The sequence below is a fragment of the Kitasatospora sp. NPDC090091 genome, from assembly GCF_044747365.1.
Lineage (GTDB): Bacteria > Actinomycetota > Actinomycetes > Streptomycetales > Streptomycetaceae > Kitasatospora.
On sequence record NZ_JBIVDY010000005.1, the window covers coordinates 57,672 to 115,342 of the forward strand.

The following is a 57,671-nucleotide window of genomic DNA, read 5'->3' on the forward strand; positions in this document are numbered from 1 at the left end:
TCGCGCCGAAGGCGACCAGCAGGGAGACCCAGGAGCCCTCGATGATGCGGGAGAGCAGGTCACGGCCCTGCAGCGGGTCGACGCCCAGCGGGTGGTCGGCGCTCATGCCGCCCCAGTCGCCCATCGGCAGGCCGCCGAGGTTGGCGTCCAGCAGGTCCTGGTTGAGCGCGTCGGGGTCCAGGCCGAAGACCGACTCGATCGGCTTGGCCAGCACGGCGAGCAGGATCAGCAGGATCACCACGACGCCGCCGGCGACGGCGGCCTTGTCCCGCTTGAAGCGGGTCCAGGCGATCTGGCCGAGCGAGCGGCCCTCGATCTTCTTGGCCGGGCTGGCGGCGGCGTCTGCCTCCGGCTCGTTCCCGGCGGTCTTGGTGAGTGCGGTCATGGTCAGTTCGGTCCCCTCGCCGACGGTGGCCGGCCCACGGGTGCCGGTCGCCGGATCGGCGGTACGGCTGGTGCGGACGTGCGGAGGTACGGACATGCGGAGGTACGGGTGCGGTGGATCCCGGCGGTACGTCGTGCGGTGCTGCGTGCGCGGGTACTGCCGCCACGCGGGATGGGCATCGCGTGGATCAAGCTGTCCGCCTGCGCGTTCGCCTTTGTGAGGCGCCAACCACGCGCGGTGCGTTGTTGCAGAACTCTCTGCCATCCGAACTGGCTTGCGCCAGCCCTGCCAACCGACAGATGCCCAACTGTGATCTGTCGACATGCACCTCCCGAATCACCGGCATATCCCTCTTCACACAGCTGTACCAGGCATGTCAATATGCCTGCCAGGACTTTCCCGGAAATCGTCCGGATATGCGCGAGGGCCGGTCCGACATCACGTCAGACCGGCCCTGGTCGGCGGTTCTTGCGGATCAGCGCCCGGGATAGCCGGGCCACGGCTGCTGCGGCGGCGGCTGCCCCTGCCAGCCCTGCGCCGGCGGCTGCGTCCCGTAGGCGTAGCCCGGCCCCGCCTGCGACGGGTACGGCGGCGGGGGCACCGGCGGGTACGGCCCGGTCGCCGGCCGGCCCTGGCCGCCCGCCTCGCGGTCGTAGAACGGCCGCGCGTTGGCGCGCATCCAGAGCGCCACCGGGTCGTACTCGTCCCCCATCGCCACCGTGGAGACGGCCAGCCCCTCCGGCGCGACCGCGATCGCCCGCTGCATCAGCGCCCGGACGGCTTCCACGGTCGGCGGCGAACTCTCGTACAGGTCCAGACCGATGGCCAGGTACGGCTCCCCCACCGAGGGCTGCACCCAGGCGCGGCGGAGCGAGCGGACCGCCCGCACCTCGACCGCCTGGCGCTCCAGCAGCGCGAAGAACTGCTGCGCCGGCACCTGCGGCTCACTCAGCTTCAGCGGCCCGGCCGGCAGCCGGTCCAGTCCGGCCGCGATCCGCCGCAGGTCCGCCCAGGGCACCCCGACGCCGCCGCCGGGGGCGTGCGGATTCAGCCAGAGGCCCCAGCGGGTCCGGTAGAGCGAGGCGGCGATCTCGCGCCCGGAGATCACCTCGTGCGCCCGCGTCCAGCCGGAGGCCGCGAGCTGCTCGGGCGAGGTGACCGCCGGCGCGTAGCCGTGGCCGCTGATCTCCATGTTCCCGTACTGGGCGTCCGGGCTCCCCGGCGTCCCGTGCCAGAGCAGCATCCAGACCTGGCCGTCGGCCAGCGCCTGCAGCAGCGCCTCGTACGCCTCCCAGCGTTCCGGCGCGACCTCGCGCAGGGCGTGCTCCAGGGCCCTCGGATCCGCGCCGGGGCGCCCGGCGGGTGCCTGGCCCCAGGGCCCCGGTGCACCGCCCGCTACCGCTCCCGCACTCATGCGCCCACCTCGCTGCGCCTCTTCTTCCCTCGCCTGGCCGCCGGCCCCGGCGGAGTGTCTGCACGCACCCTATGGGGCGCCACCCACCACCGCCATGCCGACGTGCCTGCCTGACCCCTCCGACCCTTGCGCGGGCCGCCCGACCGCGGGCGGGGAGGGGTGCGTCACATCCGTGTGTAGAACGGCTGGACCCGGTTGAGCAACCACTCGACCACGGGGTCCTCCGCAAGGTCGAGCAGCACGAGGTGGACGCCACCGGGCAGCGGCGCGGTTCCCAGCGCCCGGCCCAGCGCGCCGTTCACCACGGCCGGGTCGGCCGGGGCCACCGGGTCCAGCTGGACGCCGACGAACATCACGGTCGGCTCGCCCTCGACACTGGCCAGCGCCCGCCGGGCGGTCAGCACGCCCGGCAGCGCCGAGAGCTCGGCGCGGCAGGCGGCCAGGAAGGCCTCCGGGTCCTCGCCGGGCACCGGCTCGCGCAGCGCCACCCGCCCGCCGGTCGGCGCGGCAGGGTCGTCCCACCGGTCCTCACGCGGCCCGCGCCGCAGCTCGGCCACGCCCTCCGGCGGCACCGGGATGCCGACCGCCGCCTCCGGGTTCACCGCGATGCCCACGCCCAGCGGCAGTCCGCGGGCGAACTCCCAGACCGGCGCGATCGCGAAGGCCATCCCCGGGGCCTGCTGCAGGAACACCTCCTGCGAGGAGAAGACCGGTACGTACGGGTCGCCGGCCAGCTCGATGGTCGGCAGGTCCAGCGCCTGGCCCTGCGGGTCGGCCCCGGCCGGCAGCGGGACCCACACCTGGCTGCGGGCCAGCACCTCGATCACCCGCGGGGTCGCGCCCGGATCGCCGAGCGCGGCGGTGAGCACCTGCTCCAGCTCGTTGGCGGGCCATCCCCCGCCCGGCGGCGCCGAATCCGGGCCGCCCCACCCCTGCTGCTGCTCCACCGGGTACCCCATGTGCCCCTAGTACCGCCTCACTGGCTCGTCGACGCGTGCAGCCTAGCGGGCCGACCGGGGCCCCTCTCCCGCCCGGGCGCCGGACGTGCCATGATGTGCGCGGCCACGCGTTCCCGCGGCGGCCGATCCCAAACTCCATACCGGCCGCTCGAACCCGCGCGGGAGAGTCCGGAGTGCCGCCCCGAGGGGCGGCACAGCCGGCGCCGAAGGAGCAAGTCCTCCCCGGAATCTCTCAGGCCCCCCTACCGCACGGGTTAGGCAGATCTGGAAAGCGGCGCACGGCCATGTCGCGCGCCCACCCACGGTGCAAGCCGCCATGCTGTCCTGTTAGCTGGAAACAGCTGCGGGCCCGTGTTGCGGTGAAGCTCTCAGGTTCGACGACAGATGGGGAGACCCAGCCGCCGCATGCCCGCGCGCAGGTCAGGTCCCTCCCCGAGCGGGTCCGGTCCGGCGTGCGCACCCCTGAGTGCCCAGACCGAGGAGTTCCAGGCCATGTCGTCCCTCCGCCTCACCGCGCTCGACGCGCTGCACCGCCGTCTCGGCGCCACCATGACCGACTTCGCCGGCTGGGACATGCCGCTGCGCTACGGCAGCGAGCGCGAGGAGCACCTCGCCGTCCGCACCAAGGCCGGTCTGTTCGACCTCTCCCACATGGGCGAGATCACCGTCACCGGCCCGCAGGCCGGCGAGATGCTGGACCACGCGCTGGTCGGCTTCGTCTCCGCGCTCGGCGTGCTCCGCGCCCGCTACACCATGATCTGCGCCGAGGACGGCGGCATCCTGGACGACCTGATCGTCTACCGCCTGCGCGAGGACGCCTTCCTGGTCGTCGCCAACGCCTCCAACGCCCAGCTGGTGCTGGACGAGCTGATCGCCCGCGCCAAGGGCTACGACGCCGTCGTCACCGACGACCGCGACACCTACGCGCTGATCGCCGTCCAGGGCCCGGAGGCCACCGGCATCCTGGCCGCCACCACCGAGGCCGACCTGCCCGGCCTCAAGTACTACGCCATCCTCCCGGCCCAGGTGGCCGGCCGCGACGTGCTGCTCGCCCGCACCGGATACACCGGCGAGGACGGCTTCGAGATCTTCTGCAACCCGGGCGACGCCGAGCAGATCTGGAACGCCCTGACCGAGGCCGGCGCCGACCGCGGCCTCGTCCCCTGCGGCCTGTCCTGCCGCGACACGCTGCGCCTGGAGGCCGGCATGCCGCTGTACGGGCACGAGCTCTCCACCGAGCTGACCCCGTTCGACGCCGGCCTCGGCCGGGTGGTCCGCTTCGACAAGACCACCAACGAGGGCGCGTTCGTCGGCCGGAAGGCGCTGGAGAAGGCCGCCGCCGAGGCCGAGGCCAACCCGCCGCGGGTCCTGGTCGGCCTGGTCTCCGAGGGCAAGCGGGTCCCGCGCGCCGAGTACACCGTGGTCTCCACCGAGGGCGAGCCGATCGGCCGGATCACCTCCGGCGCCCCCTCCCCCACGCTGGGCAAGCCGATCGCGATCGCGTACGTGGACGCGGCGCACGCCGCCCCCGGCTCCACCGTCGCGGTGGACGTGCGCGGCAAGCACGAGCCGGTCCAGGTCGTGGCGCTGCCCTTCTACAAGCGCGCTCGCTGACCCCTTCCCCCTTCCCGAGGCGTGTCCGCCCGACGGGCCGCTTCGTCGTACCCGCTTCCCATCCTGGAGAATGACGCCATGAGCAACCCCCAGCACCTGCAGTACACCAAGGAGCACGAGTGGCTGACCGCCGCCGAGGACGGTGTCTCCACGGTCGGCATCACCAAGCACGCGGCCGACGCGCTCGGTGACATCGTCTACGTGCAGCTGCCCGAGGTCGGCGAGACCGTGACCGCCGGTGAGACCTGTGGCGAGTTGGAGTCGACCAAGTCGGTCAGCGACCTGTACTCCCCGGTCACCGGTGAGGTCACCGAGGTCAACCAGGACGTCCTGGACGACAACTCGCTGGTCAACAGCGCCCCGTTCGAGGGCGGCTGGCTGTTCAAGGTCCGCGTCGAGGCCACCGACGAGCTGCTGAGCGCCGCCGAGTACGACGCGCTGACCAACCCGCAGGCCTGAGCCCCCGCCGGGGCGGCCGCCGCACCGCGGCCGCCCCGGCGCCGGACCCGCCCTCCCGTACTCCCTCCTCCCGGGAAGACCACACCATGACGGTTCTCAACCAGTCCCTGCACGCTCTCGACCCGGAGATCGCCGCCGCGGTCGACGCCGAGCTGCACCGCCAGCAGACCACCCTGGAAATGATCGCCTCCGAGAACTTCGCCCCGGTGGCGGTCATGGAGGCCCAGGGCTCGGTGCTGACCAACAAGTACGCCGAGGGCTACCCCGGCCGCCGCTACTACGGCGGCTGCGAGCACGTCGACGTCGTCGAGCAGATCGCGATCGACCGGATCAAGGCCCTGTTCGGCGCCGAGCACGCCAACGTCCAGCCGCACTCCGGCGCGCAGGCCAACGCCGCCGCCATGTTCGCGCTGATCCAGCCGGGCGACACCATCCTGGGCCTGAGCCTGGCCCACGGCGGCCACCTGACCCACGGCATGAAGATCAACTTCTCCGGCAAGCTCTACAACGTGGCCGCGTACCACGTGGACGAGAAGTCCGGCCAGGTCGACATGGCCGAGGTCGAGCGCCTCGCCAAGGAGCACCAGCCGAAGCTGATCATCGCCGGCTGGTCCGCCTACCCGCGCCAGCTGGACTTCGCCGAGTTCCGCCGCATCGCGGACGAGGTCGGCGCCCTGCTGATGGTCGACATGGCGCACTTCGCCGGCCTGGTCGCCGCGGGCCTGCACCCCAACCCGGTGCCGTTCGCGGACGTGGTCACCACGACCACCCACAAGACCCTGGGCGGCCCGCGCGGCGGCGTCATCCTCTCCAAGGCCGAGTGGGCCAAGAAGATCAACTCCGCGGTCTTCCCCGGCCAGCAGGGCGGTCCGCTGGAGCACGTGATCGCCGGCAAGGCGGTCGCCTTCAAGGTCGCCGCCTCGGAGGAGTTCAAGGAGCGCCAGCAGCGCACCCTGGACGGCGCCCGCATCCTCGCCGAGCGCCTGCTCCGGGCGGACGTCGCCGAGGCCGGCGCCTCCGTGCTCTCCGGCGGCACCGACGTGCACCTGGTCCTGGTCGACCTGCGCAACAGCCAGCTCGACGGCCAGCAGGCCGAGGACCGCCTGCACGAGGTCGGCATCACGGTCAACCGCAACGCCATCCCGAACGACCCGCGCCCGCCGATGGTCACCTCCGGCCTGCGGATCGGCACCCCGGCGCTGGCCACCCGCGGCTTCCAGGCCGAGGACTTCCGCGAGGTCGCCGACATCATCGCCGAGGCCCTGAAGCCGGCCTTCGACGAGACCGTCGCCGCCGCGCTGAAGGCCCGGGTCACCGCCCTCGCCGACAAGTACCCGCTGTACCCGAACCTCTGACCCGACCGTTCGGGCCCAGGTGACCGGCCTCACCCCGCCGCGCCACCCGTAGTTTCCGGGGCACCGCGCACACTGGACAGTGCGCGCGGTGCCCCGTCCCGTGCCGGCCCCTGCCCGCCAGCCCCCCGCCTGCCTGTCCTTCCACGAGACCAGACAAGGACGTCCTCCGTGGCCATCAGCGTCTTCGACCTCTTCTCCATCGGCATCGGCCCGTCGAGCTCCCACACCGTCGGCCCGATGCGCGCCGCCCGGATGTTCGCCCGCCGCCTGAAGTCGGAGGGCCTGCTGACGGACGTGGCGGGCGTGCGTGCCGAGCTGTTCGGCTCGCTCGGCGCCACCGGGCACGGCCACGGCACCCCCAAGGCGGTGCTGCTGGGCCTGGAGAACAACTCCCCGCGCACCGTCGACGTCGACCAGGCCGACCGGGACGTCGAGCGGATCACCGCCGAGAAGCGGATCCACCTGCTCGGCAGCCACGCCGTCGACTTCGACCCGGACACCCAGCTGGTCCTGCACCGGCGCCGCTCGCTCCCGTACCACGCCAACGGCATGACCCTGTGGGCCTTCGCTGCCGACGGCTCCACCCTGCTGGAGAAGACCTACTACTCGGTCGGCGGCGGCTTCGTGGTCGACGAGGACGCCATCGGCGCGGAGCGGGTCAAGCCCGACGACACCGCGCTCCGCTACCCCTTCCGCACCGGCGAGGAGCTGCTGCGCCTCACCCGGGAGACCGGCCTGTCCATCTCCGGCCTGATGCTGGAGAACGAGAAGGCCTGGCGCACCGAGGAGGAGATCCGGGCCGGCCTGCTGGAGATCTGGCGCGTGATGCAGGAGTGCGTCCGGGCCGGCATGTCCCGCGAGGGCATCCTGCCCGGCGGCCTCAAGGTCCGCCGCCGCGCCGCCACGGCCGCCCGCGCGCTGCGCGCCGAGGGCATCGGCCCGGCCAACGCGATGGAGTGGGTGACCCTCTACGCGATGGCGGTCAACGAGGAGAACGCCTCCGGCCGCCGGGTGGTCACCGCGCCCACCAACGGCGCGGCCGGGATCATCCCCGCCGTTCTGCACTACTACCTGAACTTCATCCCGGGCGCCGACGAGGACGGCATCGTCCGCTTCCTCCTCTCGGCCGGTGCGATCGGCATGCTCTTCAAGGAGAACGCCTCCATCTCCGGCGCCGAGGTCGGCTGCCAGGGCGAGGTGGGCTCCGCCTGCTCGATGGCGGCCGGCGGCCTCGCCGAGGTCCTCGGCGGCAGCCCCGAGCAGGTCGAGAACGCCGCCGAGATCGGCATCGAGCACAACCTCGGCCTCACCTGCGACCCGGTCGGCGGCCTGGTCCAGATCCCGTGCATCGAGCGCAACGGCATGGCGTCCGTGAAGGCCGTCACCGCGGCCCGGATGGCGCTGCGCGGCGACGGCCGGCACCACGTCTCCCTCGACAAGGCGATCAAGACCATGAAGGAGACCGGCGCGGACATGAAGATCAAGTACAAGGAGACCTCGCGCGGCGGCCTCGCCGTGAACGTCATCGAGTGCTGACGCCTGCGGCCTTACCCGGCCGTTCCCGCGTCCGCACTCCCCGGCCCGAGCCCCCGGAGCGCCCGTGCGCCCGGGGGCTTTGGCGTGCGGTCGGCCCCTCCCGCCGGGTGCCGGCCTACGCCCCGGCTCCGGCCCCGGTGCCGGTGCCGGCCGCGGCTCCGGCTGCGGCTGCGGCTGCGGCGATCAGCTCGGCCACGTCCGCGAACAGGCGGTCGCCCAGGGCGGCGGCCGCCGGGGAGAGGGTGTCCATGGTGAGGAAGCCGTGCACCACGCCCGGCTCCCGGCGGTGCCGGACCGGCACGCCCGCGGCCGCCAGCACCGCGGCGTAGGCGTCGCCCTCGTCGCGCAGCGGGTCGTGCTCGGCGGTGACCACGACCGCGGGCGGCAGCCCCGCGTGGTCGGCGGCGTACAGCGGGCTGACCGACGGGTCGGCGCGCAGCGCCGGGTCCGGCACCCACCCCTCGACGCCCCAGGCCAGGTCGTCGGCGGAGAGCCCCCAGCCGGTGCCCTTCTCCCGCACGCTGGGGTGGGAGAGGGTCAGGTCGGTGTTGGGGTACGCGAGCACCTGGCCCTGCGGGAGCGGGCCGCCCTCGTCCCGCAGGCGCAGGCAGGCCAGCGCGGCGAGATGCCCGCCAGCGCTGTCGCCCATGACGATCAGCGGCTCACCGCCCCGGACCTGCTCGGCGGCGGCCCACCGGACGGCCTCGACCGCGTCGTCCACCGCGGCCGGCGCGGGGTGCTCCGGCGCGCGGCGGTAGTCGACCGCCGCCACCGCCGCACCGGTGGCCAGGGCCAGCCGGCGGCAGAGCCGGTCGTGCGAGTCCAGGTCCCCGATGGTCCACATGCCCCCGTGCAGGAACACCACCACCCCGTGCGGGACGGGCGCGGACCGGTAGAGGCGGACGGGCAGCCCGCGCCGGCCCACCGCCATCTCCCGGACCTCCGCGACCTCGGGCCCCACCGGGCGGCTCCGCACCCGGAGCCGCTGGGCCGCGCGCACCGCCTCGGCGCCCGACTCCCGCGCCGTCGGCCCGGCATCACGGCGGACGGCCTCGACGAAGGCGGTCAGTTCAGCGTCGGCGAGCCCCTCGGGCGGCAGCTGCTGCTCAGTGATCCCCACGGCCGCATGCTAGCCCGCCACCACCACCGGAGTGGCACGCACGTCTCATACGTTTGTCTTGCACAAGTGTCCAACTCCGGGCTATGGTTCTACTCGTCAACCACACGAGGGGGAACCACCATGAACGCCACCACCGAGCCGACCACCGCGACCGCCGTCCGCTCCGAGCTGCTGATCGACGGCCGCCGGCTCTCCTACCTGGACTTCGGGGGCACCGGCCGTCCGCTGGTCGCGCTGCACGGCCACCTCTCCGAGGGCGCCACCTTCGCCGACCTCGCCCGGGCCCTCGGCCCCGAGTGGCGGGTCATCGCCCCGGACCAGCGCGGCCAGGGCGAGTCCGACCGCACCGCCGACTACTCCCGCGAGGGGTACCTCGCCGACGTCGCGGCCCTCCTGGACCACCTGGGCCTGGACCGGACCGTCCTGCTCGGGCACTCGCTCGGCGCCGTCAACGCCTACCAGTTCGCCGCCCGCCACCCCGAGCGGGTCAGCGCCCTCGTCAACGCCGAGGGCCCTGCCGCGCTCGGCCTGGACGGCGCGAACCCCTTCGGCTTCCTGCTGAACCTCCCGTACGACGCCCCCACCCGCGAGGCGCTCGTCACCGGCCTCGGCCCGGCCGCGCCCTTCTTCGCCGACCGCCTGCGGCAGAACGCCGACGGCAGCTGGCGCCTGCCCTTCCACCCCCAGGAGATGTACCGGTCCGAGGACGCGGTGCACGGGGACCACTGGGCCGACTGGACCGCCACCGACTGCCCCGCCCTGCTGATCCACGGGACCAGGGGCGTGATCCCGGCCGAGCAGGTCCGCGCCATGGTCGAACGCCGCCCGGGCACCACGGCCGCCGAGCTGGACGCCGACCACCTCGTCTACACCACGGCCCCCGAGGCCTTCGCCGAGGCCGTCCGCGCCTTCCTCGCCACCCTCTGAAGGCGCCACCCACCCGGGCCCGGCCGCCCCGGGCCGGCCGCGCCCGGGGCGGCCGGCCCCACCTCGGTCGCCCGAGCTCACCCGAAAGGGCGGCGGGCGCCGTACCCGCCTCGTGACCGTCCGTAAAGTCCTTGACTCCGAGTGAGCTTCTGGTCTTACCGTGCCATGCAGCAAGCGATCATCCAGGGGGAACAGATGACGAACCAGCAGCTCTCCGATCCCGAGCCGGCCACGCAGTCCGCCGCGTACTGGACCGGAGCGGCCCATGCGGCACTCATGGCGTTCATCCGGGCCCGGCGGGCCGACCTCGGCTTCACCGAGGCGCAGCACTGGCTGCTGCGCCTCCTGTCGGCACAGGACCTCTCGCCCGACGGGCGCGGCCTGACCGTCCCCGAGCTCCGGCAGGCCCTGCGCGCCCACCTCGGCCCCGGGGCCGATCCGGGCGAGGAGGCGGCGACCCTGGTGGAACTCGGCTGGCTCAGGGGTGACGACGCGGGACGACTGTGGATCACCGAGGCGGGCGAGGCCGCCCGCGCCGATCTCGCGGAGCACGCCCCGGCCGTTCGCGAGCGGATCCTCCGGGGCATCGACGACGCCGACTGGGCCACCACCGTGAGAGTGCTGCACCAGCTGATCCGGAACGTCGGCGGCCGCCTCGCCTAGGGCCCGCCCGGTGGATCAGCCCGGGCCTCAGCCCGGCCCAGTTTGCATCGATCATGAATAATCTCAGGCGCGGGCGTTAACCTATGCAAAATCCAAAGGTGAACCAGGTTACAAGCCTTGCAATCCAAGATTCCCGGTTTGCCCACATGCTGAGATCCATGCGATAGTCGAAGCAGCCCGACGGCGGGCGCCCGCGAGACGTCCTCGCGCCCCGCCACAGGCTCACCGAACTACGGCCGGCCCGACCTGGCACGGCCGTCGCCCATCGCGCGGGCACGCACCCCCTTGGCCGGCGCGATGACTTGCAGGGGCCCCCAGCCGCCGGACCACGGCGCATCGGGGGCCCTGCGCGTTTCCGGGCCCGGCGCTCCTCCCGGCGGCCCTGCGCTCCCGCCACCCGCGCCACTCAGGCGCGCTCGCGCACCTTCAGCTCGAACCAGACGCCCTTGCCGCGCGGCAGCAGGTCCGCGCCCCAGCGGTCCGCGAGGTCGTCGACGATCCTGAGCCCCCGCCCGCCGTCGGTCGGCGGCAGCGGCTCGGCCAGGATCAGACAGGGCAGCGCCCGTGAGGAGTCCCGCACCTCCACCCGGAGCCAGCCCGGCTTCCGGGTCACCTGGAGGCCGATGGTCCGCCCGGCGGCGTGCCGCACCGCGTTGGCGACCAGCTCCCCGGTGAGGAGCTCGCCGACCTCCAACTGCTGGTGCAGGTCCCAGGACTCCAGCACCGAGAGCACCAGCCGGCGGGCCACCGGACCGGACTCCGGCCGCGACGGCAACCGGACCTCGCCCGCCTCGGACTGGTCGGACAGCCTGCCGGAATACATCTGCTCCAGCTCCTCCGAGCTGAGTCGCTCCAGGGCCTCCAGCGCGTCCTGGAAGCACGCCGGCGACGCGTCGGCGACCAGGCTCGCCCCGGGTAGTGATGACTGATCTGTTTCGCCCCAACCCGCCATGCGACCCATCATTGCGGAACGCAAGCAGCCGCGTACGGACAATGAGCAAACGATCACCGTTCGATCGGCATATGCCGCGTGCAACCCGGACCCGGGGGCCGTCAAGCCCGGGTTGCCGCGAAGGGCGTCCTACCAGGCACTCCAGCCCAGGTTCCAACCGCTCAGACCGTTGTCCGGGTCGACCTGGCCGCGCGTGGAATTCTGCACCTTGACCACGTCCCCGACGATCGAGCCGTCGTAGAACTTGCCCATCGACGTCGAGTCGCCGCCGCCCTTGACGTCCTTCAGGCCGACGCAGCCGTGGCTGACGTTGTCCTCGCCGAACGCGTCGCTCCAGTAGTTGCCGTGGATGTACGTGCCGGAGGTGGTCAGCCGCATCGAGTGCGGCACCATCAGGTCGTACGGGGCGCCGGTCATGCCGGGCAGGGTGCTGGACTGCATGCGCACCACGCCCTCCTTCGACATGATCACCATGGTGCCGTTCCAGGTCGGGTGGTCCGGCGCACCGGAGGTGATGTCGATGACGGAGGGCTGCCCGTCGCGCACCACCGTCATCTGGTGGGTCTTGGCGTCAACCGTCGAGACCTGCGATCGCCCGATCGTGAAGGGCTCGTCCCGGTCCACGCCCCCGTAGACCCCCGGCGCGATCTCCACGTTCTTCAGCCGGTAGTGCACGGTCACCTTGGTGCCCGACTTCCAGTATTCCTCGGGGCGGAAGTCCAGCCGGCGGTTGCCGAACCAGTGGCCCTTCACCACGGTGCCGTTGTCGGTCTCGAAGGTGATGCCCTTGGCGACGGCGTCCTTGTTCTTGACGTCCCGGTCGAAGTCCACCGAGACGATCATGCCGACGCCGTAGGTGGCGTTGTCCTCGACGTTGTCGCTGGCCTTCGCCTCCCGCTCCGGCGTGAGCGTGGTGAAGCTGCTGTCCGCCGTGGCGACCACGCCGTTGGCGTCCGCCGCCATCGCGCTCACCTGGTAGGCGGTGCCGACCGCGAGGCCGGCGGACGGGGTCCAGCTGCCCCCGTCGGCGGCGATGGTGCCGGCGACCTCCTTGCCGGCCTTGTCGCTCACCTTGACGGTGGTGAGCTTGCCGCCCGCGACGGCGACCTTCAGCGCGCCGTTCGGGGCGACGTCCACCGAACCGGTCTTCGGCTGGATGTCCACCACCGCGGCCGACACCTTCGGCGTGGCGGCGGACGGTGCGGCCGACCCTCCCGCGGCGGACGCCGACGCGGTCGACGCGGCCCCCGCGGCCGCGCCACCCCCCAGTTCGGCCTTGGCCGCGCTCCCGCTGCCGCCGCCGCTGCAGGCACTGGTCAGCACCAGCGCGCCGCCCAGAAAGCCGGCGGCCATGACCTTGCGTATCGACCTCACGTCGACTCCCCTCCCTCGATCCCGCCCGTGGTCCCGGCGGGGTCCGACAGATACACGCCGCGGCCAACGGAAAGGTTGCGCCATTCGAGCGGTAATTACCCCATGAATGACGACCGGCCCGACCCCAACGAGTGAGGATCGGGCCGGTTGTTATCGAACCGGGACTGGCCGGGGCCGGGCCGGGTAGGCCTACCAGTTGGCCGAGGTGATGTTCCAGCCGCTCAGACCGTTGTCCGGGGAGACCGTCTTCTCCTTCGAGTTCACGACCTTGACCACGTCGCCGATCATCGAGTCGTTGAAGAACTTGCCCGCCACCGAGGCGTCGCTGCCTTCCTTGGTGTCCTGCATGGAGATGCAGCCGTGGCTGGCGTTGGTCTTGCCGAACGGGTTCGCCCAGTAGTTGCCGTGTACGAACGTGCCCGAGGTGGTCAGGCGCATCGCGTGCGGAACGTCCGGGATGTCGTACTCGCCGCCGAGGCCGACGGTCTGCGAGTTCATCCGGGTGACCTTCTCCTTGCTGGAGATCACCATCACGCCGTTCCAGGACGGGTTCTTCTCGTCGCCGAGGGTCACCGGCACGGTGTGGCTCTGGCCGTCCCGGACCACCGTCATCTGGTGGCTGGCCGAGTCGGCGGTGGAGACCTGCGAGCGGCCGATGGTGAACGGCTCGTCCTTGTCCACGTCGCCGTAGATGCCCGGGGCGACCTCGACGTTCTTCAGGCGGTACTTGATGGTGACCTTGGTGCCCGGCTTCCAGTACTCGGACGGACGGAAGTCCAGCCGGCGGGTGCCGAACCAGTGGCCCTTCACCTCGGTGCCGTTGCTGGTCTCGAAGGAGATCCCCTTGACCACGGCGTCCTTGTTCTTGATGTCCTTGTTGAAGACCACCGAGACGATCATGCCGACGCCGTAGGTGGCGTTGTCGGTGATGTTGTCGTTGGTGGAGACCTTCTTCTCGGGCGTCAGCGTGGTGAACGAGGTCGTGGACGCGGCCACCAGGCCCTCGGCGTCCTTGGCCTGCGCGTTCACCTTGTAGGCCATGCCGACGGTGAGCGGGGCGCTGGGCTTCCAGCCGGTGCCGTCCGCGGAGATCGCCCCGGCGACCGGCTTGCCCTCCTTGTCGGTCACCTCGACCGTGGTGAGCGTGCCGCCCGCCACCGACACGTTCAGCGCGTTGGTCGGCGCGACGTCCTGCGCGCCGTCCTTCGGCTCGACGGTCAGCACGGCGGCCGAGGTCTTCGGCGCGGCCGAGCTCTGACCGGGCGCCGGGGCGTCGGTGCCGCCCGCCCCCGCGGTCGCGGCGGCGTCGCCACCGCCCTTGTTGCCGTCCCCGCCGTCGTTGCAGGCCGCTGTGAGCAGCAGCACGCCGCCCATCGCCAGTGCCACCGCTCCGCGGCGCATCCGGCCGCTGCGGCGGTTGGTGGTGGTGCGTATCGCGGCGTCGGCCGCCCTAACCGGCTTCACGGTCTCTCCCCTCCCGGTGTCCATCCTGATGGACGCGCGTGTGCCCGGACGGGTTGCACCGAACCGGCGATCTACCTGCGCCGGGCTTCGGCGCGAAATGCAGGATAACTAAGCCGAATGAGTGAAACCCGGGGGGAGGTAGGTGAACCCGGCATGGACCCGGCGTGAAGGCGGGTGCGTTCAGCACGGTGCGCTACGGCGGGTGGCGCGGCCGCTACGGCTTGTCGAGCGTGCTGCCCGCCACCCACTGCTCCCAGGGCAGGTTCCAGCCGTTGAGCCCGTTCTGCGGCGGGACGACGTCCCCCGTGGAGGCCGTCACCTCCAGCACGTCCCCCGCGATGGTGTGCTCGAACAGCCAGCCCGCCGGGGTGTCCTGGCCCGTCCCGCCCTTGGTGTCGGCCAGGCCGATGCAGCCGTGGCTGGTGTTGGCGGTGCCGAACACCTCCGGGTCGGCCCAGTAGTTGCCGTGGATGAACGTGCCCGAGGCGGTCAGCCGCATCGCGTGCGGGACGTCCTTGATGTCGTACTCGTCACCCAGGCCGACGGTCTGCGAGTTCATCCTGGTCACCCGGTGCTTCTCGGAGACCACCAGGACGCCCCGGTAGGTGGTGTGGTTCGGGTCTCCCCCGGAGACCTTGAGCGTGCGCAGCACCTTGCCGCCCCGGCCGGCCCGGACGGTCAGGGTGTGGGCGTCCAGGTCCACCGTGGAGACCTGGGCCCGGCCGATGGTGAAGCGGACCTCCTTGGCCTGGGTTCCGAACTCGCCCGGCGCGCCCTGCACGCCCTTCAGCCGCAGCGCGACCGCGACCCTGGTGCCGGGCGCCCAGTACTTCTGCGGGCGGAAGTCCAGCCGGTCGTTGCCGAACCAGTGCCCGGCCACCTCCACCGGCGGGTCGGTGGTCACCGCGATCGCCCTCTCGACCGCCGCGCGGTTGGCGATCGGGCGGCTGAAGCGCAGCGAGACGGGCATGCCGACGCCCACCGTGGAGCCGTCGTCCGGGGTGAAGAAGGCGACGAAGGTGCGGGCGCGGGCGACCGTCGAGAAGGCGGTGTGCTGCACCGCCCTGCGGCCCCGGTCGTCCTCGGCCTGCGCGTCCAGGGTGAGGGCGGCTCCGAGCGGGAGCAGGCCGTCCGGCGTCCAGGTCGAGCCGTCCTCGGAGATCGTCCCGGCCACCTCGGCGCCCTTGGCGTCCGCCAGCCGGACCGAGACCAGCCGGCCCCCGGCGGCGGTGACCCGGACCGGCCCCTCGGGCGGGACTTCCCGGGCGCCGTCGGCAGGCAGCGCGGTGACGGCCGCCAGGGAGGCCGGCGGCGGCTCCGTGCGGCTCGGAGCGGGTGTGCCCCCGGCCCGGGGTCCGCCGCCCCCGGCGGTGCAGCCGGTCAGCACCGCCAGGCACCAGGCCAGCGCCCCCGCGCGCCGTGCCCAAACCCGTCCTCGGGGCCGCATTCCGGGGCCTCCCGCCGTTTCCGTCCGATTACCCGGACAACGAGGACGATCCCGGCAGGACACGCGGCGGGCCCGGCCCCGCGGCCCCCGGTGGTACGGCACGCCCCGCGCCCGCGCCGCCCGCGCCCTCCGGGTCACTCCTCCTCGGGGCCATCCGCCGGTAAGCCTCCGTTCAGCGGGCTTCCGGTCAGCGGGATCAGGGAAAGAGAGGGTGAACGGGGTCCGGGACACCCCGATGCAGGGAGGGCACGGCCATGGCGTCAGGGCAGGAGCTGGAAGCCGGGGTGCGGTCGCACGGCGGGCCCACCGCCGAGCCGCCGTGGCCCGGCAGCTGGCAACCGCTCGGCGCCCGGTTCAGGACCGACGCCCGGGGGCGGCAGGGCACCAACTTCGCGCTCTGGGCGGCCGGCGCCGAGGCCGTCGACCTCTGTCTGTTCGACGAGGACGGCCGGGAGACCAGGCACCGGCTCACCGAGCAGGACTTCCAGGTCTGGCACGGCTTCCTGCCCGGCGTGCTGCCCGGCACCCGGTACGGCTTCCGCGTCCACGGCCGCTGGGACCCGTGGACCGGCGCCCGCTGGAACCCGGCCAAACTGCTGCTCGACCCCTACGCCCGCGCCGTCGACGGCTGCTACACCGCGCACGACGCGGTCTGCGCCGCCGTCCGCAACTGGCCCGAGGCCGACGTCGCCGACACCGTCCGGGACAACCGGGACTCGGCCCGGTACGTGCCCAGATCCGTGGTGGTCCACGACGACGACGACTGGTACGACGACCAGCGCCCCAAGACCCCGTGGGCCGAGACCGTCCTGTACGAGCTGCACGTGCGCGGATTCACCATGCGCCACCCCGGCGTCCCGCCCGAGCTGCGCGGCACCTACGCGGGCCTCGCCCACCCGGCCGCCGTCGAGCACCTGACCGGCCTCGGCGTCACCGCCGTCGAGCTGCTGCCGGTCCACCAGTACGCCAGCGAGGACCACCTGCAGTCCCGCGGGCTGGCCAACTACTGGGGCTACAACACCGTCGGCTACTTCGCCCCGCACGCCGGCTACTCGGCCTCGGGCGGCCGCGGCGGCCAGGTCGGCGAGTTCAAGCGGATGGTCCGCGCGCTGCACGCCGCCGGCATCGAGGTGATCCTCGACGTGGTCTACAACCACACCGCCGAGGCCGGCGAACTCGGCCCCAGCCTCTCGCTGCGCGGCATCGACAACGCCGGCTACTACCGGCTGCCGCTCAACCGCCCGCGCGGCTACGCCGACTACACCGGCTGCGGCAACACCCTGGACACCCGCCGCCCGCAGGTCGTCCGGCTGATCACCGACTCGCTGCGGTACTGGGTCACCGAGATGGGCGTGGACGGGTTCCGCTTCGACCTCGCGGCCGCGCTCGCCCGCGGCAGCGACGGCGTCGAGATGGACCACCCGTTCCTCGCCGCCGTCTCGCAGGACCCGGTGCTCAGCCGCGTCAAGCTGATCGCCGAGCCGTGGGACGTCGGCGCGGGCGGCTACCGGGTGGGCGGCTTCCCGCCGCTGTGGGCCGAGTGGAACGACAAGTACCGCGACACCGTCCGGGACTTCTGGCGCGGCGCCCGCCCGGACGTGCGCGAGCTCGGCTACCGGCTCTCCGGCTCCTCCGACCTCTACCAGCGCGGCGGCCGCCGCCCGTACGCCTCGGTCAACTTCGTCACCGCGCACGACGGCTTCACCCTGCGCGACCTGGTCTCCTACGACCGCAAGCACAACGAGGCCAACGGCGAGGCCAACCGGGACGGCACCGACGACAACCGCTCCTGGAACCACGGCGCCGAGGGCGAGACGGCCGACCCGGCCGTCAACGCCCTGCGGCTGCGCCAGCTGCGCAACCTGATGGCCACCCTGCTGCTCTCCACCGGCGTCCCGATGATCACCGCCGGGGACGAGTTCGGCCGCACCCAGGGCGGCAACAACAACGCCTACTGCCAGGACAACGAGGTCAGCTGGCTGGACTGGTCGCTGCTGGCGGACCGCCGCTGGGCCGGGCTGCGCGACCTCACCGCGCTGCTGGTCCGGCTCCGCCGCACCCACCCGGTGCTGCGGCAGCGGGCCTTCTTCTCCGGCCGGGCCACCACCCCCGGCGGCCAGCCCGACCTGGCCTGGTTCACCCCGCGCGGCAAGGAGATGACGGAGGCCGACTGGTTCGCCCCGACCGCCTGCCTGGGCATGCTGCTCTCCGGCGCCGCGATGTCGGAGCGTGACCAGTTCGGCCGCCCGCTGCGCGACGACAGCTTCCTGCTGCTGCTGAACGCCGGCCCCGACCCGGTCGCCTTCACCCTCCCGGGGGAACCCTGGGCCGCTCCGGACCCCGGGTACCGAACGGTTCTGGACACCGCGGCCGAGGAGACCGGCAACGGCAGCCACGCGCACCGGCCGCAGGACGCCGTGACGCTGCTCGGCCGTTCCCTGCGACTGCTGCGCACACCCGCGCCGGAATGAGCCGTCCGGCCACCTGCGCGAAGGTGGCCGGTTCTCGTCGACAGGTCCGAAAAACCGGATGAGAAATGACGCGGTCACGACCTACCCTCGCGGCGATGCCCGAGAACCGAACCCCCACACCCGCGCCCGTCCGCCGGTCGACGGTCCGCTCGCTGCTCCGGCTGTGGCCCTACGCCCGGCCGATCCGTCTGCGGCTGGCCGTCTCGGTCGGCGCCGCCCTGCTCGCGTCGTTCGCCCTGCTGCTCGTCCCGATGGTGCTCGGCCGGATCGTCGACGGGCCGATCGCCGACCACGACCTCGGCGCGCTGACCCCGCTGATCGCCCTGCTGCTGGCACTCGGTCTGCTGGAGGCGGGCCTCTTCTACACCCGGCGGGTCGTCCTGGCCCGGCCCCTGGCCGGGGTGGAGACGGCGATGCGCGGAGACCTCTTCGCCCGGCTCCAGCGCCTGCCGATCGCCTTCCACGACCGCTGGGGCTCCGGCCAGCTGCTCTCCCGGGCGACCTCCGACATGTACACCATGCGGCTCTTCCTGACCTTCCCGCTGGTCTTCCTGATCGTGAACTCGCTGACCTTCCTGGCCGGCACCGCGCTGATGTTCACCCAGGACTGGCGGCTCGCGCTGATCGCCCTGCTGCCCGCCGCCCCGCTGATGCTGCTGACCCGGCGGTTCGAGGTCGGCTACTCCGGCGCCGCCCGCCGCGCCCAGGACCAGAACGGCGACCTCGCCACCGTGATCGAGGAGTCCGTCCTCGGCATCCGCATCCTCAAGGCCTTCGGCCGCCACCGGGCGATGGCCGAACGCTTCCGCGGGCAGGCCCACGCGCTGCGCCGCACCGAACTGCGCAAGGCCGGCCTGCTCGCCAACCTCTGGGCGGTCATCGTCGGCCTGCCCGAGCTGGCGCTCGGCTGTGCGCTGGCGGCCGGCTGCTACCTGGTCGCGCACGACGAGCTGAGCACCGGCACGCTGGTCGCCTTCCTCTCCACCGCGCTGGCGCTGCGCTGGCCGGTCGAGTCGCTGGGCTGGCTGCTCGCCTACGCCAACGAAGCGGCCACCGCGACCGACCGGTTCTTCGAGATCCTGGACGAGCCGCTGCCCGGGGAGACCACCGTGGCCCCGGCGGCCCCTGCTGCCGCCACCTCCCCCGGACGGGACGCCGGGGTGCGCGACGGCATCCGCCTCACCGGCGTCCGCTTCCGCTACCCGGACGCCCCGCCGGACGGGCCCGACCTGCTCCACGGCATCGACCTGCACATCCGCAGCGGCGAGACGATGGCCCTGGTCGGCGCCACCGGCAGCGGCAAGACCACGCTCACCGCCCTGCTCCCCCGCCTCTACGAGGCCACCGCCGGCACCATCACCCTGGACGGCCGGGACGTCCGCGAGCTGCCCCGGGAGCGGCTGCGCGAGCTGGTCTCGGTGGCCTTCGAGGAGCCCACCCTGTTCTCGGCCACGGTCCGGGAGAACGTGCTGATGGGCGCGCCCGGCGCCGGCCCCGAGCGGCTGGCCGCCGCACTCGCCACCGCCCAGGCCGGCTTCGTCGAGAAGCTGCCCGAGGGCGTCGGGACCGAGGTCGGCGAGCAGGGGCTCAGCCTCTCCGGCGGCCAGCGCCAGCGGCTCGCGCTGGCCCGCGCGGTGGTCGGCGACCCGGAGTTCCTCGTCCTGGACGACCCGCTCTCGGCGCTGGACGTGCACACCGAGGCGCTGGTCGAACAGGCGCTGCGGCAGGTCCTCGGCTCCACCACCGCGCTGGTGGTGGCCCACCGGCCGAGCACCGTGCTGCTCGCCGACCGGGTCGCGGTGCTCGCGGACGGCCGGATCGAGGCCGTCGGCACCCACCAGGAGCTGCTGCGCAGCTCGGCGCGCTACCGCGAACTGATGTCGGGCGAGGCCGCCCTCGCACCGGAGGCCCTCGCACCGAAGGCCCTCGTCCAGGAGGCCCTCGTCCAGGAGGGGAGTCCCACCCGATGACCACCACCGTCGAACCCGACCGGAGGACCGCGAGGGACGCGCGGGAAGGCGCGGGCGCCGCGGCCGCACCGGAGGAGGAGCTCCCGTCGCCGCCCGCCGACGAGGAGGACATCCCCGTCCCACCGGGCGCGCCCCGGGCGCTGCTGCGCGCACTGCTCGGCCCGCACCGGGCCCGGATCGCCGTCGCGATGGCGGTGATCCTGCTCCAGCAGGCCGCGCTGCAGTCCGGCCCGCTGCTGGTGGCGATCGCGATGGACCGCGGCATCCCGGCGCTGCGCGAGCACGACGCCGGCCCGCTGATCGCGGTGATCTCCGCCTACCTCTGCTTCGCCCTGCTGAGCACCGTCCTGCAGTGGGCGTTCATCAGGATCAGCGCCCGGATCAACCAGGACATCCTGCTGGAGCTGCGCGGCCGGATCTTCCGGCACGCCCAGCGGCTCAGCCTGGACTTCCACGAGCGGTACACCTCCGGGCGGATCATCTCCCGCGCCACCAGTGACGTGGACGCGCTGCGCGAGCTGCTCTCCGAGGGGCTCCAGGAGCTGCTGACCGTCTTCCTCTCGGTCTGTTACATCTCGGTGCTGCTGCTGGTGATGGACTGGCGGCTCGGACTGGTCTCGCTGGCCTCCTTCGTGCCGCTGTTCCTGATCGCCCGTTCGTTCCGGAGCCGCTCGCGCCGGGTCTACCGCCGCTCGCGCACCTCGGCCGCCTCGCTGATCGTCCGGTTCACCGAGACCATGAACGGCATCCGCCCGGTGCAGGCGTTCCGCCGCGAGCAGGCCAACGACGCCGCGTTCGGCGTGGTCAACCGGCAGTCGGCCACCGCCACCGCGGACGGCCTGCTGGAGATCGCCCGGTACGTCGGCCTCTCCCGCACCACCGCCAACGTCTGGATCACCGGGGTGGTGCTGCTCGGCGCCTTCCTGGTCACCGACGGCGCCGTGGAACTGGGCGTGCTCACCGGCTTCGTCCTCTACCTGCGCCGGCTGTTCGACCCGATCGACCATCTGGCGATGTTCCTGAACAGCTACCAGTCGGCCGCCGCCGCCCTGGAGAAGATCGCCGGTCTGCTCGCCCACGAGCCGACCGTGGTCGAGCCGGCCGAGCCCGCGAAGCTGCCGGAGCCGCGCGGCGCGGCGGGCGAGCGGGTGGTGGGCCGGGAGGTGCGCTTCGAGAAGACCCACTTCGCCTACCGCACCGGCAAGGAGGTGCTGCCCGCCTTCGACCTGGTGCTGCCGGCCGGCCGGACGGTGGCCGTGGTCGGCGCCACCGGCGCGGGCAAGTCGACCGTCGCCAAGCTGCTGGCCCGTTTCTACGACCCGACCGGCGGCCGGATCACCCTGGACGGGGTGGACCTGCGCGACCTCGCCACCGCGGAGCTGCGGCGCGGGGTGGTGATGGTGACCCAGGAGTCCTTCCTGTTCTCCGGCACCGTCGCCGAGAACATCGCGATCGGCCGCCCCGGCGCCACCCGCGAGGAGGTCGAGCAGGCCGCCCGGGACATCGGCGCGTACGAGTTCATCGCCGCGCTGCCGGACGGCTTCGACACCGACGTGCGCAAGCGCGGCGGGCGGATCTCGGCCGGCCAGCGCCAGCTGGTCGCCTTCGCCCGCGCGCTGCTGGCCGACCCGGCGGTGCTGATCCTGGACGAGGCGACCAGCTCCCTCGACGTGCCGGGCGAGCAGGCCGTCCAGCGGGCGATGCGCACCGTGCTGGCCGGGCGGACGGCGGTGATCATCGCCCACCGGCTCTCCACGGTCGAGATCGCCGACCGCGTCCTGGTGATGGACCAGGGCCGCATCGTCGAGGACGGCACCCCGGAGGAGCTGATCGGCGGCGCCGGCCGGTTCGCCGAGCTGCACCAGGCCTGGCGGGACAGCCTGGTCTGAGCCGCGCCCCCGCGTAGGGCCGGACAGGGCCCGCGGGGGCCCGCGACGGGGCGGGGGCCGCGGATCACCGCGGCCCCCGCCCCGTTCTCAGCGCAGCAGCCCCGCGTCCATCCCGGTCGACTCGGCGGGCAGCGCGACCAGGCCCAGCTCGGCCGGCGAGGCCAGCCGCGGGTGCGCGGGCAGCACCCGGACGGTGTACCCGAACGGGCCGGTCCGGGAGAGCTCCAGCGAGCCCTCGTAGCGGGTGCGGCCGTCGAGGTCCGGCCCGCCGACCGGCTTGAGCGCGAGCACCCGGGCGTCCGAGATGCCGTCCGACTCGTCGACCCGCCCGGAGACCGCCTGTACCTCGACGTCCCCGGGCTCCAGGGTGCCGAGCGCGACCTGCACCCGCAGCGCCAGCGAGCTGCCCAGCTCCTGCGCCTCGTCGGGGCACTCCGCCTCGACGTGCTCGACCCGGACGGCCGGCCAGGACTCCCGGACCCGCGCCTTCCAGCCGGCCAGCTCCCGCGCGCCGGCGTGGTCGGCGGCGGCCAGCTCCCGCTGGGCGAGGGCGGCCGGGGTGTACAGCCGGTCGACGTACTCGCGGACCATCCGCCCGGCCAGCACCTTGGGCCCGAGGGTGACCAGGGTGTGCCGGACCATCGCGATCCAGCGGTGCGGCAGTCCGTCCGCGCCGCGGTCGTAGAAGCGGGCGGCCACCTGGTGCTCGATCAGGTCGTACAGCGCGGCGGCCTCGATGTCGTCCCGCCGCTCGGCCTCGCCGCTGTCCGGATCGAGGACGCCGCCGGCCTCGTCGGCGGTGGGGATCGCCCAGCCGTTCTGGCCGTCGTACCACTCGTCCCACCAGCCGTCCAGGACGGACAGGTTGAGGCAGCCGTTCAGCGCGGCCTTCATCCCCGAGGTGCCGCAGGCCTCCAGCGGGCGCAGCGGGTTGTTCAGCCAGACGTCGCAGCCGGGGTAGAGGTGCCGGGCCATCGCCATGTCGTAGTCCGGCAGGAAGACGATCCGGTGGCGGACCGCCGGGTCGTCGGCGAAGGCCACCATCTGCTGGATCAGCCGCTTGCCGCCGTCGTCGGCCGGGTGGGCCTTGCCGGCGACCACGATCTGCACCGGCCGGGTGGGGTGCAGCAGCAGCGCCCGCAGCCGGTCCTGGTCGCGCAGCATCAGCGTGAGCCGCTTGTAGGAGGGCACCCGGCGGGCGAAGCCGATGGTCAGCACGTCGGGGTCGAGCGCGGAGGCGACCCAGCCGAGCTCGGCCTCGCCGGCGCCGCGCTGGCGCCAGGAGGCGCGCAGCCGGCTGCGGGCCTCGTCGACCAGCTGGGACCGCAGGGTGCGGCGCAGCTCCCAGACGTCGGTGTTGGCGATCTTCTCCAGCCCGGTCCAGCGCTGGGCGTCGCCGGTGGTCATCGCGGACTCGGCACGCTCGGCACCGATCTCGGCGGCGCCGAGCCGGACCACCGCCGGGTCGATCCAGGTGGCGGCGTGCACGCCGTTGGTGACCGAGGTGATCGGCACCTCGGCGGGGTCGAAGCCCGGCCAGAGGCCGTTGAACATCGACCGGCTGACCTCGCCGTGCAGGGTCGAGACGCCGTTGGCGCGCTGGGCGAGCCGCAGACCCATGGCGGCCATGTTGAACAGCTTCGGGTCCCCGCCGCGCCAGGACTCGGCGCCGAGCGCGAGCACCTGGTCGACCGGCACGCCGGGCAGCGCGGCGTCGCCGCCGAAGTGGCGGGCGACCAGGTCGCGGTCGAACCGGTCGATGCCGGCCGGTACGGGGGTGTGGGTGGTGAACAGGGTGCCGGCCCGGACGGCCTCCAGGGCGGCGGCGAAGTCGAGGCCGGGCCCGGCCGCGCCGTCGGCGATCAGCTCGCGGATCCGCTCGACGCCGAGGAAGCCGGCGTGGCCCTCGTTGGTGTGGAAGACCTCGGGGGCGGGGTGGCCGGTGAGCCGGCAGTAGGAGCGGACCGCGCGGACGCCGCCGATGCCGAGCAGCATCTCCTGGAGCAGCCGGTGCTCGCTGCCGCCGCCGTAGAGGCGGTCGGTGACGTCGCGCTCGGCGGGCGAGTTGGCCTCGATGTCGGAGTCGAGCAGCAGCAGCGGGACGCGGCCGACCTGGGCCTTCCAGACGTGCGCCGCGAGGGTCCGGCCGCCGGGCAGGGCGAGGTCGACCCGGCAGGGGGTGCCGTCGGTCTCCCGGAGCAGGGTGACGGCCAGTTCGTCCGGATCCAGCAGGGGGTAGCGCTCCTGCTGCCAGCCGTCCCGGTCGAGGGACTGGCGGAAGTAGCCGTGCCGGTAGAAGAGCCCCACGCCGATGATCGGGACGCCGAGGTCGCTGGCGGCCTTGAGGTGGTCTCCGGCCAGGATGCCGAGGCCGCCGGAGTACTGGGGCAGGGCGGCGGCGATGCCGTACTCGGGCGAGAAGTAGGCGACGCCGGCGGGCTGTGCGGCGCCGGCCGCCTGCTCGGCGGCCTGGTACCAGCGCGGGCCGGCCAGGTACTCCCGCAGGTCGTCGGCGAGGTCGCCGAGTCTGCGCAGGAACCGCCGGTCGGCGGCGAGCGCGGCGAGCCGGGCGGCCGGGACCTCCCCGAGCAGGCGCACCGGGTCCTCACCCGTCGCGGCCCAGACCTCCGGGTCCACGGACCGGAAGAGGTCCCTGGTCTCGGGGTGCCACGACCAGCGCAGATTGAGGGCCAGCTCGTGCAACGGCTGGAGTTGTTCGGGCAGGACGGTGCGGACGGTGAATCTGCGGATTGCCTTCACGGCGTGAAGCGTAGCCGTGGCCGCCGCCGTGATGGTGCGTCAAGTGGGCTATTGCGCCTCCGTTCGGCCTATTGATGAGATCGCATTCGGCGCATTGGACTGCACGGGGGGCGCGCGAGGCGCACTTTCCGGCGGTTCGCGCTACCAATGCATGAACACTGCGGAACAGATCCATTTCCGCCGGGCCCATCTGCCCCGAGAAGGCCCGAAACTACTGTCGTACCGCTGCGAAAGTCTTGTCCCCGATGCGACTATGAACCAAGGTCGTTGATGCTGTGGGGAGTGCGGCGACGGGTGGCGCCCCCCTTGAAGCAGCACGTCCGAATCCTTTTCGCGTTGATCGTTCCTCATCCTCCTTAGCCCATTCGGCGCTCACCGCGCACCGGTGCGTGTCCTCGTCCTCGGCCTGCTCGTTCACGGGTGGGTTGGGTCGCCCAGGGGCGTGCCCCGAGAGGCGTGCGCCGGGACGCGCGCGGGCTCTCGGGCTCCCCGTCACGGGCTTGGCGGGAGCGGGGCAGGTTGCCGGGGACGGCGGCGCGGGCAGGCTTCCGGTCGCACGGCCTCCCCCACCCAGCAGTCCTCCCGGTACTCCCCCCGGCCCGTGCGGCCCGCGGGAGCTGCCGCCGATCTCGGGCAGGAGTTTGGCATGCACGGCGACACGCGGGACCAGTCCACACCGGTGGCCGACACCCTCGACACAGCGGTCGCGGAATCCGCCGGACGGATGGATTCTGACACTCGGACAGACGCGCCGATGCCGGGACCCCGGGGTGCCGGGGCTATCCGTACGGAGCAGCAGGCAGAGCCGGCCCGACAACCCGGGGCCGAGGAGAGCCGACCCGCGGCACCGCGCAAGCGCACCACCACCCGGCGCAGCGCCACCGCCGCCACGTCCACCGCCGAGACCACCGCCGGAGCCGGCACCGCCACCGCGAAGGCCGCCACCGCGAAGGCCGGCGCAGCGCCCCGAAAGGCCCCCGCCCGGGCCGCGGCCGGTCGGACCTCCCCCGCCCGCAAGACCGCCGCCCGCAAGACGACAGAGAGCGACACCGTGATCGGCCGCATCCCCGTCCTGGACGTCAACCCCCTGGTGGACGCCGGCCGCCGCCCGGCCAAGGCCGTGGTCGGCGAGACCTTCCTGGTCACCGCCACCGTGTTCCGCGAGGGCCACGACGCGGTGAACGCCAACGTCGTCCTGCGTGACCCGCGCGGCCGCAGCGGCCCCTGGACGCCGATGCGCGAGCTCGCCGAGGGCACCGACCGCTGGGGGGCGTACGTCACGCCGACCACGCCCGGCCGCTGGTCCTACCTGGTGGAGGCGTGGAGCGACCCGGTCGCCACCTGGCGCCGGACCGCCGCCGTGAAGCTGCCGGCCGGGATCGACACCGCGCTGGTGCTGGAGGAGGGCGCGCTGCTGCTGGAGCGGGCCGCGGGCGGGGTGCCGAAGAAGGAGGGCCGGGCCCACGTGCTGGCCGCGGTGGACGCCCTGCGCGACGCCGGCATGCCGCCGCTCTCCCGGCTGGCCGCCGCGCTCGCCCCCGAGGTGCTGGACCTGCTGGCCCGCTACCCGCTGCGCGAACTGGTGAGCGCCTCCCGCCCGCTGCCGCTGCAGGTGGACCGCGAGCGGGCGCTGTTCGGCTCCTGGTACGAGTTCTTCCCGCGTTCGGAGGGCGCGGTGGTGGACCCGGCGGGCGTCGAGCCGCCTCGCTCGGGCACCCTGCGCAGCGCCGCCGAGCGGCTGCCGGCGGTCGCCGCGATGGGCTTCGACGTGGTGTACCTGCCGCCGGTCCACCCGATCGGCCGGGCCTTCCGCAAGGGCCCGGACAACACCCTGACGGCCGGTCCGCACGACGTCGGCTCCCCGTGGGCGATCGGCTCGCCGGAGGGCGGGCACGACGCCGTCCACCCGGACCTCGGCACCCTCGGGGACTTCGACCACTTCGTCGCCGAGGCCACCGCGCTGCACCTGGAGGTGGCGCTGGACTTCGCACTGCAGTGCTCACCGGACCACCCGTGGGTGAACAAGCACCCGGAATGGTTCACCCACCGCGCCGACGGCACCATCGCCTACGCGGAGAACCCGCCCAAGAAGTACCAGGACATCTATCCGATCAACTTCGACCAGGACATGGACGGAATCGTCAAGGAGACGATTCGGATCCTCCGGTTCTGGATGTCCCACGGAGTGCGGATCTTCCGGGTCGACAACCCGCACACCAAGCCCGTGGTGTTCTGGGAACGCGTGCTCGGTGACATCGCCCGCACCGACCCGGATGTCGTGTTCCTGGCGGAGGCGTTCACCCGGCCCGCAATGATGCACGCCCTCGGGAAGATCGGTTTCCACCAGTCGTACACGTACTTCACCTGGCGCAACACCAAGCAGGAACTCACCGACTACCTCACCGAGCTCTCCGGTGACGCAGCCGCCTACATGCGGCCCAACTTCTTCGCCAATACCCCGGACATCCTGCACGCGTACCTCCAGACCGGCGGCCGGGCGGCGTTCGCGATCCGCGCCGTCCTGGCCGCCACCCTCGCCCCCAGCTACGGCGTCTACGCCGGCTACGAGCTGTACGAGAACGAGCCGGCCCACCCGGGCTCCGAGGAGTACCTGCACTCGGAGAAGTACGAGCTCCGCCCGCGGGACTGGAACCGCACCGACACCCTGGCCCCGCTGCTCACCGTGCTGAACCGGCTGCGCCGCCGCCACCCCGCCCTCCAGCAACTGCGCAGCCTGCGCTTCCACCCGACCGACAACGACCAGGTGCTCGCCTACTCCAAGACCGCGACCACCCCGGACGGCCTCACCGACCACGTCATCACGGTGGTCAACCTGGACCCGCACCACGCCCAGGAGGCCACCGTCACCCTCGACGGGGACGGGCCCTTCGTGGTGCACGACGAGCTCACCGGCGCCGCCTACACCTGGGGCCGGCACAACTACGTCCGGCTCGATCCCTCAGCCGAGCCGGCTCACCTCCTCACGGTTCGGAGGAACCCAGCGTGACAGTGAACGAGCCCGTCCCCGACACCTTCCCCGAGACCTCGAAGAAGAACCTGGACCCGGAGTGGTTCAAGCGTGCGGTCTTCTACGAGGTGCTGGTGCGGTCCTTCCAGGACAGCAACGGCGACGGGGTCGGGGACCTCAAGGGGCTCACGTCCAAGCTCGACTACCTGCAGTGGCTCGGGGTCGACTGCCTCTGGCTGCCGCCGTTCTTCGCCTCGCCGCTGCGCGACGGCGGGTACGACGTCGCCGACTACAAGTCGGTCCTGCCGGAGTTCGGCGACCTCGCCGACTTCATGGAGTTCGTGGACGCCGCGCACGCCCGCGGCATGCGCGTGGTCATCGACTTCGTCATGAACCACACCAGCGACCAGCACCCCTGGTTCCAGGCCTCCCGGGAGGACCCGGACGGCCCGTACGGCGATTTCTACATGTGGGCCGACGACGACAAGCAGTACCCGGACGCCCGGATCATCTTCGTCGACACCGAGACCTCCAACTGGACCTACGACCCGGTGCGCAAGCAGTACTTCTGGCACCGCTTCTTCTCCCACCAGCCGGACCTCAACTACGACAACCCCCGGGTCCAGGACGAGATGATCGCCGCGCTCCGGTTCTGGCTCGACCTGGGCATCGACGGCTTCCGGCTGGACGCCGTGCCGTACCTGTTCGCCCGCGAGGGCACCAACTGCGAGAACCTGCCGGAGACGCACGAGTTCCTCCAGCGGGTCCGCAAGGAGATCGACGCCGACTACCCGGACACCGTGCTGCTGGCGGAGGCCAACCAGTGGCCGGAGGACGTCGTCGACTACTTCGGCGACTTCGCCTCCGGCGGCGACGAGTGCCACATGGCGTTCCACTTCCCGGTGATGCCGCGCATCTTCATGGCGGTCCGCCGGGAGTCCCGCTACCCCGTTTCGGAGATCCTGTCCAAGACCCCGCGCATCCCGCACGGCTGCCAGTGGGGCATCTTCCTGCGCAACCACGACGAGCTGACCCTGGAGATGGTCACCGACGAGGAGCGCGACTACATGTACGCGGAGTACGCCAAGGACCCGCGGATGCGCGCCAACGTGGGCATCCGCCGGCGGCTCGCCCCGCTGCTGGAGAACGACCGCAACCAGATCGAGCTGTTCACCGCCCTGCTGCTCTCCCTGCCCGGATCGCCGGTGCTGTACTACGGGGACGAGATCGGCATGGGCGACAACATCTGGCTGGGCGACCGGGACGGCGTGCGCACGCCGATGCAGTGGACCCCGGACCGCAACGCGGGTTTCTCCTCCGCCGACCCGGGCAGGCTCAGTCTGCCGCCCATCATGGATCCGGTGTACGGCTACCAGGTGACCAACGTCGAAGCGCAGCAAAGCAGTTCGAGTTCACTGCTGCACTGGACGCGTCGCATGATCGAGATCCGCAAGCTCAATCCGGCGTTCGGTCTCGGGACGTACACCGAGCTGCCCTCCAGCAACCCCGCGGTGCTGGCCTTCGTGCGTGAGCACGAGGGGGACCTGGTCATGTGCGTGAACAACTTCTCGCGGTTCGCGCAGCCGACCGAACTGGACCTGCGGCAGTACGGCGGGCGGTACCCGGTGGAGCTGATCGGCGGGGTGCGCTTCCCCTCGATCGGCGAGTGGCCGTACCTGCTCACCCTCGCCGGCCACGGCTTCTACTGGTTCCAGCTCCGCCGGCCCCCGCGGCTGAGCGGGACCAGGCGATCGAAGTAACGATCCGCCGGAGGGCGCACCACCGCACCACCGCGGGCAGCCCCGCGGGCACCACCTGACCCTCCGGGGGCGCGAGTTGAAACCCCCGCGCCCCCGGAGTTCTCTGCACCACCGCGTACGGAGAACAGCCCAACGGCCACCCACACGAAGGCGTGACACCCGAGCCCCCCGCTCGCGTGCCGCAGCCGCCGCGCCGCCGAAATCCGGAAGACTGACGGACCCGGCCAGACCCGTCGGGCAGTCCGCCCGCTTCCGGGGAAAGGGAGTCATGTCCGAAACCTCCCGTTCTCAGGCCCACCTGCACCGCGACACCCCCGCCGGCACCGCCGCGCCGGCGGGCCCGCGGGGCGTCGGGGCCCGGAGAACCGCACTGGGGGTCAGCGAACTCGTCCAGGCGGCGCTGCCGCTGATCGCCGAGTGGCTCCCCACCCAGCGCTGGTACGCCGGCAAGGGACGGCCCATCACCGGCCTGACCCCGGTGGTCGGCACCCCGCTCCAGGTCGGCGACCCCGCCCTGCTGCACCTGCTGCTGCGGGTCGAGCACGCCGCCACCGCCGGCGCCCCGCACGGGGACCTCTACCAGCTGCTGCTCGGCATCCGCTCGCAGGGCCCGGCGGACATCGAGCCGACCGCGGTGCTCGGCCGGCTCAGCCAGGGCCCGTACGACGGCGCCGCGCTCTACGACGCGGTGCACGACCCGGAGCTGACCGGGCGGCTGCTGGAACACCTGGCCACCGGCGACCGGTTCGGCTCGCTGTCGTTCCGCCGCACCCCCGGCTCCGGCCTGCCCGCCAACCTCCCCGGGCGCGCCTCCACCGCCGAGCAGTCCAACAGCTCGGTCATCTACGGCACCTCGTACATCCTCAAGCTGTTCCGGCGCATCCACCCCGGCACCAACCCGGACCTGGAGCTCTCACTGGCGCTCTCGCGGGCCGGCTCCACCCGGATCCCCCGGGTCGCCGCCTGGTTCGAGAGCCGCCTGGAGCGGGCCGAACCGGCCACCCTCGGCCTGCTCCAGCGCTACCTGCCGGAGGCCGAGGACGGCTGGGAGCTGGCGCTGGACCAGGTCGGCCGGCTCAAGGGGGACCCGTCACCCGGCAACTTCGCGATCGAGGCGCACCGGCTCGGCCGGGCCACCGCGGAGGTGCACCGGGTGCTGGCCCGCTCGATGCCGGTGGCCCGGCTGGACCGGGCCCAGACCCGGCAGCTGGCCACCGCGATGGCCGACCGCCTGGACAGCGCGGTGGCCGCCGTCCCCGGACTGATGCGCTACCGGGCCGCGCTGCGCAGCGCCTTCCAGCAGCTGGCCGACGCCCACCCGGACGGGATGCCGGTCCAGCGGATCCACGGCGACCTGCACCTCGGCCAGGCCATGCGGACCCCGCACGGCTGGGTGCTGCTGGACTTCGAGGGCGAGCCGGCCAAGTCGGTGGCCGAGCGGCGCGAGCCGCAGACCGCACTGCGGGACGTCGCCGCGATGCTCCGCTCCTTCGACTACGCGGCTGCCCACCTGCTGGCCGGCGGTCCGCCCGACCCGGAGCTGGCCCATTTGGCCGCCGCCTGGGCGCAGCGCAACCGCACCGCGTTCTGCGCCGGCTACACCGCCGGCGGCGGCACCGACCCGGCCGCCTCGCCGGAGCTGATGCGCGCGCTGGAGATCGACAAGGCGGTGTACGAGGTGGTCTACGAGGCCCGGCACCGGCCCAGCTGGCTGCCGATCCCGCTGGCCGCGATCAACCGGCTCGCCCTGACCGTCTGAACCGGGGCCGGCCGACCCGGGCCGGCATCCCGACCCGGCCCAGCCCGTCCTCGCCCCGTCCCGCCCACGTTCCCAAGGCTCCACCCCGCTCCCGCCCCCGGAGCAGGCCCACCTTGCCGCCGACGTTCCCGCGGCCACCCCGATTCCGCAGGAGGACCACGCCGTGACGCCGCTCGACCCGCCCGGCCGCACCACCCGTACCGTCCCCGCCACCTTCCTGGCATCCGCGGACTCCCCCCGGCGCGAGCCCGCGGCCCCCGCAGCGCCCGCGGCTGCCGCGGCGCCCGCCGCCCCCCGGCGCGCCGAACCGCAGCCGCCGGCGGCGGACGAGGGCCCCGCCGCGCCGGTGGGCGCGCTGCGCCTGCCCGAGGCGCCGCTGCCGCCCGCCGAGGTGGACCGGCTGGTCGGCGGGAAGCACCACGACCCGCACGCCCTGCTCGGCGCGCACCCGGTGCACGGCGGCACCGCGATCCGGGTGCTGCGCCCGTTCGCCGAGCGGGTGGTGGTGGAGACCGCGCACGGCCCGGCGGAGCTCACCCACCAGCAGAGCGGCCTGTTCACCGGCCTGCTGGCCGGCGCCGAGGTGCCCGACTACCGGCTGCTGGTGACCTACCCCGGCGGCGCGCCGCTGCGCCAGCACGACGGCTACCGCACCCCGCCGACCCTCGGCGAGCTGGACCTGCACCTGATCTCCGAGGGCCGGCACGAGCAGCTCTGGAAGGCGCTCGGTTCGCACGTGCGCACCGTCGGCGGGGTGCACGGCACCGCGTTCGCGGTCTGGGCACCCAACGCGGTCGGCGTCCGGCTGATCGGCGACTTCAACCACTGGGACGGCACCGGGCACCCGATGCGCTCGCTCGGCTCCTCCGGCATCTGGGAGCTGTTCGTCCCGGACCTGGCCGAGGGCACCCAGTACAAGTACGAGATCCACACCCGGCAGGGCTGGGTGCTCGACAAGGCCGACCCGCTGGCCCGGGCCGCCCAGTGCCCGCCCGGCACCGCCTCGGTGGTCACCTCCTCCTCGTACCAGTGGCAGGACGGCGAGTGGATGGCCCGGCGGGCCCGCTCCGCGCACCACCGGGCGCCGATGTCGGTGTACGAGCTGCACCTGCCGTCCTGGCGGCCCGACCTCACCACCTACCGCGAAATCGCCGAAGAACTCCCGCGCTACCTCCAGGAGTTGAACTTCACCCACGTGGAGTTCATGCCGGTGATGGAACACCCGTTCGGCGGCTCCTGGGGCTACCAGGTCTCCGGCTACTACGCCCCCACCGCCCGGCTCGGCACCCCCGACGACTTCCGCCACCTGGTCGACACCCTGCACCGGCACGGCATCGGCGTGATCGTCGACTGGGTGCCCGCGCACTTCCCCAAGGACGACTTCGCGCTGGCCCGCTTCGACGGCGAGCCGCTGTACGAGCCGGCCGATCCGCTCCGGGCCGAGCACCCGGACTGGGGCACCCTGGAGTTCGACTACGGCCGCACCGAGGTGCGCAACTTCCTGGTCGCCAACGCGGTGTACTGGTGCGAGGAGTTCCACATCGACGGCCTGCGGGTGGACGCCGTCGCCTCGATGCTCTACCTCGACTACTCCCGCGAGGGCGGCGCCTGGACGCCCAACCAGCACGGCGGCCGGGAGAACCTGGACGCGGCCGCGTTCCTCCAGGAGATGAACGCCACCGTCTACCGCCGCTGCCCCGGCGTGATCACCGTCGCCGAGGAGTCCACCGCCTGGGACGGCGTCACCCGGCCCACCGACAGCGGCGGCCTCGGCTTCGGGCTGAAGTGGAACATGGGCTGGATGCACGACTCGCTGGTCTACATGTCCAAGGAGCCGGTGCACCGCAAGTACCACCACAACGAGATGACCTTCTCGATGGTGTACGCCTACTCGGAGAACTACATCCTGCCGATCTCGCACGACGAGGTGGTGCACGGCAAGCAGGCGCTGGTCGCCAAGATGCCCGGCGACTGGTGGCAGCAGCGCGCCAACCACCGCGCCTACCTGGGCTTCATGTGGGCGCACCCGGGCAAGCAGCTGCTCTTCATGGGCCAGGAGTTCGCCCAGGGTGCGGAGTGGGACCACGAGCACGGCCCGCAGTGGTGGGTGCTCGACGAGGCGTGGCCGGCCGCCGAGGAGCACCTCGGGGTGCGCCGCCTGGTCCGCGACCTCAACCGGCAGTACCTGGACGCCCCGGCCCTCTGGGAGCAGGACAACACCCCGGACGGCTTCCGCTGGCTCGACGGCGGCGCCGCCGACGACAACCTGCTCTCCTTCGTCCGCCACGCGGCCGACGGCACGCCGCTGGTCGCCGTCTGCAACTTCTCCCCCGTCGTCCGGCACGGCCACCGGGTCGGCCTGCCCGCGCTCGACGGCCGCGAGCAGCTCTGGGAGGAGGTGCTGAACACCGACGCCGAGACCTACGGCGGCAGCGGCGTCGGCAACTCCCGCCCGGTCAAGGCCGAGGCCGTCGAGTGGAACGGCCGGCCCCGCAGCGCCGAGCTGGTGCTCCCCCCGCTCGCCACCATCTGGCTCCGCCCGGCCTGAGGCTCTAGGCTCCCCGTCTGGGACTGATCGTCAGCAGGCGGGGGGCTTGCTCGTGTTGTTCGTGCTGAGGCTGCTGTACATCCTGTTGCCGGCCCTGTGCTGGGCGTTCCTGGTCCGCACCCGGGTGGTCGGGGCGGCCGTCCTCGCCCTCCTCGCCGGCCTGGCCGTCGCCCTCGTCGGCCTGCAGCAGGAGTGGTACTTCACCCGCGCCGCGGCCGAGTTCACGGCCGGCTACCCGCTCCTGTGCGGCCTGGTGATCCTGGCGGGCGCGCTGACCGAGCGGCGGCTGCGCGGCCCCCGGCCGAAGCGGGAGTTCGGCACCCCGGTCGGCGGGGCCGCGGTCGCGCTCGGCGCGCACGCCCTGGTCGGCGTCGCCATCGGCTTCGCCTACCAGAGCCTCGCCTACGACGCCTTCCTGCCCGGCGCAGCCGAGGTGTCACTGCCGCCCGGGCTGACCGTCGAGCACGACGACGACGGCTACTGCGGCTCCAACTTCTGCGCCCGCACCCTGACCATCGGCAGCACCGCCGGCCTGCCGCCGGCCGAGGTGGCCGCCCGGCTGCGGGCCGCGCTCGCCGCCGACGGCTGGTCCCCGGGGCGCCACGACCTCCTGCAGCGCCCGCACGGCTGGCTGCTGGACACGCGTGTGTCGCAGGTCGGGCTCAGCGAGACCCCGCGCGGGGTCGAACTGGAGCTGTCCGGCTCCGACGGCTCCAGCGGGCTCGCCGGCCCCGACCCCCGCCCCGGTCGGCCCTGACCCCGGCCCGACGTGACCTTCGTCCCTTGTCCGCAGGGCAGGGCTCTGCTCGCGGACGTGTGTTCGCGGTGCGAAGGTATGGTCGAGATGACCACTCTCTGAGACGACGGGACGGAGACAGCCGCCGTGGCGCGCAGCGTGTACGTGACCGGGATCGACCGGGGGGACGGCCGCCAGGCGGTCGAACTCGGGGTCATGGAACTGCTCACCCGCCAGGTGGACCGGGTGGGGGTGTTCCGGCCGCTGGTGCACGCGCACGCGCCCGGAGAGGCCGGCTCCGACCACGTGGTGGAGCTGCTGCGGGCCCGCTACCGGATCGACCTGCCGGCCTCCGAGCTGTACGGCCTCACCTACGAGGAGGCCGCCGCCCTGCAGGCCGCCCAGGGACAGGACGAGCTGGTCTCCGTCCTGGTCGACCGCTTCCGCGCGGTGGAGCGGCGCTGCCAGGCCGTGCTGGTGCTGGGCACCGACTTCGCGGACACCAACATCCCCGACGAGCTGGCCTTCAACGCCCGGCTCGCCAACGAGTTCGGCGCCGCCGTGCTGCCGGTGGTCGGCGGCCACACCCACGACGCCGAGGCGGTGATCGCCGAGGTCCGCAACGCCCACCGCGCCTACACCGACCTCGGCTGCGCGACGCTGGCGATGATCGCCAACCGGGTCGCCCCCTCCGCCAAGCAGCGGATCCAGCGCAGGCTCACCGAGAAGCTGGCGATCCCCGCGTACGTCATCCCGGAGGAGCCGGCGCTGGCCGCGCCGACCGTCGCACAGCTGGTCGAGGCCACCGGCGCCGAGGTGCTCACCGGCGACGCGGCGGGCCTGGCCCGGGACGTCCGCGGCTTCGTCTTCGGCGGCGCCATGCTGCCCACCTTCCTGGACGCGCTGACCGAGGGCGCCCTGGTGGTCACCCCCGGGGACCGCGCCGATCTGGTGATCGGCTCGCTGGCCGCGCACGCCGCCGGCGCCCCGCCGATCGCCGGCGTCCTGCTGACGCTCGGCCAGCACCCCGGCCCGAACGTCATGGCGCTGGCCGCCCGGCTGGCCCCCGGCACCCCGGTGGCGGTCGTCCCGGAGGGCAGCTGGCCCACCGCCGCCACCCTCACCCACCTGGAGGGCAAGCTCTCCGCGGCCAGCCCACGGAAGGCCGAGATCGCCCTCGGGCTCTTCGAACTGCACGTGGACACCGTCGAGTTGACCAACCGGATCGAGGTCGGCCGGTCCGAGCGGGTGACCCCGATGATGTTCGAGCACGAGCTGCTGGAGCGGGCCCGCTCGGCCCGCCGGCACGTCGTCCTCCCCGAGGGCGCCGAGGAGCGGGTGCTGCGCGCCGCCGAGATCCTGCTGCGCCGCAACATCTGCGACCTCACCCTGCTCGGCGAGCCCGACGCCGTCCGCCGCAGGGCGGCCGCCCTCGGCATCGCCCTGCCGGCCGAAGACCCGGCGGCCGACCGCGCCCAGGTCCGGATCGTCGACCCGGCCACCAGCCCGCTGCGCCGCCAGTTCGCCGAGCTCTACGCGAAGCTGCGGGCGCACAAGGGGATGACCGTCGAGCTGGCCCTGGACGTGGTCACCGACGTCTCCTACTTCGGCACCCTGATGGTCCAGGAGGGCATAGCCGACGGCATGGTCTCCGGCGCGGTGCACTCCACCGCCGCCACCATCCGGCCCGCCTTCGAGGTGATCAAGACCTCGCCGGGCGCGGCCATCGTGTCGAGCGTCTTCTTCATGTGCCTGGCCGACAAGGTGCTGGTCTACGGCGACTGCGCGGTCAACCCGGACCCGGACGCCCAGCAGCTGGCCGACATCGCCATCCAGTCCGCCGCCACCGCCGCGCAGTTCGGCGTCGAGCCGCGGGTCGCGATGCTCTCCTACTCCACCGGCACCTCCGGCTCCGGCGCCGACGTCGACAAGGTCCGCAAGGCCACCGAGCTGGTCCGCCGGCTGCGCCCGGACATCCTGGTCGAGGGGCCGATCCAGTACGACGCGGCGGTGGACGAGCACGTCGCGGCCACCAAGCTGCCCGGTTCGCCGGTGGCCGGCCGGGCCACCGTGCTGATCTTCCCGGACCTCAACACCGGCAACAACACCTACAAGGCGGTCCAGCGCTCCGCCGGCGCGGTGGCGGTCGGCCCGGTCCTGCAGGGTCTGCGCAAGCCCGTCAACGACCTCTCGCGCGGGGCGCTGGTCGAGGACATCGTCAACACCGTCGCGATCACGGCCATCCAGTCGCAGGAGCACGGCCGACCGCAGGAGCACGGCCCGTCGCAGGAGGCACAGCAGTGAGTGAAGGCACCCGGGTCCTGGTCCTGAACGCCGGCTCCTCGTCGGTGAAGTACCAGCTGATCGACATGCTGGACGGCTCGCGCCTGGCGTCCGGGCTGGTCGAGCGGATCGGCGAGGCGGGCGGCCGGCTGGTGCACACCCCGCGCGCCGGCGGGAAGCGCGAGGCGGTGCAGGTCTTCGCCGACCACGACGCCGCGCTGAAGGCCGTCGCCGAGGAGCTGGCCGCCGACGGCATCGGTCTCGACTCCCCCGAGCTGGCCGCGATCGGTCACCGGGTGGTCCACGGCGGCCTGCGGTTCACCGAGCCGACCGTGGTCACCGACGAGGTGCTCCGGGAGATCCGCCGGCTCATCCCGGTGGCCCCGCTGCACAACCCGGCCAACATCACCGGCATCGAGGTGGCCCGCGCACTGCGCCCGGACCTGCCGCAGGTGGCTGTCTTCGACACCGCCTTCCACGCCTCGATGCCCGAGCACGCGGCCCGGTACGCGATCGACCGGACGGTCGCGGACGAGCACCGGGTGCGCCGCTACGGCTTCCACGGCACCTCGCACCAGTACGTCTCGCGGGCCACCGCCCGGCTGCTCGGCAAGGACCCGGCCGAGGTCAACGTGATCGTGCTGCACCTGGGCAACGGCGCCTCCGCCTCCGCGGTCTCCGGCGGGCGCTGCGTCGACACCTCGATGGGCCTCACCCCGCTGGAGGGCCTGGTGATGGGCACTCGTTCGGGTGACATCGACGCGGGCGTGGTGTTCCACCTGCACCGGGTCGGCGGCCTGTCCGTGGACGAGATCGACGCCCTGCTCAACCGCCGCAGCGGCCTGCTCGGCCTCTGCGGGGACAACGACATGCGCGAGATCATGCGCCGCGCGGAGGAGGGCGACGCGGACGCCCGGCTGGCCTTCGACGCGTACATCCACCGGCTGCGCAAGTACATCGGCGGCTACTACGCGGTACTCGGCCGGGTGGACGCGATCGCCTTCACCGCCGGCGTCGGCGAGAACGCGGCCCCGGTGCGGGCGGCGGCCACCGCCGGGCTGGAGGAGCTGGGGATCGCCGTCGACCCGGAGCTGAACTCGGTGCGCTCCGGCGAACCGCGGATCATCTCCTCCGCGTACTCCCGGGTGGCGGTCGCCGTGGTGCCAACCGACGAGGAGCTGGAGATCGCGCGGCAGGCGTTCGCCCTGGTCCACCGGGAGTCCGCGGACTGACACCCCGTCGTCTCGGTCCGCGAAATCCTTCGTCGGCGATTCCTCGCGATTCGCGCCGAATGCACCTATAACACGAACGGATAGACTGACCGATATGCGCCGAGCGAAAATTGTCTGCACCCTGGGTCCGGCCACGGACTCCTACGAACAGCTGAAGGCCATCGTCGAGGCGGGCATGAACGTCGCCCGACTGAACATGAGCCACGGCACCCACGCGGACCACGAGGAGCGGTACCGCAAGGTCCGCCAGGTCTCGGAGGACACCGGCAAGGCCATCGGCGTCCTTGCCGACCTCCAGGGTCCCAAGATCCGTCTGGCGACCTTCGCCAACGGCCCGGTGACCGTCGACAACGGCGACGAGTTCACCATCACCACCGAGGACGTCCCCGGCGACCAGCACATCTGCGGCACCACCTACAAGGGCCTGCCCGGCGACGTGAAGCCCGGCGACCCGATCCTGATCAACGATGGCGTCATCGCCCTGGAGGTCGTCAGCGTCGACGGCCCGCGGGTGAGGACCGTGGTGGTCGAGGGCGGCGTGCTCTCGAACAACAAGGGCATCAACCTGCCCGGCGCGGCCGTGAACGTGCCCGCGCTGTCCGAGAAGGACAAGGAGGACCTGCGCTTCGCGCTGGCCCTGGGCGTCGACATGGTCGCCCTCTCCTTCGTCCGGAACGCGGCCGACATCAAGGACGTCCACGCGGTCATGGACGAGGTCGGCATCCGCGTGCCGGTCATCGCCAAGATCGAGAAGCCGCAGGCCGTCGAGGCCATGGAGGAGATCGTCCTCGCCTTCGACGCCATCATGGTGGCCCGTGGCGACCTGGCCGTCGAGTACCCGCTGGAGCGGGTGCCGCTGGTCCAGAAGCAGCTGATCACCCTGGCCCGCCGGAACGCCAAGCCGGTCATCGTCGCCACCCAGATGATGGAGTCGATGATCCACGCCTCGCGCCCGACCCGCGCCGAGGTCTCCGACGTCGCGAACGCCATCCTGGACGGCACCGACGCGGTGATGCTCTCCGCCGAGTCCAGTGTCGGCAAGTACCCGGTCGAGACGGTCCGCACCATGAGCCGGATCTGCGAGAAGGCCGAGGAGGAGCTGATCTCCCAGGGCCTCCAGCCGCTGAACCCGGGCCGCAAGCCGCGCACCCAGGGCGGCTCGATCGCCCGCGCCGCCTGCGAGCTGGGCGACTTCCTCAACGGCAAGGCGCTGATCGCGTTCACCAAGTCCGGTGACACCGCACGCCGGCTCTCCCGGTACCGCTCGCCGATCCCGGTGATCGCGTTCACGCCGGACCACGCCACCCGCAACCAGCTCTCGCTGAGCTGGGGCGTGGAGTCCCACGTCACCGAGCAGGTCGAGACCACCGACGAGATGGTCGCGCAGGTCGACCGCGAGCTGCTGCGCATGGGTGAGCTGGGCGAGGGCGACACCGTCATCGTCACCGCCGGCTCGCCGCCCGGCGTCCCCGGCAACACCAACATGGTCCAGGTCCACCACCTGGGCACCCGCGGCGAGTAGTCGCCCGGAAACGCCCGTGGGGCGGCCCCCTCCGCAGTGGAGGGGGCCGCCCCACGGGCGTTTCCGGAGCCGGTTCGGGCCCGGGAGGCCGCCGGCCCTAGAGGTTGCCGACGTACGGGGTGTCGTCGTTGTAGAGCCGCATGCCGGGGATCTTCAGCGTGCCGCCGAACTGGCCGGCCTGGACCGCCGTGACCCCGGTCATCTCCAGCCAGAGCGGGATCTCCAGCTTGCCGATCAGGTCGTACAGCCACTGCGGCAGCGGGCCGTCCGGGGTGAGCGTGAGCTCGCCCAGGTCGATCGGGACCGGCAGGCCGAGCACCTTGGAGAGGTGGCCCGACATCCGCTCCACGTACATGGTGACCGGGCCCTTGCGCATGGTGGAGACCGAGCCCGGCGCGCCCTTGACGTGGAAGGTCTTGCCGTTGCCCTCCAGAGTCGACATGTCGAGGTTCTCGATGTCCACGGTGTCGACCACGAACTTCAGCACCCGCTTGGTGCCGGTGGGCGTCTGCACCTTGACCACGCCCATCAGCACGGCGTGGTTCAGCGTCAGCCGGCTGGTCTGCAGGGTCCAGTTCTGGTCCGGGACGAGGATCGGGTTGTCCGGCGTCTCCCCGGCCGAGAGGCCCTTCAGCGGGACGAGGCAGTTCGGGTCGGCGCTCGGCGAGGCGGAGGCGGACGGCGTCCGGGCCCCGGACGACGGCGCCGCCGAACCGGTGGCCTTCGCACCGGCGGACGGCTTCGCGGCGGTCTTGCCGCTGCCCGCCGAAGCGGACGCCTTCGGGCTCGGCGCGCCCGTCGCGGCGCCGGACGGCGCGGCCGCGGGGGCCGGGCCGGCGGCGGAGGACGGCGCGGGCGCGGCGGGCGCCGGGGTGCCTGCGGCCGGAGCGGCCGGGGCCGCCACCGCACGGTTGCCGGCGGCGGGCGCCGCCGAGGCCGTGGGGGCCGGCGCCGGCTTCGCGCTGCCGGTGGAGGCCGACGGGCTGGGCGAGGCGCTCGGGTTGAGCAGGTTGGTGACGCCGCCGACGATGTCGCCGATCAGCCCGGCCTGCACCACCCCGCCGGAGCCGCCGGTGGTCGCGGACCGGACCGGGGCCGAGGCCGGGCTCGACGCGGGCGCCGGGGCCTGGCTGCTCGGCCCGGACGTCGGAGCCGTCGGGGCCTCCGGCGTCGTCGGGGCCGCCGTCGGCGCGGGTGCCGTCGAGGGCGCGGCGGGCGCGCCGGTCGGCTCCACCGGGAGCGGCACGGACGGGCCGGGCAGCGGCGGGGGCAGCTCGCTCTTCGGAACGGGTGTCTCGGCCACCGCGGGCTGCTGCACCGGGGTGTCCGGCGCGCTCGCGCAGGGCTTGCCGGCGGCGGGCTCGGCGACGGCCGCGTTCGGCGTGTAGGTGGCGGCCATCAGCAGCGCGGTCGGCACCGCGGCCATGGCCAGCGCCCGCCCTCGCAGTCTGACCCGGACCGGTGTCCGGCGGGCGGCGTGCCGCCCGGAGCGCTGCTCCGGCTCGGCGGGCCGGCCCTGCTGCTCCTCCGGGGCGGTCACCGCGCCTCCTCGACGTCGCCGCCCTGCTGCCGCGGAAGGGTGCCCTCGGCGGTCGGGGCCTTGTCGAGGACCGGCCGCTCGGCCTGACCGGGCACGGCCGGCAGCGGCGCGGTGGCGGCCTCGGCGGTCGCCGGGGCGGCCTTCTCCGGAGCGGCCGCCCCGGTGGTGGCGGTCTCCGCAACGGGCTCGGCGGCGACGGCCTCGGCAGTGGCGGCGGTGGTGGCGCTGGCGGTGGCCGGCTCGGCCTCGACCGGGTTCGGCGCCCAGGCGACCATCAGCCCGCCGCCGATCAGGCCCGGCAGCAGCGACATGCCGAAGCCGGAGAGGTTGGAGACCGGGATCGACACCAGGGTGAGCAGCATGGTGGCGACACCGGCGAAGATCCGCACGGCCGACTGGAACCAGGCGGTCAGCCCGAGCACGATCAGCAGGATGCCGATGATCAGTGACCCGGCGCCGGCTGTGGTGGCCATGGCCACCGTCATGCCGTTCAGCGAGAGCTTGGCGTAGGGGAAGTACATGATCGGGACGCCGGCGAACATGGCCAGCAAACCGCCGTAGAACGGCCGGGACCGGCGGAAATTACGGAACACCCGGCGCACCCACTGGACGGGGTTCTCGTGGTCGGCGGGCCGCAGCTCGGCAAGGGCGCTGGACACGGTGCAGCTCCTCGATGGTGTGAACGAGGGGAGAAAACGGGAGGGGGAGGCCCGGGGACGGCGCACACACCGTCCCCGGCCCCCCGGGTGCCGTGCTCGGCGGCGGATCGCAGGACCCACCGCCGGTCAGCGGCCTAGTAGCACTCGTGCCCGCCGTCGGTGTGCAGGTTGAGCTTCAGGCCGTTCAGCGTGAAGGTGCCCGCCGAGGTGGCCCAGGCGGTCTGCTGCACGTTGTACAGGTCGGCCTTCTCGGCCGCCTGGGCGAAGCCGACCTTGCCGGTGGGCTTGGTGCTGCCCGGCAGCGCGCCCTTCCAGTTCTCGGTCGCGGTGCCCTTGAGCGTCGCGGCGTCCTGGCCGATGTTGATGTTGGTGAACTCGGCGTCCGCGTTCAGCTGGTCCAGGTCGATCAGCAGGTTCTTGGCGGAGACCTGCTTCGCCACGTCGTCGGAGTAGCCGGCCTCCAGACGCAGGGTGATCTTGGGCAGCTTCCACGGCAGGCCGGGGATGATGTTCGGGTCGGTCACCACCGACTGGCAGAGGCCCTTGATGGTGGCCGAGTCGAACGCCGAGACGGCGATCGGGTGCGGCGTGCCGTTGGCCTCGGCGTCGATGGAGCCGAACTGCGCGAAGTTCTTGCCGTGCAGCTCCTGCGTGGTGACCTTGAAGCTCTGGCCGGAGACGCTGAACGACGCCGCCAGCGCGTTGTTGGCCATCGCCACGCCGACCGCGGCGGTGGCGGCGATGCCCGGCACCATCACGAGGGCGAAGCGCTTCCAGCGGGTCTTGCCGTAGGTCTGGGACATGCGAGTCCTCCTTCTAGGACGTACATCTCCGGCGCCCGGCGGTGCGTCCCGCACCGGTGGGGGCCTGGGATGGGAGAGAGCTACGTCCTCGGTAGCGGAGAGCGCCGTGGGCGTCGTCGGACGCGGGAGCGGCCGGCACACAGCGGCACTCCCGTCCCTTCACCGACCACCCCTGCGGGGCGGCGGGCAGGACCGACGACATCGGCGATCACCCCCGAGCGACAACCAGCGACCGCGCGGGCCGCGCGGCCGGTCGAAGGACAGGAACCGCCGTGGGACCGCGGATACCCCCCTGCCCTCCCTGCCGCCGGCCGTGACCGACGGCTCGCCCGGTGGGGATCCCTCACTCCGTCCGCCGACCGGCTGCCGGGGTTTGGAGTCTGGGACCGGGCGTCGCCGATGCTGCTTGAATCCCGGGCGAAGCACAAGGGGTTCATTACTGACGGGTAATCCAACATCACATGTCGGCGATCATGAAATCGGCCGACTGATCACCCAGCGTGACGAAATGAAGGAATCGTGACGGCGAAATCCGTCGGAAACACCTGCGAAACACCCGTGGGTGATCACCTGAAGTGACCACCCACGGGCGTTGTCAAGATTTGGTAAACCTCTCACGCGATGACCGGATTGTCGCCAAATCACCAGCGACACCGCAGGTCATCCGCCGTGCCAGAACGCGCCCGCAGGCGGCGTCCGGTCGGGCCCGGCAGAGCAGGCTCAGAACAGCACGCGGGCCAGCGCCGTGCGCGCCGCCGTCACCCGCGAGTCCTCCGGGCCGATCACTTCGAACAGCTCCAGCAGCCGGAGCCGGGCGGTGTCCCGGTCCTCGCCGAAGGTCTTGCCGACGGTGTCCACCAGCCGGCCGAAGGCGTCCTCGACGTGCCCGCCGACCAGGTCCAGGTCGGCCGCCCGCAGCTGGGCCTCGACGTCCTTGGGGTCGGCCGCGGCCGCCGCCCGGACGGCCTGCGGGTCGAGCGCCTCGACCCGGTGGAGCAGCTCCGCCTGGGCCAGGCCGAGCCTGGCCTCGGTGTTGCCCGGCTGGTCGGCCAGCACGTTCCGGTACGCCTGGACCGCGCCGCCCAGGTCGCCCCGGTCCAGCGCGTCGTGCGCCGCCGCCAGCGCCGGGTCCTCCGGGAGCACGGGCGCGGCCTCGCCGGCCGTACCGGGAGCCGCGGAGCCGCCGGCCACGCCGAACCGCTGCTCGGCGACCAGGATCAGCTGGTCCAGCACCTTGCGGACGTTGGCCTCGCTCTCGGCCCCCTGGAACAGCGGGACCAGCTGGCCGGCCACCACGGCCATCACGGCCGGGATGCCCTGGATGCCGAACTGCTGGGCGAGCAGCTGGTTGGCCTCGACGTCGATCTTGGCGAGCACGATCCGGCCGGCGTACTCGTCGGCCAGCCGCTCCAGGATCGGGCTGAGCTGCTTGCACGGGCCGCACCACTCGGCCCAGAAGTCGATGACCACCGGCACTTCGGCGGAACGCTGGACGACCTCGGACTCGAAGGTGTCCTCGGTGACGTCGATGACGAGCTCGTACGCGGGCCGGTCGGGTGCCACCCCGGCCGCCTCGGCGGCGGCCGCCTGGCGGGCCCGCTCGGCCCGGGCCTGCTCGGCCTTCTGGGCGGCCTCGCCGGCCGCCTTCACTGCGGCGAGATCGACCGCGCCGCGCAGGGCGGCGCTGTTGGGACGCGAATTCCGTGGCTGCATGGCACCATCCTCCCCCGTCCGCGCCGCTCCCGGGCACCAACCTGGGAAAACCGCCCCGCGCGGGCTGCGCGGTACCGGCCTCCCGGGCCCCGGCCCTCCCCCTGAAACCTGAACCGTTCGGCGCGGATCCCCACCCGCGCCCGCGCCGCCCCGTCCCACGGGTTGCGGCGCCTGGTCGTCACTGCTTTCGCTACGACTCGTAGCGTAACTGGACCGAGGGCCCCCGCCGCAACCCCATCCCCCTTTCCCGGGACGTGAGCTGCCCCACTTTCCCGGGCAGCCAGGCTGACCTGGAGTGCGGGGAGTCGCTACCGTTACCGGTCCCACCCATGTTACTTACCAGTAAATCGCAAGGAGGCGCGGTGCCGGCCCCCCAGCCCCCCGTGACCCCGGACCGGCCGGCCGCCCGGGACGGCCTCCCGGAAGCCCCGGAGAGCCCCGACAGCACCACCGCCAGGGCCAAGGGCAGGCCGCGCAGCGCCGCCGCCGACCGCGCCATCCTGGACGCCACCCGCGAGGCCCTGGCCGAGCTGGGCTGGGGCGGCCTGACCATGGGCCACGTGGCCACCCGGGCCAAGGTCGCCAAGACCACCCTGTACCGCCGCTGGCCGTCCAAGAACGAGCTGGTCGTGGACGCCGTCGCGAGCCTCTTCGACGATCTGGTGATGCCCGACCTCGGCAGCCTGCGGGCCGACATCGAGGCAGTGGTGTCGCAGTTCGCCGCCCTGCTGGCCCGGCCGGAGACCCAGGCGGCGCTGCTCGCCCTGTTCGCCGAGGGCACCCGCGACCCGCAGCTGCGGCGGCGGATCCGCGAGGCGATCGTCGACCCGCAGAAGCGCCTCGTCCGGCAGGGCCGGGCCTCCGCGCAGGCGCGCGGCGAGCTGGCTCCGGACTGCGACGAGACGGCGGCCTGCGAGGAGGTGGACATCATCTTCGACACCATCGCCGGGACGGTGGAGCACCGGGTGCTGGTGAGCGGCGAGCCGATCACCGCCGACTGGACCAGGCGGTTCACCAACCTGCTGCTCGGGCCGTTCCCCAGCCTGGTGCCCTGACCGGCGCGGTTCCTGATCAGCCCGGTGCCCCGGCCGGCGCGGTCCCGCGTCCGGCCGGACACGCCGAAGCCGCCCCCGCACGGAATGCGCGGGGGCGGCTTCGGCGTACGGGGCCGGGAGGCGTCAGAACGCGGCGGGCTCCCGGTAGATCCCCCACTCCTCGCGCAGGGCGTTGCAGATCTCGCCGAGGGTCGCCTCCGCCCGGACGGCGTCCAGCATCGGCGGGATCATCGACTCGCCGGAGCGCGCCGCCGCCAGCATGGCGTCCAGCCCGGCCCGCACCGCCGCGTCGTCCCGGCCGGCCTTGCGCTCGCGCAGCACGCGCACCTGCTCGCGCTCGACCTCGTGGCTGACCCGCAGGATCTCCAGCTCGGGGGTGACGCTGCGCGGGTGGCAGTTGACGCCGACGACGCGCTTCTCGCCCTTCTCCACGCCCTGCTGGTACTGGAAGGCCGCCTCGGCGATCTCCCCGGTGAAGAAGCCCTCCTCGATCCCGCGCAGGATGCCGGAGGTGATCGGGCCGATCTCGTGGTCCTCGCGGCCCTTGTCCAGGATCCGCCGGAAGATCGCCTCGGCCTGCTCCTCGATCCGGTCGGTGAGCGCCTCGACGTACCAGGAGCCGCCCAGCGGGTCGGCCACGTTGGTGATGCCGGTCTCCTCCATCAGCACCTGCTGGGTGCGCAGGGCGATCTCGGCGGCCTGCTCGGAGGGGAGCGCCAGGGTCTCGTCCAGGGCGTTGGTGTGCAGCGAGTTGGTGCCGCCGAGCACCGCCGAGAGCGCCTCGACGGCGGTGCGGACCACGTTGTTGTACGGCTGCTGCGCGGTCAGCGAGACGCCGGCGGTCTGGGTGTGGAAGCGCAGCCACTGCGCCTTGTCGGTCGTGGCGCCGAAGCGGTCGCGCATCCAGCGGGCCCAGATCCGGCGGGCGGCGCGGAACTTGGCGATCTCCTCGAAGAAGTCGAGGTGGGCGTCGAAGAAGAACGACAGGCCGGGCGCGAAGACGTCCACGTCCAGGCCGCGGGAGAGGCCCAGCTCGACGTAGGCGAAACCGTCCGCCAGCGTGTACGCCAGCTCCTGCGCGGCCGTCGCCCCGGCCTCGCGGATGTGGTAGCCGGAGACCGAGAGCGGCTTGTACGCCGGGATGCCCTCGGCGCAGTACGCCATCAGGTCGCCGATCAGGCGCAGGTGCGGCTCGGGGGCGAAGAGCCACTCCTTCTGGGCGATGTACTCCTTGAAGATGTCCGTCTGCAGGGTGCCGTTGAGCACCGCCGGGTCGACGCCCTGGCGCTCGGCGGCGACCAGGTACATGCAGAAGATCGGGACGGCCGGGCCGCTGATCGTCATCGAGGTGGTGACGTCGCCCAGCGGGATGCCCTGGAACAGCACCTCCATGTCGGCGGCCGAGTCGATCGCCACACCGCAGTGGCCGACCTCGCCGAGCGACTTCGGGTCGTCGGAGTCGTAGCCCATCAGGGTGGGCATGTCGAAGGCCACCGAGAGGCCGCCGCCGCCCGCCTCCAGGATCATCCGGTAGCGCTCGTTGGTCTGCTGGGCGTTGCCGAAACCGGCGAACTGGCGGATGGTCCACGTCCGCCCGCGGTAGCCGGTCGGGTGCAGGCCGCGGGTGAAGGGGTACTCGCCCGGCCAGCCGATCCGCTCGAAGCCCGGCACGGCCTGGCCGGGGGCCGGACCGTAGACCGGCTCGACCTCGTCACCGGAGAGGGTGGTGAAGTCCGCGTCCCGCTTGCGGGCGCTGTCGTACCGCTGCTGCCAGCGCTGCCGCCCGCGCTCGATCTCCTCGGCGTCCATGGCCAAGAACTCCGCTCCGTACGGCCGCCACGGCACCGGGCGGCACAGCTATTAGGACGTCCTACTAATTTACTCGGACGTCCTAGTACTTGTCGACGGCAACACGGCCCGGACGTGCCGACGGGCCCCCGGAACGCGAAAGGGCGCCCCTCCCCCGGGCGGGGAAGGGGCGCCCTCGCAGGCGCGGCGGGTCAGACGCCGGCGGTCTGCCGGGCGGTCCCGCCGGCCGGCAGCTTGGCGGCGGCCTCCGCGGCCACCCGGCGCTCGGCGAAGAAGGAGGCGAACGGGATGCAGCCGGCGGCCAGGGTGAAGACCATCCGGCCGAGCGGCCACTTGAGCTTCTGGCCGAGCAGGAAGGTCACCACGAAGTACCCGATGTAGAGGTAGCCGTGCAGCATCGCCACGTACGTGGTCAGGTCCTCGGCGGTGTCGAAGCCGTACTTCGCCACCATGAAGCCGCAGAACACCAGCAGCGCCACGCCGGTCGCCACGGCCAGGGCCCGGTACCAGCCCAGCAGGGGGGTCGCCTTCATACTCACATCGCCTCGCTCGGCAGGATCGGCCGGCACGCCCCGATCCGCGCACCGCTCCGAACGAGGGTAGCCGCCGCTTACGGGTGCGCCGTGCAGCGGCCTCGGGCCTGTCCGGCGGATCCCGGCGGGCCCGGGCCGGTCCCTACTCGGCCGGGGCCCCGTCCTCCTCGGTGAAGTCGCCGGCGGCGACCCGCAGCGGCTTGATCAGCTCGAAGACCTGCCGGCACTGGTCGGCGCCGTACTCCTCCAGGCCGAACTCCATCGCCATCAGCTCCCGGGTGGCGTCCTCCACCGTCTCGCGGCCCCGCGCGGTGATCGAGGCGAGGACGCCGCGGCCGTCCAGCGGGTTGGGGCGGCGGGCGACCAGGCCGGCCCGCTCCAGGCGGTCGACGGTGTTGGTGACGCTGGTCGGGTGGACCATGAGCCGCTCGCCGATCTTGGACAGCGAGAGCTCGCCGGTCCGACTGAAGGTGAGCAGCACCAGCGCCTCGTAACGGGCGAAGGTCAGCCCGTACGGCTTGAGCACCGCGTCCACCCGCGAGAGCAGGATCTGGTGGGCGCGCATGATCGAGGTGATCGCCGCCATCGAGGGCACGGAGCCCCAACGGCGGGTCCAGAGCTCGTCGGCGCGGGCGATCGGGTCGAAGTCGAGTGCGAGGGGCTTGGGCACCTCCTTACCGTACCGGCGGGCGGAACGGGTGTTACCAGGCGTCCTGATGGTGGACAAGCGCGACGCGTGGCGGGATCCCGCCAGTGGGGCGCGCTGGTCCGTACCAGCACGTTGCACACATGTGAACGGACGCCAACCGCCGCCGAAGCGGCGGTGGTTGACGCCGGGGCGGGCGTTCGGCCCGTCATCAGGCGTCGGTTCGGGCGGTAACCCGCTGCAAGACGGGGCATTTTGACCGCTTTTGTCGCTCTGTTCACAATCCGCCGGACTGGCGAGACCTGGCCAATTGGTGAACCAGACCTGTCATTTCACTTGTTGGATTGTCATGCTTTCGGCCAGCCCCGTCCGGCAGGCCGTCACCCCACTCATCGGCGGCCCGCCGCTCGACCGCACGGAGCAGCACGTCAGCGCCCGTTCCGCCCCTCAGGTGCCAACCCCGGCACCCCGGAACGCGGTGCGACCGCGCACACGCGGTTTCCCGGAAGGACCCTGTACGTGAAGCGAAAGCTCGCAGCCGGCGCCGTACTCTCCGCCACCGCCCTCCTCACCGGCGTCATCCAGGTGAGCACCGCCGCCCAGGCCAGCCCGGCCCCGTCGGCCGAGGCCCAGGCCGCGCAGCAGCGCGAGGCCGTCCTCTCCGTGGCGAAGGGTCAGGCCGACCCGCTGGCCAAGGCGCTGGCGCTGGGCGGCCAGGAGAAGCTGGTCGCCAAGGACGCCGTGGTGGACGCCAACGGGACCCGCCACCTCCGCTTCGAGCGCACCTTCGCCGGCCTGCCCGTCCTCGGCGGCGACCTGGTCGTGCACCAGGCCTCCGACGGCGCCGTGAAGTCCGTGGACAAGGCCGTCACCGCGCAGATCGCCCTGCCGAGCCTGACCCCGGAGATCCCCGCCGACCAGGCGTCCGCCCAGGCCTCCGGCGCGGTCCAGGCGACCGTCGGCATCGCCGCCGACAAGGACGAGTCCCCGCTGAAGGAGGTCCACCAGGCCGGCACCGCCCAGCTGGTGGTCTGGGCCGCCGACGGCAACCCGCGCCTGGCGTACCGGACGACCGTCGAGGGCCTGCGCGCCGACGGCACCCCGTCGAGCCAGCTGCTGGTCACCGACGCCGCCACCGGCGAGGTGCTCTCCACCCACGAGCAGGTGCAGACCGCGACCGGCACCGGCAAGGGCGTCTTCGTCGGCAGCGTCCCGCTGACCACCACCAGCGTCACCGGCGGCTACTCGCTCAAGGACGCCACCCGCGGCGGCCAGTCCACCAGCGACCTCAAGAACCGCACCTCCGGCTCGGGCACCCTGTACACCGACACCGACAACGTCTGGGGCACCGGCACCGTCTCCAGCGGCCAGTCGGCCGCGGTGGACGCGCAGTTCGGCGCGGCGGCCACCTGGGACTACTACAAGAACTCCTTCGGTCGCCTCGGCATCAAGAACAACGGCGTCGGCGCCACCAGCCGCGTCCACTACGGCCGCAACTACGTCAACGCGTTCTGGAACGACTCCTGCTTCTGCATGACGTACGGCGACGGTGACGGCAACACCCACCCGCTGACCGAGCTCGACGTGGCCGGCCACGAGATGACCCACGGCGTCACCTCCGCCACCGCGGGCCTCAACTACTCGGGCGAGTCCGGCGGTCTCAACGAGGCCACCTCGGACATCTTCGGCACCATGGTCGAGTTCTCCGCCAACCTGGCGTCCGACACCCCGGACTACCTGATCGGCGAGCTGATCGACATCAACGGCGACGGCACGCCGCTGCGCTACATGGACAAGCCCTCCAAGGACGGCGGCTCCGCCGACTCCTGGTCCTCCGGCGTGGGCAACCTGGACGTCCACTACTCGTCCGGCGTGGCCAACCACTTCTTCTACCTGCTGGCCGAGGGCAGCGGCGCCAAGACCATCAACGGCGTCGCCTACAACAGCCCGACCTCCAACGGCTCCACGATCACCGGCGTCGGCCGGACCAAGGCCGCGGCCATCTGGTACCGCGCCCTGACCGTGTACTGGACCTCCACCACCAACTACAAGGGCGCCCGCACCGGCACCCTGAGCGCGGCGGCCGACCTGTACGGCGCGGGCAGCGCCGAGTACAACGCGGTGGCGGCCGCCTGGAGCGGCGTCAACGTCAACTGACGCCAGCGCCGAAGGGGCGCCCGGGGACCTCACTGGGAGGGGAGGCCCCGGGCGCTCCGGCGTTCCCGGGCCCGGACGGCCCGGCCGGTCGGCCTTCCGGCGGCCGGGCCCGGGAGGCCGACGAGTCCGCAGACCCGCCGGGTAGCAAGCGCCGCAGCCCCCGGCAAGCCCGCCCGCTGGCGGGATCCCGCCAGCGGGCAAACCCCGCGAACCGGACACCCGCCCCACCCGCACCCCCCGCACCGGCGACTGGCGAGACCTGGCCAATCCCGGCCGCCGCCCTGTCCTTTCCCGCACCAGAGTTGTCATGCTTCTGACCAAGCCCCGTTCGACGGCCGTCGCCCCCACCCACTGACGGCCTGTCAAGGACCGCACGGGAGCAGCACGTCAGCGCCCTACCGCCCCACGGCGCCAACCCCGGCGCCCCGGTATGCGGCGCGACCGCGCACACGCGGTTTCCCGGAAGGAACCCCGCACGTGAAGCGAAAGCTGACAGCCGGAGCCGTACTCTCCGCCACCGCCCTGCTGGCCGGCGCCATCCAGGTCGCCGCCGCCCCCGCCCAGGCCGCCGCCCCCTCCCCCGTCCAGCAGCGCGAGGCGCTGATCGCCCTGGCCGGCGGCGAGGCCGCCCCGGTGGCGCGGGCGCTCGCGCTCGGCGGCCAGGAGAAGCTGGTGGTCAAGGACGCGGTGCTGGACAGCAACGGCGACCGGCACCTGCGGTACGAGCGGACCCTGGGCGGCCTGCCGGTGCTCGGCGGCGACCTGGTGGTGCACCAGAAGGCCAACGGCACGATCACCTCGGTGGACCGGGCCTACGAGGGCCGGCTCGCGCTGGCGAGCCTCACCCCGGCGCTGTCGGCCGACAAGGCCTCCGCGCAGGCGCTCGGCGCGGTCCGGGAGACCGTCGGCATCGCCGCCGACGAGGACGAGGCGGCGATCAGCCGGGTCGACGGCGCCGGCGCGGCGCAGCTGGTCGTCTGGGCCGCCGACGGCAACCCGCGGCTCGCCTACCAGACCGTGGTCCACGGGCAGCGGGCCGACGGCACCCCGAGCAGCCAGCGGCTGGTCACCGACGCCGCCACCGGGGCCCTGCTCTCCAGCCACGAGGAGTTCCAGACCGCGACCGGCAGCGGCAAGGGCGTCCACGTCGGCTCGGTCACGCTGACCACCACCCAGAGCGGCTCGACCTACCAGCTCAAGGACGGCTCCCGGGGCAACCAGTGGACCGGCAACGCGGCCGGCGGCAACGCCCTGTACACCGACGCGGACAACGTCTGGGGCAACGGCCTGGCCTCCAACACCCAGTCCGCTGCCGTGGACGCCCAGTTCGGCGCGGCGGCCACCTGGGACTACTACAAGAACACCTTCGGCCGCAACGGCATCAAGAACAACGGCGTCGGCGCGAGCAGCCGGGTGCACTACGGCAACGCCTACGTGAACGCGTTCTGGAACGACTCGTGCTTCTGCATGACGTACGGCGACGGCTCCGGCAACACCAACCCGCTGACCGCGATCGACGTGGCCGGCCACGAGATGACGCACGGCGTCACCTCCGCCACCGCCGGGCTGGTCTACTCCGGCGAGTCCGGCGGCCTCAACGAGGCCACCTCGGACATCTTCGGCACGATGGTCGAGTGGTACGCCAACCTGCCGGGCGACGTGCCGGACTACCTGATCGGCGAGAAGATCAACATCTTCGGCAACGGCAAGCCGCTGCGCTACATGGACCAGCCCTCCAAGGACGGCAAGTCCAAGGACGCCTGGTACTCCGGCGTCGGCAACATCGACGTCCACTACTCCTCGGGCGTGGCCAACCACTTCTTCTACCTGCTGGCCGAGGGCAGCGGCGCCAAGACCATCAACGGGGTCAGCTACAACAGCCCGACCTCCAACGGCTCCACCGTCACGGGCATCGGCCGGAACAAGGCCGCCGCGATCTGGTACCGGGCGCTGACCACCTACTTCACCTCGACCACCAACTACAAGGCCGCCCGCACGGCGACCCTGAAGGCGGCGTCGGACCTCTACGGCGGCACCAACAGCACCGAGTACAAGGCGGTCGCCGCGGCCTGGAGCGCGGTGAGCGTCAACTAGTCCGGTGACGGGTCCGGGGCCCTGCGACGGGCGCCCGGGCCGCCTCCGAAAACGGCAGCAGGCTGCCGGGGCCACTGGGAGAGGGGCCCCGGCAGCCTGTCTGCCAGGGCGTGTCCGACGATTCGCGGCGAGGTGCGTGCCCCGGCGCCGCACGCCCGGCGGGAATTGTCAGACACGCCCCAGCCGGAGGGACGGTCAGGCTGCGGCGGGCTCGCGCACCGGCGCGAGCTCACCGCGCTCCTCCTTCTTCAGGGTGCGCTCGGCGAAGAAGCCGCCGGTGGGCAGCACCGAGAGGACGAACAGCAGGATGCCGCGCTTGGCGTCCCACTTCTGCGCCTGCCAGGCCATGATCCAGAAGACCACGTACAGGATGAACAGGATCCCGTGGACCATGCCCATCACCGGCACCGCGTCGAAGCTGGTGGTGCGCTTGAGCACCGAGCAGACCAGGAGCAGGAGGAAGGAGAGGCCCTCGGGGCCGGAGACCAGGCGCAGGCGGTGGACGGCGCTGCTGTTCACGATGGGTACCTCGTATGGGGGGTCGGAGATCGCTTGTGAACCGGCGCACAAGCATCCCCGCCATTATCACCGAGCACCCGTCCGGGCCTGCGGCCGGGGTCCGCCCCGGGGCGCCGCCCGCCGGGCCGGGACCGCCCCATTTGTCGCAGACCGGTACCAGAACACCGACGCCCCCTCCCCGGGCCGGGCCGGGGCCCGCTACATTTCGGCCGTGGCACAGTTTCGACTCCAAGGGTCCAAGACGCTCGCCGTCGACATGACGGGCGACGGCGTCAAAGCCAGAAACGGCTCGATGGTCGCTTACACCGGCCAGATGAGCTTCAAGAAGCTCACCGGCGGCGGCGACGGCCTGCGCGGCATGGTGACCCGGCGCCTGACCGGCGAGCAGATGGTCGTCATGGAGGTGAAGGGGCAGGGCACCTGCTACTTCGCCGACCGGGCGACCGAGATCAACCTGGTCAGGCTGAACGGCGAGACGCTCTACGTCGAGTCGGACAACCTGCTCTGCACCGAGGGCACGCTGAAGACCGGCACCACCTTCACCGGGCTCAACGGCATCTCCTCCGGCAACGGCCTCTTCACCACCAAGGTCGAGGGCCACGGCTGGGCCGCCGTCACCTCCAAGGGGCCGGCCATCATCCTGCGGGTTTCCCAGGGCATGCCGCTGCGGGTCGACCCGGGGGCGTACGTGGCGCACACCGGCAACCTGAGCCGCAGCCTGAAGTCGGGTGCCGGCTGGAGCACCTTCATCGGCGAGGGCGGCGGCGAGGCCGTCCAGGTGGAATTCACCGGCGAGGGCCTGGTGTACGTGCAGCCGTCCGAGAAGCTGACCATCGGGGGCGACGTCTGATGCCGTTCACCAGGATCAACAACAAGATGATCGAGGCCCGGGTCGTCCCCGGGCAGCGGCTGTTCAGCCAGCGCGGCGCGATGCTCGCGTACACCGGCGAGGTGCGGTTCACCCCGAACATCACCGGCGGGCAGGGCGGGGTCATGTCGATGATCGGCCGCCGGGTGGCCAACGAGGACACCCCGCTGATGACGGTCGAGGGCCAGGGCAGTGTGATGTTCGGCCACGGCGGCCACCACGTCCACGTGATCGACCTGAACGGCGACACCCTGTACGTCGAGGCGGACCGGCTGCTGGCCTTCGAGGGCACGCTGCAGCAGTCGACCATGTTCATGGGCTCGCAGGGCGGCGTGATGGGCATGGTCCGCGGCCAGGTGACCGGCCAGGGCCTGTTCACCACCAAGCTGGAGGGCCACGGCGCGGTCGCGGTGATGGCGCACGGCGGCGTCTTCGAGCTGCCGATCACCCCGCACCAGCCGGTGCACGTCGACCCCCAGGCCTACGTCGCCCACCGCGGCCAGGTCCAGAACAAGCTGTCCACCGCGCTGGGTTGGCGCGACATGATCGGCCGCGGCTCCGGCGAGGCGTTCCAGCTGGAGCTGTCCGGCAACGGCACGGTGTTCGTGCAGGCGAGCGAGGAGAAGCTCTGATGTCCTACCCGCCGCAGCCCCCCTACGGGCAGCCGCACGACCCGTACGGCCAGCCGTCGCCGTACGGCCAGCCCTCGCCGTACAACCAGCCCACCCAGCCGGGCTTCCCGGCCGCCCCGCCGCCGCCCGGCTACGGCCCGCCGCCCGGCCAGGGGTACCCGCCCCCGCCGCCGCAGGGCTACCCGGCCCAGCCGCCGCAGCAGTACGCCCAGGAGCAGTACGGCGGCGCCCAGGCTCCGCTGCCCAAGGCGCAGGACGGCTCCGGCCCGGTGGTGCACGACGTGCACAGCCTGCCGGCCAACGACAACGTCAACCCGTACGCCTTCTCGGTCGACCTGAACGGCTCGTACTTCCTGCAGAAGGGCAAGATGATCGCCTACTACGGCGACATCTCCTTCAAGGGCGTGGGCGCCGGCGCGATCGACCGGATGCTCGGCATGCACTTCAACTCGCCGATGCACGCGGCGGACTGGGTGGTCGCCGAGGGCCGGGGCAAGCTGCTGCTCGCCGACCGCGCCTTCGACCTCAACTCCTACGACCTGGAGGACGGCAACCTCACCGTCCGCTCGGGCAACCTGCTGGCCTTCGAGCCGACGCTGAAGCTCAAGCAGTCGATCATCCCCGGGTTCCTCACCCTGATCGGCACCGGCAAGTTCGTCGCGGCCTCCAACGGCCCGGTGCACTTCGTCGAGCCGCCGATCCGGGTGGACCCGCAGGCGCTGGTCGGCTGGGCGGACTGCCCGGCGCCGTGCCACCACTACGACCACGACTACATGCACGGGGTGATCGGCGGCATCCGCCGGCTCACCGGGCTGGGCGGCGCCTCCGGCGAGGAGCACCAGTTCGAGTTCATCGGCGCGGGCCAGGTGCTGCTGCAGTCGACCGAGGTGCTGATGGCCGAGCGCGCGGTCGGCCAGGTGCACGCCGAGGCGGGCGTGCCGATGGGCGGGGTGCCCTCGCAGCACGCCTCCGGCCACGGCAGCCAGCTGCCCAACGTCAACGTCCCCGGGCTCGGTAACCTGGGCGATCTCGGGCGGCGCTTCGGCCTGTAAACTCGTACAAGATTGAACTAAATGCGGTATGCTGGGCGCATGGATACGCACACCATCGACGCCGCGGACGTCTCCCCCTCGGAACCCGAGGAGGAGACTCCCTGGCTGACCGCCAGGGAGCAGCGGATGTGGCGCGCCCATCTGGAGGTCGCCAAGTTGCTGGACTACCAGCTCGGCCGCGAGCTCCAGCCGCACAACCTGGCGATCAACGACTACGAGATCCTGGTCGTGCTCTCCGAGGCCCCCGAGCGGCGGATGCGGATGACCGACCTGGCCACCGCGACCCTGCAGTCCAAGAGCCGGCTCTCGCACCAGATCACCCGGATGGAGTCGGCCGGGCTGGTGCTGCGGCAGGAGTGTCCGGGCGACCGTCGCGGCCTCTACGCCCACCTGACCGAGCACGGCTGGGCGACCATGCAGCGGGTCGCGCCCGACCACGTGCGCAGCGTCCGCGCGCACTTCATCGACCGCTTCACGCCCGAGCAGCTGGACGCGATGTACGAGGCGTTGGCCCCGGTCGCCGAACACCTGCGCGGGCTGCGCGGGCGCGCCTGAGCGGCCGCCCCGACGCGAACGCCCCGACCCGTACGCCCCGACGCGAACGCCGGAGGGCCGGCTCCCACCACGGGAGCCGGCCCTCCGGCGTTCCGCCGTCCCGGGGGTCAGCCCCGGGTGAGCCCGGTGACCAGCTCGTCGGCCGCGCGGTACGGGTCCAGCTCGCCGTCCACCACCCGCTCGGCCAGCGTGGCCAGGTGGCGGTCCCCGTGCAGGTCGCCGATCCGGGCCCGCAGCGCGGCCAGGGCGATCGCCTCGACCTCGTCGGCGGCCCGGCGGCGCCGGCGCGTGGCCAGCTCGCCGTGCTCCTCCAGCCAGGCGCGGTGCTTCTCCAGCGCCTCGACCACCTCGTCCACGCCCTCGCCGCGGGCGGCGACGGTCTTCACGATCGGCGGGCGCCAGTCCCCCGCGTCACGGGCCTCGCCGAGGCCGAGCATGTGGTTCAGCTCCCGGGCGGTGGCGTCGGCGCCGTCCCGGTCGGCCTTGTTCACCACGAAGACGTCGCCGATCTCCAGGATCCCGGCCTTGGCGGCCTGGATCCCGTCGCCCATGCCGGGGGCCAGCAGCACCACGGTGGTGTCCGCCTGGGCGGCGATCTCCACCTCGGACTGGCCGACGCCGACGGTCTCGACCAGGATCACGTCGCAGCCCGCCCCGTCCAGCACCCGCAGGGCCTGCGGGGCCGCCCAGGAGAGGCCGCCGAGGTGGCCGCGGGTGGCCATCGAGCGGATGAAGACCTCGGGGTCGGTGGCGTGGTCCTGCATCCGGACCCGGTCGCCGAGCAGCGCGCCGCCGGAGAACGGCGAGGAGGGGTCGACGGCCAGCACGCCGACCCGCTTGCCGAGCCGCCGGTACGCGGAGACCAGGGCGGAGGTGGAGGTCGACTTGCCCACGCCCGGCGAGCCGGTCAGGCCGACGGTGTAGGCGCGGCCGGTGTACGGCGCGAGCGCCGCCATCACCTCGCGCAGTTCGGGGGCGGCGTTCTCGACCAGCGAGATCAGCCGGGCCACGGCGCGCGGACGGCCCTGTCGGGCCTGCTCGACCAGCGTCGCGACATCGATCATCAGCAGCTCCTAGCGCCGAAGGGCTGCGGACCGCTTGTGGCGGTCCGCAGCCCCGAGAGGTGAGTCGGCCCGTCAGGCCTTCGGAACCCGGACGATCAGCGCGTCGCCCTGGCCGCCGCCGCCGCAGAGCGCGGCCGCGCCGACGCCGCCGCCGCGGCGCTGCAGCTCCAGCGCCAGGTGCAGCACCACGCGGGCGCCGGACATGCCGATCGGGTGGCCGAGCGCGATCGCGCCGCCGTTGACGTTGACGATGTCCGCGGAGACGCCGAGGTCCTTCATCGACTGGTGGGCGACGGCCGCGAAGGCCTCGTTGATCTCGATCAGGTCGAGGTCACCGACCTCCAGGCCCTCCTTGGCCAGCGCGTGCTTGATCGCGTTGGACGGCTGCGACTGCAGCGAGTTGTC

The 57,671-nt window shown here is 72.8% G+C and carries 43 protein-coding genes and 1 riboswitch (2 of these 44 cut by a window edge); of the genes, 24 read left to right on the plus strand and 19 right to left on the minus strand.

Features of this window, described 5'->3' with window-relative positions; all coding sequences use genetic code 11:
- From ACIPSC_RS10190 to ACIPSC_RS10200, 3 genes are all read right to left on the minus strand, one after another.
- On the minus strand, window positions 1-385 hold the 5' end (the start) of the coding sequence (locus tag ACIPSC_RS10190; protein WP_400824964.1) for an ABC transporter permease. Its footprint begins 605 nt before the window's first position; only the first 385 of its 990 coding nucleotides appear in the window; the start codon lies at window positions 383-385; its stop codon lies beyond the left edge, outside the window.
- A gap of 475 nt (window positions 386-860) precedes the next feature.
- On the minus strand, window positions 861-1,799 hold the full coding sequence (locus tag ACIPSC_RS10195; protein WP_313765605.1) for an enhanced serine sensitivity protein SseB C-terminal domain-containing protein: 939 nt from the start codon (window positions 1,797-1,799) through the stop codon (window positions 861-863).
- A gap of 164 nt (window positions 1,800-1,963) precedes the next feature.
- Window positions 1,964-2,758, minus strand: a complete 795-nt coding sequence (locus ACIPSC_RS10200) for an enhanced serine sensitivity protein SseB (RefSeq protein ID WP_400824607.1) — start codon at window positions 2,756-2,758, stop codon at window positions 1,964-1,966.
- A gap of 149 nt (window positions 2,759-2,907) precedes the next feature.
- Window positions 2,908-3,016, plus strand: a riboswitch (glycine riboswitch).
- A gap of 234 nt (window positions 3,017-3,250) precedes the next feature.
- On the opposite strand from ACIPSC_RS10200, the gene gcvT reads away from it, so the two are divergent.
- The 4 genes from gcvT (at window position 3,251) to ACIPSC_RS10220 (ending at window position 7,722) form a co-directional block, all read left to right on the plus strand.
- Window positions 3,251-4,372, plus strand: coding sequence for a glycine cleavage system aminomethyltransferase GcvT (gcvT, locus tag ACIPSC_RS10205; RefSeq protein WP_400824608.1), 1,122 nt, complete (start codon window positions 3,251-3,253; stop codon window positions 4,370-4,372).
- Window positions 4,373-4,450: 78 nt separating this feature from the next.
- Window positions 4,451-4,831: a glycine cleavage system protein GcvH gene (gene gcvH / locus ACIPSC_RS10210; protein WP_400824609.1), complete on the plus strand. Its 381-nt coding sequence runs from the start codon at window positions 4,451-4,453 to the stop codon at window positions 4,829-4,831.
- Between the two features lie 86 nt (window positions 4,832-4,917).
- Entirely contained in the window at window positions 4,918-6,186 is a 1,269-nt protein-coding gene (gene glyA, locus ACIPSC_RS10215) for a serine hydroxymethyltransferase (RefSeq protein ID WP_400824610.1), read from the plus strand.
- Window positions 6,187-6,354: 168 nt separating this feature from the next.
- Window positions 6,355-7,722 (plus strand): L-serine ammonia-lyase, encoded by a 1,368-nt coding sequence (locus tag ACIPSC_RS10220; RefSeq protein ID WP_400824611.1) that lies wholly within the window; start codon window positions 6,355-6,357, stop codon window positions 7,720-7,722.
- Between the two features lie 115 nt (window positions 7,723-7,837).
- On the opposite strand, the gene ACIPSC_RS10225 is transcribed toward ACIPSC_RS10220, so the two are convergent.
- A complete protein-coding gene (locus tag ACIPSC_RS10225; RefSeq protein ID WP_400824612.1) occupies window positions 7,838-8,842 on the minus strand; it encodes an alpha/beta hydrolase in 1,005 nt (334 codons plus the stop codon).
- Between the two features lie 120 nt (window positions 8,843-8,962).
- Here ACIPSC_RS10225 and ACIPSC_RS10230 point away from each other — a divergent pair, with 120 nt between their 5' ends.
- Both ACIPSC_RS10230 and ACIPSC_RS10235 read left to right on the plus strand, forming a co-directional pair.
- The gene (locus ACIPSC_RS10230; protein WP_400824613.1) at window positions 8,963-9,769 is read left to right on the plus strand and encodes an alpha/beta fold hydrolase; all 807 of its coding nucleotides are present in this window, start codon (window positions 8,963-8,965) and stop codon (window positions 9,767-9,769) included.
- Window positions 9,770-9,964: 195 nt separating this feature from the next.
- Window positions 9,965-10,432 carry a MarR family transcriptional regulator gene (locus ACIPSC_RS10235; protein WP_400824614.1) on the plus strand — a complete coding sequence of 156 codons (468 nt, stop codon included), beginning with the start codon at window positions 9,965-9,967 and terminating at the stop codon, window positions 10,430-10,432.
- A 406-nt stretch (window positions 10,433-10,838) separates the two neighbouring features.
- Here ACIPSC_RS10235 and ACIPSC_RS10240 read toward each other — a convergent pair whose 3' ends face one another.
- From ACIPSC_RS10240 to ACIPSC_RS10255, 4 genes are all read right to left on the minus strand, one after another.
- Window positions 10,839-11,384, minus strand: a complete 546-nt coding sequence (locus ACIPSC_RS10240) for an ATP-binding protein (RefSeq protein WP_400824615.1) — start codon at window positions 11,382-11,384, stop codon at window positions 10,839-10,841.
- A 129-nt stretch (window positions 11,385-11,513) separates the two neighbouring features.
- Complete coding sequence (locus tag ACIPSC_RS10245; protein ID WP_400824616.1) at window positions 11,514-12,758, minus strand: Ig-like domain-containing protein; 1,245 nt, start codon at window positions 12,756-12,758, stop codon at window positions 11,514-11,516.
- A gap of 189 nt (window positions 12,759-12,947) precedes the next feature.
- The gene (locus tag ACIPSC_RS10250; RefSeq protein ID WP_400824617.1) at window positions 12,948-14,222 is read right to left on the minus strand and encodes an Ig-like domain-containing protein; all 1,275 of its coding nucleotides are present in this window, start codon (window positions 14,220-14,222) and stop codon (window positions 12,948-12,950) included.
- 214 nt (window positions 14,223-14,436) lie between these two features.
- Window positions 14,437-15,669, minus strand: coding sequence for an Ig-like domain-containing protein (locus tag ACIPSC_RS10255; protein ID WP_400824618.1), 1,233 nt, complete (start codon window positions 15,667-15,669; stop codon window positions 14,437-14,439).
- A gap of 254 nt (window positions 15,670-15,923) precedes the next feature.
- On the opposite strand from ACIPSC_RS10255, the gene glgX reads away from it, so the two are divergent.
- From glgX to ACIPSC_RS10270, 3 genes are all read left to right on the plus strand, one after another.
- Window positions 15,924-18,140, plus strand: a complete 2,217-nt coding sequence (glgX, locus tag ACIPSC_RS10260; RefSeq protein WP_400824619.1) for a glycogen debranching protein GlgX — start codon at window positions 15,924-15,926, stop codon at window positions 18,138-18,140.
- A 95-nt stretch (window positions 18,141-18,235) separates the two neighbouring features.
- Complete coding sequence (locus ACIPSC_RS10265) at window positions 18,236-20,110, plus strand: ABC transporter ATP-binding protein (protein ID WP_400824620.1); 1,875 nt, start codon at window positions 18,236-18,238, stop codon at window positions 20,108-20,110.
- Window positions 20,107-21,999, plus strand: coding sequence for an ABC transporter ATP-binding protein (locus ACIPSC_RS10270; RefSeq protein ID WP_400824621.1), 1,893 nt, complete (start codon window positions 20,107-20,109; stop codon window positions 21,997-21,999). The genes ACIPSC_RS10265 and ACIPSC_RS10270 overlap by 4 nt, the downstream gene beginning before the upstream one ends.
- A gap of 87 nt (window positions 22,000-22,086) precedes the next feature.
- Here the strand turns inward: ACIPSC_RS10270 and glgP are convergent, their stop codons facing one another.
- The gene (gene glgP, locus ACIPSC_RS10275; RefSeq protein ID WP_400824622.1) at window positions 22,087-24,759 is read right to left on the minus strand and encodes an alpha-glucan family phosphorylase; all 2,673 of its coding nucleotides are present in this window, start codon (window positions 24,757-24,759) and stop codon (window positions 22,087-22,089) included.
- Window positions 24,760-25,810: 1,051 nt separating this feature from the next.
- Here glgP and ACIPSC_RS10280 point away from each other — a divergent pair.
- The 8 genes from ACIPSC_RS10280 (at window position 25,811) to pyk (ending at window position 39,567) form a co-directional block, all read left to right on the plus strand.
- Window positions 25,811-27,766, plus strand: coding sequence for an alpha-1,4-glucan--maltose-1-phosphate maltosyltransferase (locus ACIPSC_RS10280; protein ID WP_400824965.1), 1,956 nt, complete (start codon window positions 25,811-25,813; stop codon window positions 27,764-27,766).
- Complete coding sequence (gene treS / locus ACIPSC_RS10285) at window positions 27,763-29,487, plus strand: maltose alpha-D-glucosyltransferase (RefSeq protein ID WP_400824623.1); 1,725 nt, start codon at window positions 27,763-27,765, stop codon at window positions 29,485-29,487. Before ACIPSC_RS10280 ends, treS begins: the two co-directional genes overlap by 4 nt.
- Window positions 29,488-29,755: 268 nt before the next feature.
- On the plus strand, window positions 29,756-31,246 hold the full coding sequence (locus ACIPSC_RS10290; RefSeq protein ID WP_400824624.1) for a phosphotransferase: 1,491 nt from the start codon (window positions 29,756-29,758) through the stop codon (window positions 31,244-31,246).
- 163 nt (window positions 31,247-31,409) lie between these two features.
- On the plus strand, window positions 31,410-33,794 hold the full coding sequence (glgB, locus tag ACIPSC_RS10295; RefSeq protein WP_400824625.1) for a 1,4-alpha-glucan branching protein GlgB: 2,385 nt from the start codon (window positions 31,410-31,412) through the stop codon (window positions 33,792-33,794).
- Window positions 33,795-33,840: 46 nt separating this feature from the next.
- Window positions 33,841-34,551: a hypothetical protein gene (locus ACIPSC_RS10300; RefSeq protein ID WP_400824626.1), complete on the plus strand. Its 711-nt coding sequence runs from the start codon at window positions 33,841-33,843 to the stop codon at window positions 34,549-34,551.
- Between the two features lie 126 nt (window positions 34,552-34,677).
- Window positions 34,678-36,834: a phosphate acetyltransferase gene (gene pta, locus ACIPSC_RS10305; protein WP_400824627.1), complete on the plus strand. Its 2,157-nt coding sequence runs from the start codon at window positions 34,678-34,680 to the stop codon at window positions 36,832-36,834.
- On the plus strand, window positions 36,831-38,045 hold the full coding sequence (locus tag ACIPSC_RS10310; RefSeq protein ID WP_400824628.1) for an acetate kinase: 1,215 nt from the start codon (window positions 36,831-36,833) through the stop codon (window positions 38,043-38,045). Before pta ends, ACIPSC_RS10310 begins: the two co-directional genes overlap by 4 nt.
- Before the next feature lie 94 nt (window positions 38,046-38,139).
- Entirely contained in the window at window positions 38,140-39,567 is a 1,428-nt protein-coding gene (gene pyk / locus ACIPSC_RS10315; RefSeq protein ID WP_400824630.1) for a pyruvate kinase, read from the plus strand.
- A gap of 97 nt (window positions 39,568-39,664) precedes the next feature.
- Here the strand turns inward: pyk and ACIPSC_RS10320 are convergent, their stop codons facing one another.
- The 4 genes from ACIPSC_RS10320 to ACIPSC_RS10335 all read right to left on the minus strand — a co-directional run bounded on the left by ACIPSC_RS10320 (window position 39,665) and on the right by ACIPSC_RS10335 (window position 44,282).
- Window positions 39,665-41,107, minus strand: a complete 1,443-nt coding sequence (locus ACIPSC_RS10320) for a hypothetical protein (protein WP_400824631.1) — start codon at window positions 41,105-41,107, stop codon at window positions 39,665-39,667.
- The gene (locus tag ACIPSC_RS10325) at window positions 41,104-41,766 is read right to left on the minus strand and encodes a DUF6114 domain-containing protein (protein WP_400824632.1); all 663 of its coding nucleotides are present in this window, start codon (window positions 41,764-41,766) and stop codon (window positions 41,104-41,106) included. Before ACIPSC_RS10325 ends, ACIPSC_RS10320 begins: the two co-directional genes overlap by 4 nt.
- Before the next feature lie 134 nt (window positions 41,767-41,900).
- Window positions 41,901-42,569, minus strand: a complete 669-nt coding sequence (locus tag ACIPSC_RS10330; protein ID WP_313765580.1) for a DUF6230 family protein — start codon at window positions 42,567-42,569, stop codon at window positions 41,901-41,903.
- Window positions 42,570-43,289: 720 nt separating this feature from the next.
- Window positions 43,290-44,282 (minus strand): tetratricopeptide repeat protein, encoded by a 993-nt coding sequence (locus ACIPSC_RS10335; protein WP_400824633.1) that lies wholly within the window; start codon window positions 44,280-44,282, stop codon window positions 43,290-43,292.
- 362 nt (window positions 44,283-44,644) lie between these two features.
- On the opposite strand from ACIPSC_RS10335, the gene ACIPSC_RS10340 reads away from it, so the two are divergent.
- Complete coding sequence (locus ACIPSC_RS10340; RefSeq protein ID WP_400824634.1) at window positions 44,645-45,337, plus strand: TetR/AcrR family transcriptional regulator; 693 nt, start codon at window positions 44,645-44,647, stop codon at window positions 45,335-45,337.
- 123 nt (window positions 45,338-45,460) lie between these two features.
- Here ACIPSC_RS10340 and ACIPSC_RS10345 read toward each other — a convergent pair whose 3' ends face one another.
- The 3 genes from ACIPSC_RS10345 to ACIPSC_RS10355 form a co-directional block, all read right to left on the minus strand.
- Window positions 45,461-47,146, minus strand: coding sequence for a methylmalonyl-CoA mutase (locus tag ACIPSC_RS10345; protein WP_400824635.1), 1,686 nt, complete (start codon window positions 47,144-47,146; stop codon window positions 45,461-45,463).
- A 191-nt stretch (window positions 47,147-47,337) separates the two neighbouring features.
- A complete protein-coding gene (locus ACIPSC_RS10350; protein ID WP_400824636.1) occupies window positions 47,338-47,679 on the minus strand; it encodes a DUF3817 domain-containing protein in 342 nt (113 codons plus the stop codon).
- Window positions 47,680-47,821: 142 nt separating this feature from the next.
- Window positions 47,822-48,349, minus strand: coding sequence for a MarR family winged helix-turn-helix transcriptional regulator (locus ACIPSC_RS10355; RefSeq protein ID WP_400824637.1), 528 nt, complete (start codon window positions 48,347-48,349; stop codon window positions 47,822-47,824).
- A 495-nt stretch (window positions 48,350-48,844) separates the two neighbouring features.
- Here ACIPSC_RS10355 and ACIPSC_RS10360 point away from each other — a divergent pair, with 495 nt between their 5' ends.
- Together ACIPSC_RS10360 and ACIPSC_RS10365 are read left to right on the plus strand one after the other, a co-directional pair.
- A complete protein-coding gene (locus ACIPSC_RS10360) occupies window positions 48,845-50,482 on the plus strand; it encodes a M4 family metallopeptidase (RefSeq protein WP_400824638.1) in 1,638 nt (545 codons plus the stop codon).
- A gap of 477 nt (window positions 50,483-50,959) precedes the next feature.
- Window positions 50,960-52,576, plus strand: coding sequence for a M4 family metallopeptidase (locus ACIPSC_RS10365; protein WP_400824639.1), 1,617 nt, complete (start codon window positions 50,960-50,962; stop codon window positions 52,574-52,576).
- Between the two features lie 195 nt (window positions 52,577-52,771).
- Here ACIPSC_RS10365 and ACIPSC_RS10370 read toward each other — a convergent pair whose 3' ends face one another.
- Window positions 52,772-53,098: a DUF3817 domain-containing protein gene (locus tag ACIPSC_RS10370; protein WP_400824967.1), complete on the minus strand. Its 327-nt coding sequence runs from the start codon at window positions 53,096-53,098 to the stop codon at window positions 52,772-52,774.
- Between the two features lie 208 nt (window positions 53,099-53,306).
- On the opposite strand from ACIPSC_RS10370, the gene ACIPSC_RS10375 reads away from it, so the two are divergent.
- The 4 genes from ACIPSC_RS10375 to ACIPSC_RS10390 all read left to right on the plus strand — a co-directional run bounded on the left by ACIPSC_RS10375 (window position 53,307) and on the right by ACIPSC_RS10390 (window position 56,202).
- Entirely contained in the window at window positions 53,307-53,945 is a 639-nt protein-coding gene (locus ACIPSC_RS10375) for an AIM24 family protein (protein WP_400824640.1), read from the plus strand.
- Window positions 53,945-54,595 (plus strand): AIM24 family protein, encoded by a 651-nt coding sequence (locus ACIPSC_RS10380; RefSeq protein ID WP_238865193.1) that lies wholly within the window; start codon window positions 53,945-53,947, stop codon window positions 54,593-54,595. Before ACIPSC_RS10375 ends, ACIPSC_RS10380 begins: the two co-directional genes overlap by 1 nt.
- 239 nt (window positions 54,596-54,834) lie before the next feature.
- Window positions 54,835-55,647 carry an AIM24 family protein gene (locus ACIPSC_RS10385; protein ID WP_400824968.1) on the plus strand — a complete coding sequence of 271 codons (813 nt, stop codon included), beginning with the start codon at window positions 54,835-54,837 and terminating at the stop codon, window positions 55,645-55,647.
- A 39-nt stretch (window positions 55,648-55,686) separates the two neighbouring features.
- Window positions 55,687-56,202 carry a MarR family winged helix-turn-helix transcriptional regulator gene (locus ACIPSC_RS10390; RefSeq protein ID WP_238865195.1) on the plus strand — a complete coding sequence of 172 codons (516 nt, stop codon included), beginning with the start codon at window positions 55,687-55,689 and terminating at the stop codon, window positions 56,200-56,202.
- Between the two features lie 107 nt (window positions 56,203-56,309).
- Here ACIPSC_RS10390 and meaB read toward each other — a convergent pair whose 3' ends face one another.
- The gene (gene meaB / locus ACIPSC_RS10395) at window positions 56,310-57,266 is read right to left on the minus strand and encodes a methylmalonyl Co-A mutase-associated GTPase MeaB (protein WP_400824641.1); all 957 of its coding nucleotides are present in this window, start codon (window positions 57,264-57,266) and stop codon (window positions 56,310-56,312) included.
- A 72-nt stretch (window positions 57,267-57,338) separates the two neighbouring features.
- Window positions 57,339-57,671 carry the 3' portion of an acetyl-CoA C-acetyltransferase gene (locus tag ACIPSC_RS10400; protein WP_400824642.1) on the minus strand. Its footprint extends 861 nt past the window's final position, so only the last 333 of its 1,194 coding nucleotides appear in the window; its start codon lies off the right edge, out of view; its stop codon occupies window positions 57,339-57,341.

Excerpts from the sequence above, each read along its gene's own strand:
- ACIPSC_RS10230 (WP_400824613.1), top strand. The coding sequence starts at position 8,963 with ATGAACGCCACCACCGAGCCGACCACCGCGACCGCCGTCCGCTCCGAG.
- ACIPSC_RS10390 (WP_238865195.1), top strand. The coding sequence starts at position 55,687 with ATGGATACGCACACCATCGACGCCGCGGACGTCTCCCCCTCGGAACCC.
- gcvT (WP_400824608.1), top strand. The coding sequence starts at position 3,251 with ATGTCGTCCCTCCGCCTCACCGCGCTCGACGCGCTGCACCGCCGTCTC.
- ACIPSC_RS10235 (WP_400824614.1), top strand. The coding sequence starts at position 9,965 with ATGACGAACCAGCAGCTCTCCGATCCCGAGCCGGCCACGCAGTCCGCC.
- pyk (WP_400824630.1), top strand. The coding sequence starts at position 38,140 with ATGCGCCGAGCGAAAATTGTCTGCACCCTGGGTCCGGCCACGGACTCC.
- ACIPSC_RS10265 (WP_400824620.1), top strand. The coding sequence starts at position 18,236 with ATGCCCGAGAACCGAACCCCCACACCCGCGCCCGTCCGCCGGTCGACG.
- ACIPSC_RS10330 (WP_313765580.1), bottom strand. The coding sequence starts at position 42,569 with ATGTCCCAGACCTACGGCAAGACCCGCTGGAAGCGCTTCGCCCTCGTG.
- ACIPSC_RS10345 (WP_400824635.1), bottom strand. The coding sequence starts at position 47,146 with ATGGACGCCGAGGAGATCGAGCGCGGGCGGCAGCGCTGGCAGCAGCGG.
- ACIPSC_RS10290 (WP_400824624.1), top strand. The coding sequence starts at position 29,756 with ATGTCCGAAACCTCCCGTTCTCAGGCCCACCTGCACCGCGACACCCCC.
- ACIPSC_RS10350 (WP_400824636.1), bottom strand. The coding sequence starts at position 47,679 with ATGAAGGCGACCCCCCTGCTGGGCTGGTACCGGGCCCTGGCCGTGGCG.
- ACIPSC_RS10195 (WP_313765605.1), bottom strand. The coding sequence starts at position 1,799 with ATGAGTGCGGGAGCGGTAGCGGGCGGTGCACCGGGGCCCTGGGGCCAG.
- gcvH (WP_400824609.1), top strand. The coding sequence starts at position 4,451 with ATGAGCAACCCCCAGCACCTGCAGTACACCAAGGAGCACGAGTGGCTG.
- meaB (WP_400824641.1), bottom strand. The coding sequence starts at position 57,266 with ATGATCGATGTCGCGACGCTGGTCGAGCAGGCCCGACAGGGCCGTCCG.
- ACIPSC_RS10380 (WP_238865193.1), top strand. The coding sequence starts at position 53,945 with ATGCCGTTCACCAGGATCAACAACAAGATGATCGAGGCCCGGGTCGTC.
- glgX (WP_400824619.1), top strand. The coding sequence starts at position 15,924 with ATGGCGTCAGGGCAGGAGCTGGAAGCCGGGGTGCGGTCGCACGGCGGG.
- ACIPSC_RS10270 (WP_400824621.1), top strand. The coding sequence starts at position 20,107 with ATGACCACCACCGTCGAACCCGACCGGAGGACCGCGAGGGACGCGCGG.
- glyA (WP_400824610.1), top strand. The coding sequence starts at position 4,918 with ATGACGGTTCTCAACCAGTCCCTGCACGCTCTCGACCCGGAGATCGCC.
- ACIPSC_RS10240 (WP_400824615.1), bottom strand. The coding sequence starts at position 11,384 with ATGGCGGGTTGGGGCGAAACAGATCAGTCATCACTACCCGGGGCGAGC.
- ACIPSC_RS10335 (WP_400824633.1), bottom strand. The coding sequence starts at position 44,282 with ATGCAGCCACGGAATTCGCGTCCCAACAGCGCCGCCCTGCGCGGCGCG.
- ACIPSC_RS10255 (WP_400824618.1), bottom strand. The coding sequence starts at position 15,669 with ATGCGGCCCCGAGGACGGGTTTGGGCACGGCGCGCGGGGGCGCTGGCC.
- ACIPSC_RS10200 (WP_400824607.1), bottom strand. The coding sequence starts at position 2,758 with ATGGGGTACCCGGTGGAGCAGCAGCAGGGGTGGGGCGGCCCGGATTCG.